The following is a 57,671-nucleotide window of genomic DNA, read 5'->3' on the forward strand; positions in this document are numbered from 1 at the left end:
CTTTGACGTATCCATACCAATTCGGATAATCTGGTCCACGGACGGTCTCCTTCGATTGAGCTTTCAACGAACTCATTCTGGCACATTTGATGCCGTTGGGAGCCGTCCACCCCAACACGGGAAGGACGGGAACAGGATAACCGAGGTTTTGGGGACGTGGATAAGTTTCGGTGAATTTTGATTTGAAGGCGGCGATCTGCACGCCAACAGCCAATGCCGATTATCTCTCCCCTTGCGGGAGAGAAAGGATTTTCTTGGCGTTAGCGCAGCTAACCCTTAGAAAATCCAAGCGAGGGGATTTGTCTGAATGCACGAGTTACCCCTTGTGATTTCTAGCACTTAGCTGTGCTAAGATGCTGAAATCACTTTCTCCCCACAAGGGGCGAGATAAGAGCGCCTAAATATCCAGTTCCTCAACAAACGCTGCACGGTCCTGGATGAAGCGGAAGCGCGCGTCGGGGCGGGTGCCCATCAGATCGTCTACGGCGAGCTTGGTTTCGTTGGCCCATTCCTCATCAATCTGGACACGCAGCAGGGTGCGCTTCTTGCGGTCCATCGTGGTTTCCTTGAGCTGGTCGGCACGCATCTCGCCGAGGCCCTTGAACCGGCCGATTTCGATCTTGCCCTTGCCTGTGAACATCGTCTTGAGAAGTTCATCCTTGTGCGCATCGTTGCGGGCATAGGCAACCTTGCCGCCCTGCGCGAGACGATAGAGTGGCGGCACACCGAGGAACAGGTGACCGTTGCGGATGAGTTCGGGCATCTCCTGATAGAAGAAAGTGATGAGGAGCGAGGCGATGTGCGCACCGTCGACGTCCGCATCGGTCATGATGATGACGCGGTCGTAGCGCAAATCCTCGTCGCGATATTTCGAGCGGGTACCACAGCCGAGCGCCTGGATAAGATCGCTGATCTGCTGGTTCGCCGTCATTTTCTCGCGCCCGGCACTGACGACGTTGAGAATCTTGCCGCGCAACGGCAGAACGGCCTGCGTGGCGCGGTCGCGCGCCTGTTTGGCGGAACCGCCGGCGCTATCACCCTCGACGATGAACAGCTCCGCGCCGAGTGCGCCGGATTGGCTGCAGTCGGCAAGCTTGCCCGGGAGACGCAGCTTCTTCACTGCCGACTTGCGGCTGACTTCTTTTTCCTGACGGCGTTTGACCCGCTCCTCGGCGCGGTCAACCACCCAGTCCAGTAGCTTTGACGCTTCCTGCGGAGATGCGGCCAGCCAATGGTCGAAGGGATCGCGAATGGCGTTCTCGACGATGCGCTGTGCTTCCACGGTGGCGAGTTTGTCTTTCGTCTGGCCGACAAACTCGGGCTCGCGAATGAAGACGGAGAGCATGGCAGCCGATGAGATCATCACGTCATCGGTGGTGATGATCGAGGCACGCTTGTTGCCGGTCAGTTCGGCATAGGCCTTAAGGCCACGGGTGAGGGCTATGCGCAGACCAGCTTCATGGGTGCCGCCTTCGCCGGTCGGTATCGTATTGCAGTAGGAATGGACGAAACCGTCACCGCCATGCCAGGCAACCGCCCATTCCAACGCACCATGGCCTCCGGATTTTTCGGTCTTTCCGGCGAACATTTCGCGAGTGACCTGGAACTCCTTGCCCAATGAGGCGGCAAGATAATCCTTGAGTCCGCCAGGAAAATGGAACACTGCCTTGTCCGGCGTTGGGTCCTTCGGGTCGAGCAATGACGGCGCGCAACTCCAGCGGATTTCGACCCCGCCAAACAGATATGCTTTCGAGCGTGCCATCTTGTAGAGACGGGCCGGGTCGAACTTCGCCGCATGGCCGAAGATCTCGGCGTCGGGATGGAAGGTAACGCGCGTACCGCGCCGGTTCTGCACCTCGCCGACTTCTTCAAGCGGTCCAAGCGCCTTGCCGCGCGAAAAGTGCTGACGATACAGGCGGCGGTTGCGCGCGACCTCGACTTCAACGTGGTCCGAGAGTGCGTTGACGACCGAAACACCGACGCCATGCAGGCCGCCGGACGTTTCATAGACCTTCGAGTCGAACTTGCCGCCGGCGTGAAGCATCGTCATGATGACTTCGAGCGCGGATTTGTCCTTGAATTTCGGATGTGGATCGACGGGCATGCCGCGACCGTTGTCTGTCACGGATAGATAGCCGTTTTCTTCAAGATCAATGTCGATGAAATTGGCATGGCCGGCGACAGCCTCGTCCATCGAGTTGTCAATGACTTCGGCGAACAGATGGTGCAGCGCGCGTTCGTCCGTTCCGCCAATATACATGCCCGGACGCCGGCGGACCGGCTCCAGCCCTTCCAGAACCTCGATGTCGGCTGCGCTATAGCTGCCACTGCTTTCAGGCGCTGAGCGCGGCGCTGCCTTTGCTGCCGGGGACGGAACCGTCCGCACGGTCGCAACAGGCGCGGACTCCGGCCGCGTCTGCGGGGCGGCGGCCTGACGCTCGCGGGCAGTTTTCACTATCCTCGAAAAGAGGTCGTTATTATCATCCATGGTCTTGTTGGGCCAATATTACATCAGATTCGAATCACTGACGATCTTTGCATGGTTCATTGTCAAACGCGATGGGAGTTCGTGATCTGTTCCGGGCCTCATCACAGAACTATGCGATGAATCCCCAGGTTTCAAGCCGCTTCCAGTCTTTCCACGACGCTTTCCAGGTGCTCGATCCGCCGGCCAAGCTGTTGATGCTGCTCCTTGAGCGTCCGGATCTCGGCCGTCAAGCCCAGGGTTTCCTCGTCTGCGCTGATTTCAACGGGTGACTGTCCGACGCCGTGGATCAGCCATGTGGGGGTGACGCCAAGAAACCCGGCCAGCATGACCAGCCGGTTGGCGCGTGGCTCCGATCGATCCGATTCCCAGGCCGCAACGGTTTGCGGCTTGACACCAATCCGTCCTGCCACCTCTCTGACACTCATTGATTTGGCGTCGCGGGCGCGTGACATGCGGCCGCCGAGCGTATCCATGTCAGGGGTCTCGGTCATGATATTGGCGTGAGAAGCCATCGTTTTCTCCAGTTTCTTCCTGTTTTGGGGGATTTTGCGAGGCCCTTTGCACCATCTGCGGACCAAAAAGTCAAATTTCGCCCGCACATCTCGCTATTTTACGTGCAGCGCGAGATTGCATTTTTTGGCAGAGCCGATATGCCAACAGGTCATTGCCAGCCGGTTCATCCAGAAAGGTCATCGCCATGGAAAACACAACCTCACAACAGTTGAGGGGCGTTTCGACAATGGCGGCAGCCATGTTCTTTCTGCCGATGATGGACGCGATCGCCAAATGGCTTTCGACTGTTGATAACCTGCCTCCGGCGACGGTGACCCTTTCACGCTTTGTGGTGCAAACGACTCTGACTCTGCTGATTGTCCTGGCGATCACGGGCACGGGATCGCTGACGCCGGTCAAGCTGTGGGGGAATCTTTTTCGCGGCTTCCTGATGGGGATCGGCAGCCTGTGCTTCTTTGCGGCGATCAAATATATGCCACTTGCAGACGCGATGGCGGTTTTCTTCGTCGAGCCGTTGATGCTGACCCTGTTGTCCGCACTGATCCTCAAGGAACAGGTGGGTTGGCGCCGGTGGGTGGCTGTTGCCATCGGATTCGTCGGCACGCTGATCGTCATTCAGCCCAGCTGGGAACTGTTCGGCTGGGTCTCGCTTTTGCCGCTCGGCACGGCAACGCTGTTCGCCATCTATCTGATCCTGAACCGCCGATACGGCGATGCTGATACGCCGCTCGTCATGCAGCTTTACGCCGGCGTGGGTGGTACAGTAACAGTGGCGGTTGCACTGTTGCTTGGGCAATTATTCGACGTAAGCGACATGACATTTGACGTGCCATTGGGCGGCCTGTCGTGGTTTCTCCTGTTCACTATTGGTGCGATAGCGACGGGTGGGCATCTCCTGGTCGTTCAGGCGTCGCGGCTGGCACCGGCGTCGTTCCTGGCGCCTTTCCAGTATCTCGAGATCGTCATGGCGGTGATCATCGGGCTTGTGGTGTTCAATGAGTTTCCGTCGGCGTCGAAATGGTTCGGCATCGCCATCATCATCAGCTCGGGAGCTTATGTCGTGTGGCGCGAGGGCAAGAATCGTCAGGAGCCGGAGCCTGCTTACAACTGAGAAGAACCTGTTGAGCAAGGCGGCGATTGGCAATAGAAACAAAGGCATGTCTGGGCGGGAGATCATCGAGTGTTCAAGAAAATCCTGATTGCCAATCGTGGCGAAATCGCCTGCCGCGTCATCAAGACTGCGCGCAAGATGGGGATTGCCACAGTTGCGGTCTATTCGGATGCCGACCGCGACGCGGTTCACGTTGAAATGGCTGACGAAGCGATCAACATAGGTCCGGCAGCAGCTTCGGAGAGCTATCTCGTTGCGGACAAGATCATCGCTGCCTGTAAGGAGACCGGCGCAGAGGCGGTCCATCCGGGCTATGGGTTTCTCTCCGAGCGGGCCTCGTTCTGCGAAGCGCTGGAGAAACAGGGTATCATCTTCATTGGTCCGAAGCCCAAGGCGATCATCGCCATGGGCGACAAGATCGAATCGAAGAAGTTTGCCAACGAGGCGAGGGTCAACACGGTCCCGGGCTTCCTCGACATCATCACAGACGGAGCCCACGCCGAGAAGATCGCCGGAGAAATCGGCTATCCGGTGATGATCAAGGCTTCGGCCGGTGGCGGCGGCAAGGGCATGCGGATCGCCTGGAGCAAGTCGGAAGTACGCGACGGCTTCGAGCGCGCCACGTCGGAAGCACGCAATTCATTCGGCGACGAGCGGGTTTTCATCGAAAAGTTCGTGGTCGACCCGCGCCATATTGAGATCCAGGTGCTTGCCGACGCTTTCGGCAATTGCATCTATCTCGGTGAGCGCGAATGTTCGGTGCAGCGCCGCAACCAGAAGGTGGTCGAAGAAGCGCCGTCGCCCTTCCTTGACGAGAAGACGCGCAAGGCGATGGGGGAACAGGCCGTTGCCCTTGCCATGGCCGTCGATTACCAGAGCGCCGGGACGGTCGAGTTCATCGTCGACAAGGACCGCAATTTCTATTTCCTCGAGATGAACACCCGTCTGCAGGTGGAGCATCCGGTGACTGAACTGATTACCGGCATCGATCTGGTCGAACAGATGATCCGCATCGCCGCCGGCGAAAAGCTGGCGATCAGGCAGGCAGATGTGCGCCTCAATGGCTGGGCAGTGGAAAGCCGCCTCTACGCCGAGGATCCGTACCGCAATTTCCTGCCGTCCATCGGGCGCCTGACCCGCTACCGCCCACCGGCCGAGGGACCTGTCGGCAAGGCGATCATCCGCAACGACACCGGCGTGACCGAGGGCTCGGAAATATCGATGTTCTACGATCCGATGGTTGCCAAGCTTTGCACCTGGGCGCCGACGCGGCTCGAGGCCATCGACGCCATGGCCGATGCGCTCGACACGTTCGTCGTCGACGGCATCGAGCACAATATCCCGTTCCTCGCCGCGCTGATGCAGCATCCGCGCTGGCGGGAGGGGCGGCTGTCGACCGGCTTCATCGCCGAGGAATTTCCGGAAGGTTTCAAGCCGATTTCGCCAACGCCGGAGGATCGCGACATTCTTGCCGCGATTGCGCTGAGTGTCGAACTGGTGCGCAAGGAGCGCCTCGATCGCCTGAGCGACCGGTTGCGCCCGCATACGGGCAAGATCAGGGCCGAGTGGGAAGTACGGATTTTAGATGATTACGTCCCGTTCACCATCCGGGCCTGTACCGCAAGACCGCCGGTCAAGATCGAGCTTTCACTGCATGGCGGTGACGTCATCACCATCCGCAGCAATTGGCAGCCGGGCGATGCCGTCTGGGATGGCTACATCGATGAGCGCGCGGTCAAGGCGCAGTTGCGGCCGGTGCTCAACGGCATGCGCGTCGACTGGAAAGGCATGTCGGTCATCGCTCACGCCATGCAGAAGCATGTGGCGGCGCTGGAAAAGCTGATGCCGGTGAAATTGCCGCCGGACAACTCGAAAATGCTGCTTTGCCCGATGCCGGGCCTGATCGTCTCGATCAACGTGACGGAAGGCCAGGAAGTGAAAGCCGGCGAGACGCTGGCGATCGTCGAGGCGATGAAGATGGAGAACGTGCTGCGCGCCGACCGCGATCTGACGGTGTCAGTGATCAACGCCAAGCAGGGCGATAGTCTTGCTGTGGATGCGGTGATTATGGAATTTATGTAAACGTCGATGCCGATTATCTCTCCCCTTGCGGGAGAGAAAGCGATTTCAGCATCTTAGCTTCTTTAGCTAAGTGCTAGAAATCGCCAGAGAGGGATTTGCCTCACTGAACTACCCCTCACTTGGATTTTCTAAGGATTTAGCAAGAAGCTAAATCCGAGAAAATCCTTTCTCTCCCGCAAGGGGAGAGATAATCGACATCTCATGTCCCTACTAACGCTCCACCGCGCCAAAAACGTCTTCAAATGATTCCCGCAAAGCCCGGTCGAGATCGTGCATTTCCACTGGCAGGCCGAGATCGACGAGGCTGGTGACGCCATGGCCGCGCACGCCGCAGGGCACGATGCCGCCGAAATGTGCAAGGTCCGGTTCGACATTGATCGAGATGCCGTGGAAGCTCACCCATTTGCGCAGGCGGATGCCAATGGCGGCGATCTTGTCTTCGGCCGGTGAGCCATCGGCCAGGGCAGGGCGCTCCGGCCGTCTCACCCAGACGCCGACCCTGTCCTCACGCCGCTCACCCTTGACGTTGAATGAAGCAAGCGTCGAAATGATCCACTGCTCCAGCGCGGTGACAAAGGCGCGGATATCTTCGCGCCGCCGCTTCAGATCGAGCATCACATAGGCAACGCGCTGTCCCGGGCCATGATAGGTATATTCGCCGCCGCGGCCCGTTGCATAGATCGGAAAGCGGTCGGTCACGAGAAGATCGTCCGCCTTGGCGCTGGTCCCGGCCGTATAGAGCGGCGGATGTTCGACGAGCCAGACGAGTTCGCGTGCCGTGCCCTCGCGAATTGCGGCGACACGCTGCTCCATGAAGGCAAGTGCCGCGTCATAATCGGTGAGGCCGTCGGCAATCAGCCATTCCACGGGAAGCGATTCGTCGTGAGGCAAGAATGCGGGGACGAGATCGTCGCGGTTGGTTTTCATGATGCAAATTCAGATCCGGTTGTGCTTGCCTGTCTGGGCCCTGACGCAGACGCGATTTGCGGCCGATTCAACGGGTCCCGATGGGTGCGTCGGATATGGACCTTTTCGGGCGAAATTTCCAGCCCGGCGCCGCAAACAGAGGTTTCTGACAGCTTTATGAAAAACAATGACGATATGTGACGATAGGGCTTGTTTAGCGGAAACCTATTTGCTACATGCCGCGAGCCGACACGTTCGGCTTCTACCACAGAGTGCGGTCGTGGCGGAATTGGTAGACGCGCAGCGTTGAGGTCGCTGTGTCGCAAGACGTGGAAGTTCGAGTCTTCTCGACCGCACCATTTCACTTTCGTCAAGTGATTTTGCAAAATATGGCGGCCTTGTGCCGCCATTTTGCGCCTATAGGCCGCTAAGATTTTAGTAGCCAAATAAACCTCGGCTTAGACAGCGTCAGCTATCCTGTGACAATGGAGAACGAGGACTACCAAGCTAATTGGCGAGGCGCTCGTCGATATCAATTCGACGAAGAAACACGCCTGAAGAAACTGGCGATGCAGTCGCGTGACCAGGTTGTTAATTTTAGACACGTGAAATGGGCAGACCCTGAACACAAGCTTAAAGTGTTGGTCGAAGATTTTGACCCATCACCCCCACCGCGGGTTTGGCTCGAACGAATGTCTACAAAGCTGTTCTACGTTCTGCTCTTGGTGGCATGCGTCGTCGTTTTTTCAGGTGTAGCACTATTCGCGCAGTAGATCGCGCCCGCGATATATCAGATGCCGACTCCGTGCCAGAATAGGTCGCGGGGAAGAAACTCAATATGCTACCTTCGGGCTAGGATCACCTGAAACAAAGGGAAACTGGTCCATTGGCTTCACATGACGATCCGCTGCTGCAGCCCTATCAGCTCAAACATTTGCGGCTCAAGAACCGCATCATGTCGACCAGCCACGAGCCGGCCTATTCCGAGGACGGCATGCCGAAGGAGCGCTACCGGCTCTACCATGCCGAAAAGGCCAAGGGCGGCATCGCGCTGACCATGACAGCGGGTTCCGCCGTCGTGTCGCGCGAATCGCCGCCGGCCTTCGGCAACCTCCATGCCTATAAGGACGAGATCGTGCCCTGGCTGCGCGAACTTTCGGATGAGTGCCACGAGCATGGCGCCGCCGTGATGATCCAGCTGACGCATCTTGGCCGCCGCACCGGCCGGTACAAGGCGGACTGGCTGCCGGTGGTTTCGGCTTCTCCAGTGCGCGAACCGGCGCACCGTGCCTTCCCGAAGGAGGCGGAGGACTGGGATATCGAGCGGATCATCGCTGACTACGCCTCGGCCGCGCAACGGATGCAGGCGGCGGGGCTCGATGGCATCGAGTTCGAGGCCTATGGGCACCTGATGGACGGTTTCTGGTCGCCCGCGACCAACCGCCGGGATGATGAATATGGCGGGTCGCTCGACAATCGCCTGCGCTTCACCTGGGCGGTCATCGATGCGGTGCGCGAGGCGGTCGGCCTCGAGTTCATCGTCGGCATCCGCATGGTGGCAGATGAGGATTGGGAGCAGGGGCTCTCAAAGGCAGAGGGCGTCGAGATTGCCTGGCGCATCGCCGCCTCCGGAAAGTTCGATTTCCTCAATATCATTCGCGGCCATATCGATACGGATGCTGCGCTCAATGAGGTCATTCCGATCCAGGGCATGCGATCCGCGCCGCATCTCGATTTCGCAGGCGAGATACGCCAGGAGACAAAGTTCCCGACCTTCCACGCGGCGCGCATCTCGGATGTGGCGACGGCCCGCCATGCGATTGCCGAGGGCAAGCTCGACATGGTCGGCATGACCCGTGCGCATATTGCCGATCCGCATATCGTGCGCAAGATCATGGCAGGCGAGGAACATCGCATCAGGCCATGCGTCGGCGCCACCTATTGCCTCGACCGCATCTATGAGGGCGGCGAAGCGCTGTGCATCCACAATGCGGCGACCGGGCCTGAAGGCGCGATGCCGCATGTGATCGCCAAGGCAGAAGCCAGGCGCAACATTGTCGTGGTCGGCGCAGGCCCGGCTGGACTGGAAACCGCACGGGTGGCCGCAGAGGCTGGGCACAGGGTTTCCGTGCTGGAGGCTGCCGACCAGGCCGGCGGGCAGGTGCGCCTTGCGGCAATGAACCCGCGCCGCAAGGAGATGATCGGCATTGTCGACTGGCGCCTGGACGAGCTCGAAAGGCTCGGGGTCGAATTGCGTTACAACGTCTGGGCCGAAGCGAATGATGTGCTTGGCCTCGAACCCGATGTCGCGGTGATCGCGACGGGCGGCCTGCCGCAGAATCCGCCGCTTTCGGCGGGCGATGATCTCGTGACTTCAACCTGGGATATTCTCGCAGGGGCAATCAAGCCCGGCGAAAACGTCCTGCTCTATGACGACAATGGCGGACACCAGGGCATGAGCGGATCGCGCGAGGCGGTTCCAGGCTGGAGCTGGTCAGTCCGGAACGGTTCTTCGCGCCCGAGATGGGCGGCATGAACCATGTGCCCTACATGCGTGCCTTCCAGCAGCAAGGCGTCCGCGTGACGATCAACACGCGGCTGGTCAGTGTTGCACGCGATGGCAACCAGCTTGTCGCAACGCTCGGATCGGATTTCGCGCCGGAGTTTCGCGAGGAGCGGCTGGTCAACCAGGTGGTGGTCGAGCACGGGACCTTGCCGATCGATGACCTTTATCGTGAACTGAAGCCTTTGTCGCGCAATGGCGGTGCTGTCGATTATGACCACCTGGTCAATGGCGGCTCGATTTTTCCGCTGCGGGGCGAGGGCAAATTCGATCTGTTGCGGATCGGAGATGCAGTTCACGCCCGCAATATCCACGCCGCGATTTATGATGGGCTGAGATACGCCACAAGGTTCTAACGAAAAAGGCAGCGACATGGCCGCTGCCTTTTTCACAATTGGTAAGTCGTATCTTACTTAACGGCAGCCTTGACCTTCTCGGCAACTTCGGCGCTGACCCATTTTGTCCAGATATCTTCGTTGTTCTTGAGGAAGTGCTTCGCGCCGTCTTCACCCGTGGCCTGATTGTCCGTCATCCAGGCAAGCAGTTCGTTGACTGTCTTGTTGCTCCAGGAGCGAGCCTTGAGATAATCCATGATCGGACCGGCTTCGTCATTGAATTTCTTGGTGACGACCGTGTCGACTTCGGCCAGTTCCCAGTCGTTCTTTTTCGGATCGGGGCAATCGGCGACCGTGTTGCAGCGCTTCCATTCTGCCGAGTCGAATTTGGCGCCGTGGTCGAGCCTCACCATCTGATACTTGCCGAGGAGAGCTGTCGGCTCCCAGTAATAACCCACCCAGCCTTCCTTGCGCTCATAGGCTTTGGCGAGCGAGCCATCGAGCCCAGCGGCCGACCCGGTGTCGACGAGGGTGAAACCTTTCTTCTCGGCATCATATGCCTTGAAGAACTGGGCGGTGGCAACAGTGCCGCCCCAGCCGGGAGGTCCGTTGAAGACTGCGCCCTTGGATGGATCTTCCGGGGCGGGGAAGAGTTCCGGGTGTTTCAGCGCATCGTCGATTGTCTTGATGTCCGGATGGGCATCGGCAATGTATTTGGGGATCCACCAGCCTTGGACACCACCATCCGAAAGGGACTTGGATGCATAGATAAGTTTGCCGTCGGCAACGGCCTTGTCCATGATGTCGCGCATGAAATCGACCCAGCCCTCGGGGGCGATATCAGGCTGACCCTTCTCGGTCATCGAGGTGAGTGTGGGGATCGTATCGCCCTGCACGACTTCCGCGTTGCAGCCATATCCTTCGTTGAGAATGATCTTGTCGAGATTGGCGAGAACTTCCGCAGACTGCCAGTTCATGCTGGCAATGGTGACATCGCCGCATTCGGCGGCCGATGCAGCGCCGGCTGCGCCAAGCAGCGCAAATGCCATAACGCCGCTCATCAATAATGCTTTCATCAGAGAACCCCTTTTGTTGATCTTGCGTGGATTGTGGTGCCGATGGTTATGGCCGTGCGATCCCGGATCAGACGTACTCGATGCGCCTGGCTCGCCGGAAACGGACAAGGATAATGTTGGACCATGGGTGCAACGATAGTCCTGCATCCCACGTGCAAGAAGCCCGGATGCGTCAATGGCTTTGCCTTCAACGACATGGTCATCCGATTATCTTGCCCGGATTCATGATGCCCTTGGGATCGATCGTTTTCTTGATCGACTGCATGAGGGCAAGCTTGACCGGATCGATCAGCGTCTTAAGCTCCGGCTTCTTTTCGAGGCCAATGCCGTGCTCGGCGGAGAAGGATCCACCCATCTGCTTCAGGTTGGCGTAGATGATGGCCTTGACCGCGTCCTTGTCGGGATTGACGCTTTCTCCAGCAACGCCGACATGCAGGTTGCCGTCACCGAGATGGCCGAACGCAAAGCCGCTGATGTCAGGTCCCAATGCGGCGATGCCCTGCTCGAATTGCTTGAGCCAGGTTTCCAGTTCTTGCAGGGGAACCGAAATATCGAACCAGTAGCCGTGCGGGTAAGCCCGCGTGACCACGTTGCTGTCCTCGCGGATATTCCAGATTTCGCTTCGCCCTTTCTCGCTCTGGGCGAGGATTGCGTCGGCAACCAGACCTTCTTCGATGCCGTTGGCCAGCGCTTCCTCAAGGGCAGACTGCGCCAAAAGCTGGTCAGTCGCGTCGGTCTCCAGAATGAGATAGGCCGGTGCTTGGGTGAAGGCAGCGAGCGAAGCGGGGCCAAGGTCCCGTGCAGCCAAGGCGAAATAGGTCCGTGCCATGAATTCTGCGCGCAAAAGATTGAGGCCGCGATTGCGCTGGAGTGTTTGAAACAGCGCAACGGCGCTCGTTGCGGACGGGCAAGCAACAAGCGCGGTCGCGGTGAACTCGTCGCTTGGCGCCAGCCTGATGACGGCGCGAGTGACGATGCCGAGCGTACCTTCCGCGCCGATGAACAATTGCTTCAGATCGTAGCCTTCGTTGGACTTGGACACCTGCGCCATCTCGCTCATGATCGAACCATCAGGCAGAACGACTTCCAGACCAAGCACCCGATGGCGCATGACGCCGTGGCGGAATGCTTCCATACCGCCGGCATTGGTCGAGATCATGCCGCCGATCGTGGCGCTGCCACGCGAAGCAATGTCAATGCCGGTGGAGAGATTCACCGCCGCCGCTGCTTCCTGCAGCGCCTGCAGCGTCACGCCGCTCTCAACGATTGCAGTGCCGGCGGTGGCGGAGAGAGATTCAATCCGGGTCATGGCAGCGAGCGACAGGATGATTTCGCCGGGTGTCGAAACGGCGCCACCGGCAAGTCCGGTACGGCCGCCGTGTGGGACGACAGCAATCCCCTGCTCATTGCAAAGGTGGAGAATGGCGGCGACCTGTCCGGTATTTTGGGGGACGACCATCACGCCCGCATCCAGATTGTGCTCATCGGCGCCGGGATTGATGAGACTCAACGCATCGGCGGTCTTGAGGCCGCTCGCGCCGACAATCGATCGAAGCCCGGCGAGGATGTCTTCGGTGATCATTGGGATTTCGCCGCTCCGCGCCTTTCGATGAAGATTCGAATGCCGAGGATAATGGCGGTAACAAGGATCAACAGTACCGAGATTGCGGCGATCGCAGGATCGATATTGTCGCGCAGGCCCATCCACATCAGGCGCGGCAGTGTGATCGCATTGACGCTGGTGATGAAAAGCGTCACGCCGATCTCTTCCCAGGAAAGCACAAAGGAGAGCAGCGCGGCGGTTGCTATGCCGAACTTGATGTTGGGGATGATGACTTTGAAGGCGCGTGTCGCAAGGCTGGCGCCGAGCCCGCGCGCGGCAAGATCGATGCGTCGGTCGACCTGGTAGAGCGCGACGAGAATGAGCACGACAGCAAAGGGCGTGATCATCACGGCATGCGCAAGCCCGACGCCGAGCCAGGTATCGTAGCCGATCCAGTTGTTGAAGGCGGAGAGCGTGGTCATCAGGAAGTACAATGTCATGGCCGAGACGACTGGCGGAACCACAAGCGGCAGGAGTACGAAGCCGATCAGCAATGCCGAAAAGCGCGGCTGGAACATCCAGATACCGAGACCGAACAGCGTGGCAAGCGCCGTTGCGATTGCGCTCGACAGGATCCCGATACGCAGGCTGAGCAGGATGCTCTGACCCCAGGCGGGATTATCGATCAGCGCCTGATAGTGGCGCAGGGACAGGTTACCGGAGGGCATGGAGAGGAAGCGGGCCGGCGTGAAGGACACGGGTACGACTGCTATCAACGGCATCAACAGGAACAATGCCACTGCCGTTGCGACGATCAGGATGACAGGGCCGGGCTTGGATGATTGCATCGCTCAGCCCACCAGATGCGCCGGTTTGATGAAACGCCGCATGAGGGCGAGAAGAATGCCGATGAATACCACCAGAACGACGCTGATCGCTGCGCCAAGGCCCCAATCCGGGCTCTGGAAAATGCGAAGGTAGACGAGCTCTGCCACCATGACGCTGCGGCCGCCGCCAAGAATGGCAGGTGTGACGAAGAAACCAAGCGCGAAGACGAACACGATGAGCGCAGCGCCGATCAGACCACCATAGGTCAGCGGCACGAAAACGGTCCAGAAGATGCGGGTTCGCGATGCGCCCATGCCGCGGGCTGCGAGCAGCACGCGCTCGTCGATGCTGCGCATGGCCGAGGCGATTGGAAAGACGGCGAAGGGGATGAGGAAGTGCGTCATGCCGACGATGACGCCGAATTCGTTACGGGCGAGCGCCAGTGGTTCCGTGATAATGCCTGCCGATTGGAGCCAGGTATTGATCAGTCCGCGGTTTGACAGCATCGCCAGCCAGCCGAAGGCACGTGTCAGGACCGAGATCCAGAAAGGGACCAGGATGCAGAACTCCGCCAGCATGCGCTGAACGGAACTGCCTCGGACCCAGACGTAAGCGATGGCATAGGCCATGGTGAGCGATGCAGCGGTGACAATGAGGCAAATGCGCAGGGTACGGAAAAAGACTGACTGAACGAGGGGATCGGTGAAAAGCGCGTGATATTGGCCAAGTCCGGGCTCGGGCAGGGTGAAGCTCCAGCGCACGACGCCGAGGAAAGGAACAACATAGGCAAGCCCCAGAAACAGCAGCAGCGGCGCGAGTAGCAGTATCTTTCTAGAGGTGGGCCACTTTCCGGTCATTCAGCGTCCCTAAGCTTCTTGAATGGGTTGGCGCGAGGCGTTGATCCCTCGCGCCAAGTCGGCTCAAGCCGAGATGACCTTGGTATATTCGTCGAATGCCTTGCCGTAATTTTCGGCATACCACTCCATGTTGAGCGGGATCTGCTTGGTCATGTTGGCTGGATCTACGCAGTTCACTCGCTTCTTGTCTGCCGGGATGAGTGCATCGGTGGCAGGATTGGCTGGGCCTTGTCCGAGCATGTTGAACATTTCAAGCTGGCGTTCCGGCGCCTGTGCGCTGGCGATGAACTTCATCGCATGTTCCTTGCCGCCGGGATTGCCCTTCATGACGCCGAGGGCTCCGGGAGAAATCAGGCCCTGATCCCAGATAAATTTGATGGTGCCGCCGGAATCCTGCTCGAGCAGTTGAGCGCGGGTGGACCAGATGAGTGCCATCGATGCTTCGCCATCCATCAAGACGGACTGGCTCTCAGCGCCGCCGCCCCAGTAGGCCACGACGTTTTCCTTGAATGCAGCAATCTTGTCGTGCGCGCGCTTGAGGTCGAGCGGATAGAGTTTCTCAGGCGCGACCCCATCGGCGAGAAGCGCAGCTTCCCACATGGCCGAACCCCACTTGTACAGCGATCGTTTGCCGGGAAACTTCTTCACGTCGAAGAAGTCGGCCATGCCGGTCGGTACCTGGTCGCCGAACTTCGAAGAGTCATAGGCAATGATGTACGAGAAGAAATAGGTCGAGGCAGCATGGTCCCAGCCGAAGCCGGGCCGCATCTTGTTCTTGTCGACGATCGTGTAGTCGATCTCTTCGAGCATGCCCTGCTTGCCCAGCGATATTCCGGAGAAGGGGTCGATATCGAGAAGATCCCAGCTCGGCTTGCCGCTCTTGAACTGCGCGGTGATGGCTCCTTCGGTCGGGCCCGAGCCGTCCATCTTGACCGTCACGCCGGTTTCCTTGGTAAAGGGCTGACCGTAAGCCTTGTCATAGGCGGTCATGGCGTCACCACCCCAGTTCACCAGCACGAGCTCCTTTGCCTGCGCGTATGAGCCAGTCGCGCGCAAGAATGCTGGAGTTCCAGCGATCAGCATCGCGGCCATCTGCGTGAAACGACGACGACTGATCTCGCCTTTCTCGACCTTGCTGGCGAGGATTTCGAGGCAGTCCTTTTGAAATGCGTTGTCCATTTTGTTGTTTCCCTCTGGATTGTTATTTCTCACATCCCTGGTGCTGCCGCCTAACTTCCGACAGGCAGCAGAAAGCCCTGATGCACCGGCCAGGACACCCAAACATCCGTTTGGGGCGCGATGAGTAAGGTCGCAGCGGTCGGCATCGACACCGCGAGACTCGTGCCAGTGCGTGTTCTCAAATGATACTTTGTCGAAGCACCGAAATATGTCGCCCCTTCAACCCGGCAGGTGATGGCGTTGCGGTCAGCGCTGTGCTGCCCAGTGCCGATCGTCATATGCTCGGGGCGGATGGCTGCCACGGCATCTGAACCGATCATCGGCATTGTTCGGTTGAGGACAATAGTGCGTTCCTCGAATTGCCCGGCGGCTCGATCACCTTCAAGTCTAAGAGCATCTAGCGGCAAAAGATTGATTTCGCCGAGGAATTCGGCAACGAACCGATTGCCCGGCCGCTCGTAGACGTCCTGGGGCTTGCCGACCTGCAGCAGTTCGCCGTGATTGAAGATCGCGACCCGTGAGGACAGCGCAAGCGCTTCGGACTGGTCGTGGGTGACAAAGACGAAGGTTGTACCGGTTTCCTGATGCAGGCGCTTCACTTCCTGTTGCATCATTTCGCGCAGATTCTTGTCGAGGGCAGAGAACGGTTCGTCGAGCAGGAGCACCGACGGTTCGAATACCAAGGCGCGGGCGAGGGCGACGCGCTGCTGCTGGCCCCCGGAGAGTTTTGCGGGAAGTTTCTTTTCATGGCCGCTGAGGCCGACGCGCGCAACCATCTCGCCGACCTTGCGCTTGATATCAGCCGAAGATCGGCCGCGAACCTTCAGCGGAAAGGCGATGTTCTGTTCCACGGTCAGATGTGGGAAGAGTGCGTAGCCCTGAAACACCATCCCGTAGGAGCGGTCTTCGGCCGGCACGTCGGTGATGTCCTCGCCGTCCATGACCAGGCGCCCGGTCGTCGGGGCGGTGAAGCCCGCAAGAATCATCAGAAAGGTGGTTTTGCCGGACCCGGATGGTCCGAGTAGGGTCAGGAACTCGCCGCGAGCAATGTCGAGCGAAAGATTTCTCAGCGCGTGGAACGCACCGAATGTCTTGCCTATGGAAACAGCCTTGATCTCGGCGGCCTTGCTGTCGCCCAGTTGCGTGCTCTGAGGCATTGATTGACCTCTTTCCCCTTATTTTGTCAGGAAGCCTAGGCACAATCCGCTGCCACGACAATTGAATTATATTGCCGCGATACGTGAATGAATTTCACGCCAGCAATGCGGCGGGCTCATGGCAGGTTTTCAGGCGTTGCGGGTTTGGGAGAGGCGCGATTTCAGCCATTCCGTGAATGCAAGCTGGGGTGGATGCTCCATCCGGGCATAGTCTGTAACGAGAAAATACGATTTGGGGGATTTTATGCTGAGGTCGAAAGGCCTGATGAGTTGACCTGCCCTCATGGCTTTGCGGCAGGTGAGCTCATCGCCCATGGCGATGCCCTGCGCAGTGATGGCCGCCGAATAGACGAGATTCATATCGGAAAAGACGATGCCCCGTTCCGAATCGGGATTGTCGACATTGGCGAGCGCAAGCCAGCGCGTCCAATCCTCGAAGTCGCCAAGATGCAAGAGCGGCGCGCGCAATATATCCTTGGGCTCGGCGATGCCACCCAGATTGTTAAGGAGTACGGGGCTGCAGAGTGGCGTGAACTCCACCTCGCATAGCAGCTCGACTGAGCGGCTCGGCCAATTGCCATCGCCAAATGCGATGAAGAGATCGACGCTCGCGTCCGTCACGTCATCAAGTTTGCGTGGTGTGATGATCCGCAGTGCCACTTCCGGATATTTCTCCTGGAACTCGGCTATATGCGTGCACAACCAGAGGGATGCAAATCCTGCGGTGCAACTCACGCAGAGCGATCCGCCAGTACCTGTAGGGCTCTGCTGCCCGCCCGCATCGTCGATGACAATCAGGGCCTTGCGCACGTCGTTGGCGTATTTGCGCCCGCGCGGTGTCAAAGCGACACCCTTGCCATCCCTCTGCAACAACTCGAAGCCGAGATCGCGTTCCAGTAACCGCAACTGGTGGCTGACGGCGCTGCGGGTCAGATGCAGTTCCTCGGCGGCGCGCCAAACACTGCCATGGCGGGCAAAACTTTCGAGGGAGCGCAGTGCCTGTGTTGATGGGATGCGCATCAATCTGGTCCTTGATGGGTGAAGAGGTGAATGGAATTTGCACGTTTTGAAAAAACATATCACTTTTTGTCCCGCCTTCCAGGTGGTTATCTCCCGGCAGCGGGAGATGGTGATGGTGACGGCGGCAGCAATATCGGCAATGAGCTTTGTTGACGGTCACAGGGATGATCTGTCTTCCTGGACTCGCACGATTTTCGATTTCGGTGAAACCGCCTGGCGCGAATATCAATCGGCCGACTGGTACGTGTCCCGGCTGCGTGCGGAAGGCTTTGACGTCGAGGCCGGCTCCGGCGGCATGCCCACGGCATTTTGTGCGCACTGGACTAACAAGGCTGGCACCAATGGCGAGGCGCCGACGGTGGGCATGTATGCCGAATATGACGCTGTTCCGGGCAACTGTCAGGATGCCTCCACAGTCAAAAGTCCACGAGCCGGGCTCAACGAGCATGCGGGCGGCCATACTGATCCGCATTCCGGTCTTGGCATTTCCAGTCTTGGCGGTTTGCTAGCAACCAAGGCGGCGATGGAAAAACAGGGCATCGCCGGAACCTTGAGGTTTACCGGAGAACCTGCCGAAAAAGTGCGCGGGTCAAAGCCCATTCATGCGGCCAAAGGGTATTATGACGGACTGGATGGCATGATCTCCTTCCACCCATTTTACATGCTGCCGCTGTGCAATACTGTGCGTTGGGATACGCATTGCGGTGCGGCCTATTCGATGATTTACCGCCTTGTCTGCGATCAGCCCGAGCGCTGGGGTCTGAGCGAAGGCGCGCCAATTCCGCAGTCGCATTCCGCGGTTCGGGCGCCGGGCGCCAATGATGCGCTGATGATGATGTATATGGCGTCGAAGGCCTTGCGTGATTCCATGCTGCCGCATCACGGCGGCTGGTCGATCAGCGAAGCCATCCTGACAGCGGGGCAGGCGACAGCCGACAACCTTCCGGCTGCGCTCGCCGAAATCCAGTACATGATGCGCGTACCAACGATTGCCATGGCGGAGCAGGTCACCGCCGACCTTGACCGCAATGCGGAGCACGCCGCGGCGATGACTGGCTGCCGGGTGGAGCGACATTGGGTTTGCAAGTCACGCCCCGGCCTCGCCAATCACGCTATAGCTGAAATCACCTGGGAGGCGCTGAGCACGGTAGGCGCGCCGCGCTGGAGCGAGGCAGCAAAGGCCATCGCCCGCGAGATACAGGCGAATAGTGGCGTCGAAGCGATGGAAGAGCCATTCATCGACGAATGCGAGAGACTGATCGCGCCACAGGAGGCCGAGGCGATCCTCCGCCGTGACCTGCCGCCTTCTCAGATCAACTCGACGTCCGATGACTATACGGACATGACCTGGCACGCTCCCACGGTCCGCTTCTATGTGGCTCGGCCAGCGCTCAAAGCTCCAAAGAACTTCGCTTACCCGGGCTGGGTGATGAATGCGCTTGGCGGAATTCCGGCGACCATCGACCCGATGGTCAATTGCGCCGCGAAAACGGTGGCTCTTACGGCTCTACGTCTCCTTGAGGACGAAGGCGCGCGGCAACGGGCAAAGGATGAATTCATCGAGCGGACGGGCGGCGGCGTTGGCGGCTCGAAGTGGATCGCGCCGCTGTGCGACTACGAATCGCCGATCCATTTCCGCTGGCCGGAATATGTAACAACTGCACGCGGGCGCGAGTGGTGGATACCCACGGGCGCACAATAGGAGATAGTCCAATGACACGACACGAACAGGACTTTGCGGCCGACGCTTTCACGCTGAAGCGGCGCAATGCCAATGGCGGCACCAAGCCACTCAAGGGCTGGGGTTTCCGCAATGAAACGGATCCCCTGACAGATGTCCTGTTGGGTTCACCTGCCTTCTTGCGGCACATGGCGACAAGCTCATTGTCACGCAAACATTTGCGCGAGGCGCCGAGCAACATCCAGGTGGCGCAGGCACAGCACAAGGAGCTCGTCGCAGCCTATGAACACTTTGGCGTCAGGATTCACTGGCACGAGCCGGAACCGGAATTGCCGATGCAGGTCTATTCGCGCGATTCCAGTGTGATGACGCCCTATGGCGCAATCATTACTGCCATGGCCAACTGGTGGCGTCGCGGTGAGAACTATGCCGCGATCCGCACCTATGAGCGGTTAGGCATACCGATCTACGACATGGTCACCGCAGGCACCTTTGAGGGCGGCGATTTCAACGTTATTGAGGAAGGTTGCGTTCTGATAGGTTGCGGCGGCGCCCGCACGCAGGAGGAGGGTGCCCGCCAGGTGGAAGACTGGTTCCGCAAGGAGGGCTGGGAAACGCGCCTCGCCTTCATCGACGAATATTACGTCCATATCGATCTGATGGTCGTGCCAATCGCGCCCAAGCTTACGGCAGTCTGTCTTGCCTGCACCGAGCCCGAAATTGTCGACTGGCTCAAATCAAAAGGCCATGAAATCATTGACGTGCCGTTCCAGCATACGATGAATCTTGGGTGCAACTTCATGTCACTCGGCAAGGACCGCATCATCGCGCCGACATCTAGCAAGACCCTGATCGATAAGCTAAGGGCGACGGGTTTCGAAGTTGCTGCGGTCGATATGAGCGAAATCTCCAAAACCGGCGGCGGCATTCACTGTATGGCGCAGGCGCTCTTGCGTTCACCCGATTGATGGTCAGAATGGCTGGATAATCAGGATTCTGGAGGAACCTTTCATGCTCGACAAACGCAAGTTCTACATCAATGGCGAGTGGGTACCTTCTCTTGAAGCCAATGATCTGGAAGTGATCAATCCGGCGACGGAACAGCCGGTTGCGGTCATTTCAATGGGAACAGCAGCGGATATCGACCGGGCGGTTGCTGCGGCAAAGAAGGCGTACCAGAGCTATAGCCAGACCTCCGTAGAGGAACGGCTGGCGTTGCTGGAAAAGCTGCTGGCAATCTACAAGCGCCGTTACGACGAGGTGGCGCAGACCATTACGCTGGAACTTGGCGCGCCGATCACCATGAGTACGCAGCAACAGGCTGATGTCGGTGTCGGGCACCTGCAGGGATTCATCGATGCGATGAAGAAGCTGCACATGCGCGAAGAACTGCCGAACGGTGACGTTCTTGTCCGCGAGCCGATCGGGGTCTGTGGCCTGATCACGCCATGGAACTGGCCGATCAACCAGATTGCCTTGAAAGTCATTCCGGCGCTGGCAACGGGCAGCACCTGCGTCCTGAAGCCGAGTGAGTTCACGCCGCTCAACGCCATGCTCTATGCCGAGATGATCGATGAGGCCGGTTTCCCGGCTGGTACGTTCAATCTCGTCAATGGGGATGGTGCGACGGTTGGTGCTGCGCTTTCAAAACACAAGGATGTTGACATGATGTCCTTCACTGGTTCGACGCGCGCAGGCATCGCGGTCAGCAAGGACGCTGCCGAAACGGTAAAGCGAGTCACGCTCGAACTTGGCGGCAAGTCCCCCAACATCGTGTTCGAGGATGCTGATCTCGAGGATCGCGTCACTGGCAGTGTGATTGAATGCTTCAACAACAGCGGGCAGTCTTGTGATGCGCCAACACGCATGCTGGTGCAGCGCTCGGTCTATGACAAGGCGGTCAGAATTGCGCAGGCAACTGGACGCGAGGCTCGGGTGGGCAATCCGCAAGAGGAGGGCGATCACATTGGGCCGCTGGTCAGCCATATCCAGTATGGCAGGGTCCAGAACCTGATCGAGGCTGGAATTGCCGAGGGCGCACGCGTTCTTGTTGGCGGCGCCGGCAAGCCAGAGGGTTACGAGACGGGTTACTTTGTGCAGCCGACCATCTTCGCCGATGTGACGAATGACATGCGTATCGCCAAGGAAGAAGTATTCGGCCCGGTGCTGGCGCTCATTCCTTTCGATACCGAGGAGGAAGCCATCGCCATAGCCAACGATACGCCCTACGGGCTTGCCGCCTATGTCCAGACCGCGGACGCCAAACGTGCCGAGCGTGTCGCGTCAAAGCTGAAGGCGGGCATGGTCCATATCAATGGCGGGCCCCATCGCTATGGCAGCCCGTTCGGCGGCTACAAGCAATCCGGCAATGGCCGCGAGGGTGGAAAGTTCGGCCTCGAGGATTTCCTCGAGATCAAGACCATCCACCGGCCTTAGTGCCTAGACCTGGTTGATGGCTCCAAGCCATCAACCTATCAGGTTCTCATCGATTTCAATCAGATAGGGCTGCTTGCTCGCCTTGGCCTTCAACAGCGCGGCCGGAAGGTCATTAATGTTGGCGAGGCGTTCAGCTGGCACGCCATAGGCCTCGGCGATCTTGATATAATCCGGGGCGGACGGGCGCACGCCGACAGGGTTGATATCGACTTCAACCATTGCGCGCTCGATTTCCTGATAGCCCTGGTTGTTCCAGACGATGAATATCATCGTTACGTTTTCATCGACAGCTGCCCCGAGCTCGCCGAGGACGAACTGAAAGCCGCCATCGCCGACGATGCAGATGGTCGTTGCCTCCGGCTGGCCGAGAGCAGCACCAATGGCGGCGGGCGGACCAAAGCCAAGCGCGCCGAAGCCGGTGGCCGCATTGAACCAGCCGCCGGCACGGTCATGATCGAAGTACAAGTTGCCGGCATAAATCGCCTGTGTGGAATCGCCGATGATCAGCGAATTGGGCAATGTGTCACGCAGCGTATTGAGGAAGTGCACCTGACCTTGTGTTCGGCTGCCAACTTCCGCCCAGGCGGCGTCGCGCGTCTGCCTGGCGCGCGCTTCCCCTGAACGGGCGTTGCGGCCTGCGGGCAGTGCGGCAGCAAGGTCTTTGACGGTCTCCCTTGCCGATGCTTCGATCGGCATGAAGGCTGGCCAGCGATCAAGCTGCGCAGCGTCGATATCGATACGCACGAAGCGCTTTAGCTCCGGGAAACCGCCGTCGCCATACATGTCGTAGTCGGTCGGGCCCATTTCTGTACCGATGGCGATGACCAGATCGCTGTCCCCCAACAGTTCCCGCACCGCCTTGAGACTTGGGCTCGCCGGTACGAGCAAAGGATGGCCATGCATGATGCCGCGCGCATTGGTGGTCGAAACGACGGGCGCATCAAGTTTCTCGGCCAGCGTTGCCAAATCGTCCGCTGCTTCCTTGGCGCCGCCGCCGATCAGGATCACCGGGCGTTCGGCGGCAAGGCACTGGCGCGTCAGTTCGGCCATTGCTTCTGGCGATGGATGGGGAATTGGCGCATCTGCCGGCTCGCGCCTGGCGTTCTCGAGCGGTAGCGCCATCACATCCAGCGGGATCTCGATATGCACAGGACCGGGCCGCCTTGAGGCGAAGAGCGCGAATGCCCGTGCCAGAACGATCGGCAGTTCGTCCGGCTTCTCTATCCGGTGCGAGAACATAGCAACCGTCTGCAGCATAGCACGCTGATTGGGCAGTTCATGCAGGAAGCCCATGCCCTTGCCGAGAGACTCGCGCTGGTTCACTCCGGAAATCACCAGCATCGGGATGGAATCGGCGCGCGCCTGGCCCATGGCGGTGATGGTATTGGTGATGCCGGGCCCGGTGATGACGAAAGCAACACCGGGCTTGCCGGTGGCCCGCGCATATCCATCGGCCATGAAGCCCGCACCCTGTTCATGGCGCGGTGTGATGTGCCGGATCTTTGAGCCAGCAAGGCCGCGGTAGAGCTCAATCGTATGAACGCCGGGGATGCCGAAGACAGTGTCGACATCGTAGGATTCAAGCAAATGGACAAGGGCTTCACCAACAGTGGTCATGCGGATTTCCGTTGTTGCAGGCGGGATGCGAGGCGGACGATGCCGGCGCAAGCGGCATCGATCTTGTCATCGGCGACACTGAGGCTCAAGCGAAGGTAGCCTGATAGATTCTCGCCAAAGGATTCGCCCGGCATTACCGCCACGAATTCCTCTTCGAGGAGACGCATGGCAAAGTCATTGCCGGACAGGCCCGTGGCGCGAATATCGGCGAGGATGAACATGCCAGCTTGGGGCACCTTGGAGATAATCCCCGCAACGCCATCGAGGCGCTGGGATATCTTCTGTGCACGTCGCAGGAAGCTCGCGCGCATGGTAGCAGCCGCCTCGGACGGCTGGCCGAGCGCATAGGCCGTCATATCGGCGATGAAGGGCTGGACGCCAAACAGCATGGATTCTGACAGTGGCAGTAATCGCCGTGTGAATTCCTTAGGTGCGACGCACCAGCCGCTGCGGAACCCCGGGGCCGCGTGTGACTTGGAAATGGACGCAACGGCAATGGTGCGCTCTGCGAGTTCTGCGCGATCGAGCGGCGACGTGAACTTGCCGTCGAAAATCAGCAGCTCGTATACCTCGTCGGAGACGATCCAGAGATTGTGTTTGCGGCAAACCTCGCCGATCTCCGCCACTTCCTGTGCGCTGAGGACTGCGCCTGTCGGATTGTGCGGGGTGTTCAGCAGGAGCACCCTGGACTTTGGCGTGATGACCTTTTCAAGATCGACCGCCTGCATGCGGAAACCTTTTTCCGGCCGAAGCGGCACCGAAACCCGGGTAGCGCCGGTTGCGCGCACAACACCGTCATAGGTAGCGTAGAGCGGATCTCCGGTGATGATCTCGTCGCCTTCCTCGGCAAGGCCGAGCATGACGAGGGACAGTGCCGTTTGTGTGCCCGGGAAGCACATGATGTTTTCCGGATCGATCTGACGGCCAGTGCGGGCTGTGTATTTGGCGGACAGCGCCGCTAGAACAGCGGGCTCGCCGCGACCATTCGAGTAGCCGGTGCGGCCCGCGCGCATGGCTTTGTCGGCTACGTCAATCATGTCAACCGGTGTCGGTATGTCTGGTTCGCCGATAGTCAGCTCTATGATGTCGTGGCCAGCACGCTTCATTTCGCGCGCACGAATGTGGACTGCCCATTTATCGGAGCCCAGTCCGGCGAGGCGATCGGTAACAGACGCAAAGCGCATCATGTCGCTCCCCCTTCAGCTTTGAGTGAAATTCCCAGTACGGCTTCGATAGCGGTAATGCCGGTGTCAGCCAACTCCCCGTCCGCGAAAATATCCCCCGCCAGACAGCCCTCCAGCCACAAACCATCGATGATCGCGTTGACGGCAATGGCGTGGCGGCGCGTGTGGTTTGGCAGTGCAGGCTTTTCGGCGGCAAGCAAAGCCTCGCGTATAAGCGCTTCCAGTTCGTCGCGAAACGCAAGATAGCCGTCGCGATGCGCCATCGCCATGGCCGGATCGGCATGAACCAGCGTGATAAATCCGGCCCAGAGGGAGAGATTGTAAGGATCCATGATCGGTTGACCAAGGTTTGCCTTCACGAAGGCAGCAAGTCGGGCGCGCGGGTCGTTCTCTGCATTTTTTAGAGCGTCGCTCGCCTGAACAGTCATGCGGTTCATCACGGCGCGGTACGCGGCGCCGATCAACTCGTCCTTGGTCGGGAAATAATAGCGGATCAGCCCTGCCGTCACGTCGGCGCGCAAGGCTATTTCTCGTACCGTGGCTCCGGCGAGCCCGCGCTCCGCCACGCATTCGAGCGTCGCTGCGATAAGGTCCTCGCGGCGTTTGTCCTCGCCTTCACGGCGAAAACTCTTGCGGGGAGCGGAGTTGAGCTTCATTGGCGCCATACGGGTCTGGTCAGGCAGGTCGGACCGCCTTCGCAAGCAATGCACAATGCGTCCGCCTCAAAGGTCGTTACCGTGCAGCCAGCCGCTTCCATTGCTGCTTTTGTTCCCTTAAATCCAGCTACGGCGATGACCTGATAAGGGGCAGTTGGCAGGACGTTGAGATTGAGCCCGTTGCTGGCAGCAAACTCTTCCTCGGGAGCTACAACAAGCCGGATGCCGCGTTCCTTCAGCAGTTGGTAGAACGCCGCCGGCAGGAGAGGCAGGTGTACCAGCGCCAGATCCTCGGCGAGGGGAGAGATGATCGACATCAGATGCAGACAGGCTTCTTCGCCATGCCAAAGCGGTAGATCGAAACCGAGCACAGTGATGCCGAGGGGCTTCAGGATTGCGGAGAGCTGTTCGATGCCGGACTGGTTGGTACGTACGCCGCGCCCGACAGCCAAGGTTTTGCTGTCTACCCAGACGCAATCGCCGCCTTCGACGGTGCCCGGCGCTTCGATGCGGCCGAGAACAGGGACATCCATCTCGCGGTAGGTTTTGTGATGCAGATCGGGCTCATCGAGGCGCAGGCTCTTGCCCATGCGCAGGAGCACCGCGCCTTTATCGGTGACGAGTGAAGGATCATGGGTAAATATCGAATCCGAGAGGGCATCATTGCCGTCGCGTATCCAGGTAATGTCGGCACCGGACCGGGCGACAAGATCGGCGAAGACCTTGTGCTGCTCGGATGCCCGGCGCGGATCGAACTGCGGCCCATAGTGCCAGACGTCACGCTCGGCGCCGGCCATGACCCTGTCCGGCATGCGCATTATGACGCGTTTCAAGGGAAGGGCCATGGACTGCGAACCGAATGTCATGTTTTGGGGGTGCTCTCGAAAAATTGCTGGTCAGTGTATTTATACGCTTGCATAATTAGATCGCAAGTGGTGTGATGGGCTAAATTCGGGCGATCAAGACCCATGCTGACAAAAGAGGCGGATCGAACAACTGATGATTGAGCATGCACGACAGCTATGCGCGGAAATCCCGGAATGACGGCGAGTGTAGCCGTTGCGGCGGATCCTCTCCAACCGGGCGTGCCTGAACAGGCTGAAGCTATCCACATCGAGAACCTGCACAAGCGGTTTGGCGCCCTTGAAGTGCTCAAGGGCGTTTCCATGTCCGCCAAGGACGGCGATGTCGTAGCCATGATCGGCGGCAGCGGCTCGGGCAAGTCCACATTCTTGCGCTGCATAAATTTCCTTGAAAATCCCACCAGCGGCGTCATTCGCATCAACGGCGAAGACGTGAAGATGGTTAGCGACGGCCACGGCGGTCAGGTACCGGCCAATCGCCGCCAGATCGAGCGCATTCGCAGCCGGCTCGGCATGGTATTCCAGAATTTCAACCTGTGGCAGCACATGACGCTGATCCAGAATGTCATCGAAGTGCCGGTGCATGTGCTCGGCATGAAGCGCGATGAGGCCATGGCCATTGGCGAGCAGCTTCTCGAACGCGTCGGTCTTTCAGCCAAGCGCGACGTCTATCCCGCCTATATGTCAGGCGGGCAGCAGCAGCGGGGTGCAATCGCGCGGGCGCTTGCCATCCAGCCACGCGTCATGCTGTTCGATGAGCCGACTTCGGCGCTCGATCCGGAACTAGTCGGCGAGGTCTTGAAGGTCATAGCCGACCTCGCGAAGGAGGGCCGGACGATGCTGCTGGTCACCCACGAGATGAAGTTCGCCCGCGAAGTGGCGAGCCATGTGATGTACCTGCACAATGGCATCGTCGAGGAGGAAGGACCTCCTGAACAACTCTTCGGATCGCCAAAATCTGAACGTTTGAAGCAGTTTATTCGCACTGTTTCATAAGTGACTAAAAGCAATACAGGGAGCAACCCTGGGGAACAGTTGAACCAATGGAGATGAGAATGAAGTCTTTTCTGAAAACTACGGCAGCAGCCGTTGTGCTTGTGGTTGCCGGCCTTGGCGCAGCCAATGCCGAACAGGTCAAGGTTGGCATTGCCGCCGAACCCTATCCGCCCTTCACGTCGCCGGATGCATCGGGCAAGTGGCAGGGCTGGGAAATCGACATCACGATGGCGATGTGCGCGGCGGCCAAGCTTGATTGCGTCATCACGCCGGTTTCGTGGGACGGTATCATTCCGGCGCTGACGACGAAGAAGATCGACATCATTGCGAGCTCCATGTCGATCACCGCGGAGCGCGAGAAGACGATCGATTTCTCGGACAAGTATTACAATACCCCGACGGTCATTCTCGGCTCCAAGGAAGAGAAGATGGATGCGACGCCCGAGGGCCTGAAGGGCAAGATTTTGGGCGTGCAGGTTTCGACCGTGCATCAGGCCTATGCGAAGAAGCATTTCGCTGACACTGCGGCCGAGATCAAGGAATATCAGACGCAGGACGAAGCCAATCAGGATCTGGCAGCCGGACGTATCGACGCTACCCAGGCGGATGGACTGGCGCTGGAAACCTTTGCTGCGACCCCTGAAGGCAAGGCCTGCTGCGAAATCAAGGGCAAGGTCGCCGATGATCTCGAGATCCTCGGACCCGGCGTTGGCGTTGGCATACGCAAGGGCGATACGGCGATGAAGGAAAAGTTCAACGCGGCAATCAAAGAGATCCGGGCCAACGGGAAGTATGACGAGATCTCGAAGGAGTACTTCACGTTCGACATCTACGGAGGCTGATTGAGTTTGGGCCGGAGCTGGGTTTCCAACTCCGGCCTTTTCATTGTTCGAAACCTGCATTTGACGCTGAATCGAGGACGGCTTGGCCGACGCATCGATTATCCCCGCCGGAATTACCGGCATGTTCGATCTTCTATCTCCTGTTGCGCCAGGATGGGGTGCCAATCTTTTGCGCGGGCTGGTGCGGTCGCTGCAGATTGCCTTCGGCGCGTTCGGCATGGGCCTGATTATCGGAACTTTCGGCGCATACGCGAAACTCTATGGCGGCCCGATCGCACGCGATCTGGCGGCAATCTATACGACGCTGGTACGGGCAATTCCGGAGCTGGTGATGATTATCCTGCTCTATTATGCGGGGACGGACCTGATCAATCGCATCCTTGAGGGGATGGGCTATCAGCGAGTGGATATCAGCGGTCTCGTTGCCGGTATTGTCGTGCTGGGATTTGTCCAGGGCGCCTATGCTACGGAAGTGCTGCGCGGTGCGATCAAAGCCATCCCGCAAGGCGAGATCGAAGCGGCGAGGGCCTACGGCATGCCGCCTACGCTGATGATGCGCCGGATCACGCTGCCGGCCATGCTCCCGCACGCGTTGCCCGGACTTGCCAATCTCTGGCTCATTTCGACGAAGGACACAGCGCTGCTTGCAGTCGTTGGCTTCAGCGAACTGACACTGGAAACGCGCCAGGCTGCCGGAGCGACGAAGGCCTACATGACCTTTTATCTGGCCGCCGGTGCGCTCTATCTGCTTATCACGCTATTTTCCAGCGTCATTCTTGAATGGGTCGAGAGACGGGCGCGGCGCGGCATGCCTTCGGTGAAGGAGGCGCACTGATGTCCAATGCGCTTGGTGAAACCGAAATTGAAGTTCCGATAGAGACATTTCCGATCCACAAGGAGAAGGACCCGAGCCGTCAGGCCAGCAGGCTGCCGCCGCATCGTATCGTCCTTATTCTCATTGGACTGGCGCTTGTGGCTTCGGCGGCGTTGTTCATGCGCTGGGACTGGCTGCCGCAATATGGCGGTCTCATCTTGCAGGGCTTATGGCGGACAATTTGGATACTGGTCGTGACGGTCGTCCTTGGTTTCCTGCTGGCGGTGCCGCTTGGTCTGGCACAAGCTTCCGGACCCGCTATCCTGGCCATTCCGGCGCGTGCGTTCTGTACGGTCATTCGCGGTACGCCGCTGCTCGTTCAGCTTTGGCTGCTCTATTACGGCCTCGGGTCGCTTTTCCCGCAATATCCGTGGATTAGAGGATCCGAGCTCTGGCCGTACCTGCGGCAGGCGTGGCCCTACGCTGTTCTCGCGCTGACCTTGTCTTATGCCGGTTACGAAGGGGAGGTCATGCGCGGCGCTTTTGCGAGCGTCCCCAAGGGGCAGTTGGAAGCGGCGCGGGCATTCGGCATGCGGCGCTTTACAATCTTCCGTCGCATCTGGCTGCCGCAAGCTATCCACCGAGCCCTGCTTACGCTTGCAGGCGAGGCCGTTCTTCAGCTGAAATCCACCCCGCTGGTCGCGACAATCACGGTCGTTGATCTCTATGCGGTGGCCTCGCGCGTGCGTCAGGATACGTTTTTAACCTATGAGCCGCTGTTGCTGCTTGCCGCGGGGTATCTGGCCATAACCGCTATCATCGTTTTTCTGTTCCGGCGCGTCGAAAGGCTGATCCCGTCGAAGTTAGGATAATTGCGGCGTGGCGCAAATTGTTGGACTTATGTCGCAGTGTTTGGTGCGTGCCTTTGGGCAGATGCGCATAGTGTGGGCAAAAGGAACGCCTCGCAAAGACGAGAAAATGGGATTCATGTTGTCGCCGGGCGCTGCGCCGGCGGGCATTATCTATTTTCAACTCCGTCGTGGGGACGAAAGGTGGTAATGCGGACGGTCGAGACTTTTCAGCATAGGATCACTGAGCAGGCCGACATGGGTATTGTCTTGCCCGACGGCTGCCGGCTTTCGGCGAGAGTCTGGATGCCAGACGATGCCGAGCAGACCCCGGTTCCTGCAATTCTCGAGTTTCTCCCTTATCGCAAACGCGACGGCACCACGGCGCGGGACAACCTCACCCACCCCTATTTTGCCGGCCATGGCTATGCCTGTCTGCGCGTCGACATGCGCGGCAATGGCGACTCCGAAGGTCTGACGGAGGATGAGTATTCCGAGCAGGAACTGGCCGATGCCTGTGAGGTAATCAAGTGGATCGCCGCGCAGCCGTGGTCGACCGGCGAGGTTGGCATGATGGGCATTTCGTGGGGCGGCTTCAATTCGCTGCAGGTTGCCGCGCGCCAGCCGGAAGCACTCAAGGCGATCATCACGCTCTGCTCGACCGATGATCGTTATGCCGACGATATTCATTACAAGGGTGGCCTGCTGCTGAACGAAAATCTCGGCTGGGGCGCAACGATGCTCGCCTACTCATCGCGCGCGCCAGACCCGGCACTCGTTGGCGAGAAATGGCGCGATATGTGGCTCGATCGGCTCGACAACGAGCCTTTCCTGCCAGCCGTCTGGCTCAACCATCAGACGCGCGACGCCTATTGGCAGCGCGGTTCGGTCTGCGAGGATTTTTCGGCGATCAAGGCGGCAACTCTCGCCGTGGGTGGCTGGGGCGATGCATACAAGAATGCTGTGCCGCGCCTGATCCAGGGCATCTCCGCGCCCGTCAAGGGCATAACCGGTCCGTGGGTGCACAAATATCCGCATTTTGCAGTGCCGGAACCGCGTATCGGCTTTCTGCAGGAAGCGCTGCGCTGGTGGGATCGCTGGCTTAAGGACATCGACACAGGCGTCGAGCGGGATCCCGCCTATCGCGCCTACCTGATGGACTCTGTCCGACCGAAGAGCTGGTACACGGAACGGCCAGGATACTGGATTGCAGAAGACCAGTGGCCGTCGACGAATATTGCCAACAAAGTGCTGCACCTGCAGGCTACACATTCGCTCGCATCCGAAGCATCGGGCGGGTTTTCCCACCTGATCTTGTCGCCGCAGGATTGCGGCATGATGGGCGGAGAATATTGCGCGATATGGCTCGGACCGGAGATGCCTGGGGACCAGCGCCGCGACGATGCGCTTTCGGTTTGCTACGACACGGTTCTGCACAAGCCGATCGATATCGTCGGTGCACCCGAAATCGCCTTGAAACTATTGAGCGACAAGCCGGTTGCCATGGTCGCGGTGCGGCTTTGCGATGTGCATCCGGATGGCGCATCGACGCGCATCACCTATGGCGTGTTCAATCTTTGCCATCGCAACGGGCACGACAGGCCGGAGCCGCTTGTGCCCGGAGAACCCATCGATATCAGCGTCAAGCTTGACGATATCGCCTATCGCGTACCGGCCGGGCACACATTGCGCGTAGCCGTTTCATCTTCCTATTGGCCCATGGTCTGGCCGTCACCGGAACACGTCAGCCTGACCATCCGGTCAGGCCAAATCAGCGTTCCTGTGCGTGAAACCGCGACTGGCGACGAGTGGACCTTCCCGGAACCGGAAGCAGCATCACCGTGGCAGATTGATACGTTGCGTGCCGGGGGCAACAAACGGTCGGTGGAGCACGATCAGGTCAGCGGCAAGATCGCCTTGCTCATCGAAGACGACTTCGGCGAGGCACGTGACAAGGATCACGGCCTCATCCATGGTGGCATCGCCCGAGAGCGCTGGGAAATCCATCCCGACGATCCTCTTTCCGCCCATGGCGAGACTCATTGGACTGAGGTGTCCGGTCGTGACAGCTGGCGGATCCGGACGGAGACATTCACGACGATGCGGTCTGACAAGGACAATTTCTATCTCACCGGCCGTATCGAGGCCTACGAAAACGATAACTTGGTGTTCGATCGGGATTTTGCCGAAACCATCGCGCGCCAATGCATATGATTCAGCGGCAATGGCCGGAGGAACAATTTACTAAATCAATGGGTTGAAATTCACGGGTATCAAGTCGCATTATCACAAAAACCAGATTTGGACGCGAGGCGTTCCAAGGATCAAAAAGGGGAATGGTATGTCAAACGAACTCGATTATCTTAGCCGCAAGGTTGCTCGCGGACATCTGTCCCGCCGTGACTTCCTTGGCCGCGCCGCTGCTCTAGGCGTCACCACGGTCTTCGCCAATTCCCTGCTGTCGAGCGCGGCGCTCGCGGAAGGTCCGGTCAAGGGCGGCACCCTGAAGGCCGGTATGACAGGTGGCGCTTCCACAGATAGCCTCGATCCGGCCAGCTGGCAAAGTCAGGTCCCTTACAAATTTGGCCGCCAATGGGGTGAACAACTCGTCGAAATTCAGCCGGATGGCAAACTCGAACCGAAACTCGCCGAAGAGTGGGGGTCATCGGACGATGCCAAAGTTTGGACATTCAAGATCCGTAAGGGTGTTCAATTCCATGATGGCAAGGAGATGACCCCGGACGACGTCGTCGCCACGATGGAACGCCATTCCGACGCCAACTCGAAATCCGGTGCGCTCGGCATCATGGGCGGCATCGAAAACGTGAAGAAAGACGGCGATACCGTTGTTTTCACACTGAAAGAAGCCAATGCCGATCTGCCGTTCCTGATGGACGACTACCATCTGATGATTCAGCCGAATGGCGGGAAGGACAAACCGGCGGCCGGCATCGGTACGGGCCCGTACAAGGTTGTGACGGAACAGCCGGGCGTACGCCATATAGGTGAAAAGTTCGCCAATTACTGGAATGGCGACAAGCGCGGCCATGCTGACCAGATCGAAATCATCGTCATCAACGACGCCACCGCCCGTACCGCTGCGCTGCAGTCCGGTCAGGTGCACATGATCAATCGCGTTGAGCCGAAGATCGTCGATCTGGTCAAGCGCGTCCCGGGCGTCACAATCCAGAATGTTGCGGGCAAGGGGCACTACGTTTTCATCGCTCACTGCAACACCGCGCCGTTCGACAACATGGATCTGCGGTTGGCACTGAAATATGCGATGAACCGCGAAGAGATGGTGAAGACCATTCTGCGCGGCTATGGTTCCGTGGGTAACGATACGCCGATCAACAAGGCGTACCCGCTATTCTCGGATGATCTCGAACAGCGCAAATATGATCCCGACAAGGCAGCATTTCACTACAAGAAGTCCGGTCACGATGGTGCGGTGCTTCTTCGTACTTCCGATGTTGCATTTCCCGGCGCAATCGATGCGGCGCAGCTTTATCAGCAGAGCGCTGCCAAGGCTGGCATCACCATCGAAGTCAAGCGCGAGCCGGGCGATGGTTATTTCTCGCAGGTATGGAACAAGCAGCCATTCTCCACATCCTACTGGGGAGGACGACCCACCCAGGACCAGATGTATTCGACGGCCTATTATTCCAAGGCCGACTGGAACGACACACGCTTCTTCAACGACAAATTCGACCAACTGCTGATCACGGCACGTGGCGAACTGGACGAGGGCAAGCGCAAGCAGATGTATCGCGATATGGCCGTTATCGTTCGCGATGAGGGCGGCGTGATCGTACCCATGTTCAACGATTTCATCGACGCAACCAGCGCCAAGGTCGGCGGTTGGGTGCCGGACGGCAATCAGGAGATGAGCGGCGGTTACGCATTGTCGCGCTGCTGGCTGATCGCGTAGAGGTTGGCGGATGAGTACGCCTGTCCTTAAACTGGTCGCCCAGCGCATTGCGATGGGCGTACTCCTTCTCCTTGCCGTCTCCGTGCTGATATTTATCGGCACGCAGATCCTGCCTGGAGACGTGGCGCAGTCCATTCTCGGACAATCCGCCACGCCGCAAGCACTTGAAAACCTGCGGCGTGACATGGGCCTCAATGATCCAGCCTATATCCGCTACTTCCGTTGGCTTGGCGGTGTCCTGACTGGCAATCTCGGCACAGCTCTCTCCAGCGGGCAGGACATCGCCACGTCGCTGAAGGACCGGCTGTGGAACACGCTGTTCCTCGCCTCGGCGGCGGCGGTGGTTTCGGTTCCGCTGGCAATCGGCCTCGGGCTGCTCGCAGTGCGCTACCGAAACGGCCCCGTAGACAAGATCATATCCGGGCTTGGTCTCGCCTCGACATCATTGCCGGAATTCTTCACCGGTTATCTGCTGATCTACTTCGTTGCCGTGCAGTTGCAGTGGTTTCCGAGCGTCTCGACAGTTTACGAGGGGATGCCATTTGGTGAACGCCTGAGCGCCATTGCCCTGCCGGTTACGGTGCTGACGCTTGTTGTTCTCGCACACATGATGCGCATGACCCGAGCGGCAATCCTCAATGTGATGCAATCTGCCTATATCGAGACGGCTGAGCTCAAGGGGCTGACGCCATTCCAGATCATTACCCGTCACGCTTTTCCTAATGCGATCGCGCCGATCGTCAACGTCGTCATGCTCAATCTCGCATTTCTGATTGTCGGCGTGGTCGTCGTCGAGGTTATTTTTGTCTATCCCGGCATGGGACAATATCTGGTCGATCACGTTGCCAAACGCGACGTTCCGGTCGTTCAGGCATGCGGGCTGGTTTTCGCGGCTGTCTATATCAGCCTCAATATTGTTGCTGATATCGTGGCGATTGTTTCCAATCCCCGCCTCAGACATCCCAAGTGAGGCCGTGCAGATGCTGAATATAAAGACCATACCGATCAGCGCATGGATCGGCCTCATCATCACAGCGCTGTTTCTCTTTGCGGCGATCTTCGCCCCCTGGGTTGCGCCATATTCAGTTGGCGAAACAGTGGGTGACGTGTGGGAGCCCAGTTCAGCAAAGTACTGGCTCGGCACCGATAATCTAGGGCGTGATCTGCTGTCGCGCATGATCTATGGCGCGCGTATCACCATTTTCATCGCCGCTATGGCGACGGCATTGTCGTTTATCCTGGGTTCTGTGCTCGGTTTTGCGGCAGCGGTGATAGGCGGCTGGTTCGACCAGCTCATGTCGCGCTTCGTCGATCTGATCATGGCAATTCCGACGTTGATCTTCGCACTGGTGGTGCTTTCGGTGCTGCCTGCCAACGTCGTAACGCTTATCCTGGTGATGGGCCTGCTCGATGCCACGCGGGTGTACCGGCTGGCGCGCGCCGTCGCGGTCGATATCAATGTGATGGATTTCGTCGAGGCGGCAAAATTGCGCGGCGAGGGACGCATGTGGGTCATCTTCCGGGAAATCCTGCCGAATGCACTGACGCCGCTGATCGCCGAGCTCGGGTTGCGGTTTATCTTCGCGGTGCTGTTTCTTTCAGCGCTGTCCTTCCTTGGGCTAGGCGTGCAACCGCCGGACGCGGATTGGGGCGGCATGGTCAAGGAAAACAAGGAAGGCATCGTCTTTGGCATTCCGGCGGCGCTCATCCCGGCTGCGGCAATTGCCGTCCTTGCCATTTCAGTTAATCTGGTTGCTGACTGGATACTCAATCGTACCACCAGCTTGAAGGGAGGGCGCGGCTAATGGCCAAACGTCCCGTAGACAGAAGTGGAACCCTGCTCGATATCCGCAATCTGCGTATCGAGGCGACGAGCTACCCTCCCGGAGAACCGCCGCGCAATGTCGTCATTGTCGACGGTGTTTCCGTAAAGGTCGAGCGCGGCAAGGTGCTGGGGCTCATTGGCGAGTCCGGTGCAGGCAAGTCGACTATCGGCCTTTCCAGCATGTGCTATGGGCGCGGCGGCGTGCGGATTACCGGCGGCGAAGTCCTGCTCAATGGCCGCGACATATTGAAAGGCGGGCCAAGACTGTTGCGGCAGGTGCGCGGCCGTGAAGTCTGCTACGTTGCGCAATCTGCTGCCGCAGCCTTCAATCCCGCGCGCAAGCTGATGGATCAGGTGGTCGAGGCGGCGCTCTTGCACGGCATATGCTCGAAGGCCGTAGCCGAGAAACGTGCGATTGGGCTGTTCAAGAAGCTTGGCCTGCCCAATCCGGAAACCTTTGGTCAGCGCTTTCCGCATCAGGTGTCAGGCGGACAATTACAGCGGGCCATGACCGCGATGGCGCTGTGCTCGGAGCCGGATCTGATCGTGTTTGACGAGCCGACGACGGCGCTCGACGTGACCACGCAGATCGATGTGCTGGCTTCGATCAAGGATGCGATCCGCGACACGAATGTTGCGGCCCTTTACATCACCCATGATCTCGCCGTCGTGGCGCAGGTGGCGGATGACATCATCGTCTTGCGGCACGGCAAGAAAGTCGAATACGGCGATACGCATCAGATCATCAAGGAACCGCGCCAGCAATACACCAACCAGCTGGTCTCGGTGCACCATATCCCGCACGAGCAAAACAACCCGACCGACGCGCCGATCCTGGTCGTCAACAATGTCACGGCGGCCTATGGCGGCGGACTGGTGAAGGTCCTGAAGAACGTCTCGGTGGACATCCATCTTGGCCAGACACTGGCCGTCGTTGGCGAATCCGGTTCGGGTAAATCCACGCTGGCCCGCGCGATCACCGGGCTGTTGCCGCCGATGGAGGGCAGTATCACCTTCAGTGGACGGACCCTGTCACCGCGCCTTGCCAACCGTACCCGCAATGATCTGCGCGAGTTGCAGATGATCTACCAGATGGCGGACACGGCGATGAATCCGCGCCAGACCATCGGTACGATCATCGGCCGGCCGCTCGAGTTCTATTTCAAGATGAGGGGAAAGGAGCGCGACAGGCATGTCACCGAACTCCTCGAAAAGATCGAAATGGGTAAGGGCTTTGCAGACCGGTATCCGGCCGAGCTCTCCGGCGGTCAGAAGCAGCGTGTCTGTATTGCGCGCGCTCTCGCCGCAAAACCGAAGCTCATCATCTGCGACGAGGTCACGAGCGCTCTCGACCCGCTGGTTGCGGATGGAATATTGAAGCTTTTGCTCGATTTGCAGAAGGATGAGAATGTTGCGTATCTCTTCATCACGCACGATCTCGCAACGGTGAAATCGATCGCCGATTCCATCGCCGTGATGTATCGGGGCGAGGTGGTTCGCTACGGGCCGAAGTCGGAAGTCCTGGCACCTCCATTCGACGATTATACCGATCTGTTGTTGTCGTCAGTTCCAGAGATGGAGCTTGGCTGGCTTGAGCACGCGATGAAGCACCGCCGTATGGCGAGCGCCGGGAACTAGAGCTGGCCGGGCCAGCGGCCCTGGCCAAGCAGATGTACCACCGTCACAATGCGCCGGAAACTGGAGCGGGCCCGCTCGACGCTGTGGCGCGCACGCAGATAGGCGTGCACCAGACCGGGCTCGTTGTTCCAGATTGCCTTGCCGCCAGCCGCCAGGATCTTGTCGCGGTAGTGGCGGCCATCGTCCGACAGCGGATCGCATTCGGCTGAAACGACGACAGTGGCCGGCAGATCGGCGAAATCCGTGTCGTTCAATGGTGCAAAACGCGGGTCGGTCGACCAGTTGAAGCCGCCGCCGCGGACTTTGAAATAGTAAAGCGTGTCCCGCGTTGTCAGCATGGGCGCTTCGGCGTGGGTCAGGTAAGAGCCTTGATCGGTCGCCCCGCCGAGCCCGGGATAGATGAGAACCTGGCCAATCGGCGCGCGTTCATGGCGGCGCACATGATGCGAAACCGCTGCCGCCAGATTGCCGCCGGCACTGTCGCCGCACAGGACTATCGGCAAATCTGAAGTAGAAGCGACGTGCTCGAAGGCGGCAAGGCAATCCCTGAACGCGGATGGATGCAGGTGTTCGGGTGCAAGCCGGTAGTCGACCGAGATCACGCGGAAGCCTGTGCCATCGCACAATTCGGCGCAGACATCGTCGTGACTCTCAAGTCCGCCAACGACGAAGCCGCCGCCATGAAAATAGAGGCAGATGGCTTCCGGTTCGACATCACGTTTGTTGTAGATGCGGATGGGGATTTTGCGATCGCGAGCATCGATGAAGTGATCAGTCGACGATACCACCTCAGGATAGCCGGCAAAGAACCCGCGGCACATGGTGTCGTAAACCTCCCGCTGCTGGGCAATCGAAAGGTCGATGGCATCGGGTGGGTAGAACCTGTCGGTGCGTTCTATGAACGCCCAGGTTTCCTCGTCGATCAATATGGAATAGTCGGTGGTCATTTCCCCTTCCAGACGGGCTCGCGCTTTTCGGCGAAGGCCTTGAAGCCTTCCTGGCCATCTTCGGATGCGTAGAGCGTGTCGACTGTACGGAATTTGCGCTTGGTAATCCAGTTCATGGCTTCCTGGAAACCCATGCTCTCGGCTTCGCGCGCCACTTCCTTAATGGCGGCGAATACCAGCGGTGGCCCGCTTTCGAGCATACGCGCAATCTCCCAGACGCGCTCCATTAGTTTGTCTTTCGGCAGAACTTCATTGACCAGCCCCCAGCGGTGCGCCTCGGTAACGTCCATCCAGCGACCTGTTAGCAGCAGATCCATGGCGACATGATAGGGGATGCGCTTCGGCAGCTTGACCGTTGCGGCATCGGCGAGGGTGCCTGCGCGGATTTCCGGCAAGGCAAAGCTGGAATGGTCGGAGGCATAAATCAGATCGCAGGAGAGGGCGAGTTCAAAACCGCCACCCACCGCCATGCCATTGACAGCCGCGATGACAGGCTTGTTGAGGTCGATCAGTTCTTGCAGACCGCCGAAGCCGCCGACGCCATAATCACCATCGACCGCATCGCCGCCGGCTGCGGCCTTCAAGTCCCAACCGGCGCAGAAAAACTTGTCGCCTTCGGTTTGCACGATGGCGACACGCAGTTCGGTATCGTCACGGAACTTCTTGAATGTTTCGCCCATCAGGCGGCTCGTCGTCAGGTCGATGGCATTGGCTTTTGGCCGGTCCAACGTGACTTCGAGAATGCCACCTTCGCGGCGCGTCCTGATTACATCGCTCATTTCAGCTCTCCCTTTGTCACCAGCAGCGCATCGGCGATCCACGCGCCTTGTCCCTTGCCGCAGACCAGCAGCGGATTGATATCAAGTTCGACAATTCGGCCAGAATTGTTCACGGCGAATGCCGCAATGCCCATGATTGCTTCAACAGCAGCGTCAAGATCAGCCTTGGGCTTGCCGCGGTAACCATCGAGCAACGGGAACATGCGCAGCGAGCGCAGTGCCGTGTCGATATCCTCGCGGCTGGAAGGTAGCAGCAGAGTTGCCGTATCCTGCAGCAATTCCACCAAAACCCCACCCGTACCGAGGGTCATGACCGGACCGAATTGCGGGTCGTCGATGATACCGACGATAAGCTCGGCAACCGCCCCGGTCACCATCCCCTCGACATACAAGCCGGAGCCAAGACCAGCGAGATCATCGGAGGCGGATCTGACCGCATCGGCATCCTTCAGATTGAGCCGAACGGCGTTCTGTTCGGATTTGTGGGCGATGCCAAGCGCCTTGAGCGCGACCGGATAGCCGAGTACGTCGGCAATGGCGACGGCCTCCATAGTCGTGGTGCAGCGCTGTCCGTCCGGCACGGGAAGCCCGGCACTCTTGAGAACGGCCTTGGCTTCGGCTTCGTCCGGGGTGCGTGTGCGGCCTTCAGCTTGGTCCTCGGGAACCGCCACGGGAGCGGCAAGTGGCATCTTCCACGCCTTGCCTATGAAGGCTGCGGCTTCGGCGGCATCGAAGGCTTCGGTGATACCGCAGAGCGGTGCGATGCCTGTCGCCATCAGGCCGGACATGTATTCCTCCGGAATGTTCTCTGACAGCGAAGCGACGATGGCGCCCTTGGCCGTGTTGGTTCGCAGCGCGTTTTCAAAGCCTCGAACGGTCGACCACCAATCCACGTCCGAACAGCGATCCTTGCGCGGAAAATCGAGAACGAGGCAGCTCAGAGAAAAACCGCCGGATACCATGGCGGTGAAGGTCTCCGTAAGCGCCGGCTCATTGTTCCAGATGAAGGTGTGATAATCGAGCGGGTTGGCGACGGCGACGAATGCTCCGAGAGTGGATTTGACCCGCGCGCGATGCTCGGACGTCAGTTCCGGAAATTTGACCGCTCGCCCTTCGGCGCTATCGGCCATGACCGAAGCCTCACCGCCGGAACAGCTCATGGAGCAGAGCGTGTTACCGTCGAGCGGGCCGTGCACATGCAGAAGCTTCAATGTTTCAAGGAAGGACGCGATCGAGTTGACGCGCGCGATGCCTAGCCGCTTGAGGAAGGCATCGGAGGCCGCATCGGATCCCGCCAGTGAGGCCGTGTGCGAGACCGTCGCCGCCCGTGCCTGCGCCGAACGCCCAACCTTCATGGCGACGATCGGCTTGCCGAGTTCCCGGGCACGTTTGGCCAGAAGCTCGAATTTTGGTGCCGATTGGAACGCCTCGATATGGAGGCCAAGCGCTGTAACGCGTTCATCTTCGAGAAGTGCAATCGCCATGTCCGGAAGACCGGTCTGCGCCTGGTTGCCCGCCGTCATGACGTGGGCGATGGGCAGCCCGCGCGTCTGCATCGTCATGTTGATGGCGATGTTGGACGATTGGGTGATGATGGCGACGCCGCGTTCGTCAGCGCCAAGCCGCCGCCCGCCATGCTGGTCGGGCCAGAGCAGCGCGCCATCGCAGTAGTTGATCAGCCCGTAGCAGTTGGGCCCGATGATCGGCATATCGCCAGCCGCTTCGACAAGCTCTTCCTGCAACCTTGCGCCATCCGCATCGTCGGCGCCGGCTTCGAGAAAGCCCGAGGCATAGCAAACGGCAACGCCCGCGCCGGCTTCACGCAGGTCGCGCACGATATCGAGGGTGAGAAAGCGATTCACGCCGACAAAGGCAGCGTCGGGGCTTCCGGGCAGATCGGCGACGGACCGGTAGACCTTGAGACCGCATATTTCATCATGTTTGGGATGGACCGGCCAGATCTCGCCGGAAAAGCCCATTTTCTGTGATTGTTTGATGACTTCGGCGGCTTGCAGACCGCCGAAGACAGCAATGGTTTTCGGCCTGAGCAGACGATCGAGCTTATGCGATGCCATCGAATGCTCCGTTACGCGCCATGCGGGCGGAGCAGGGCACGCGAAATGATGTGCCGTTGGATTTCAGATGTGCCTTCCCAGATGCGCTCGACACGTGCGTCGCGCCAGATGCGCTCGAGCGGCAGGTCGTCCATCAGACCCATGCCGCCATGAATCTGGATTGCCTCGTCGGCGACAAAGGCCAGCATTTCGGTTGCCTTGAGCTTGGCCATCGCCATGTCCTGATCCGTGACTGTGCCCTGATCGAACTTCCAGCCAGCTTCGAAGGTGAGCAGGTCAGCGGCTTTCAGCTCCGTCGCCATATCGGCGAGTTTGAAGGAAACGCCCTGGAACTTGCCGATCTGCTGGCCGAATTGCTGGCGCTGTGCTGCGTATTCAATGGCGTGGCCAAGGGCCCGTTCGGCGCGGCCGAGACACGTCGCTGCGACCTGAAGGCGGGTCGCGCCGAGCCAGGTATTGGCGACCTCGAAGCCCTTGTGAACGTCGCCGAGGATCTGTTCCTGCGGTAGGCGGCAATCGTCGAATTCGATGATTGCATTGGTGTAGCCGCGATGCGAAACGTTGCGATAACCTTCACGGATGGTCATGCCGGGATGACCCTTGTCGACGAAAAACGCTGTGATTTTCTTTTTGTTGCCGCGTGGCGTTTCTTCTTCACCAGAGGCAACGAACAGAATGACGAAATCCGCTTCGACGGCGTGGCTGATGAAGTGCTTGGTGCCGTTGACGACCCAGTCGCCGCCTTTCTCGACGGCGGTCGCCTTCATGCCGCGCAGGTCGGAACCGGCTCCCGGCTCTGTCATGGCGAGGCAATCCGACTTTTCGCCGCGAATACAGGGGAACAGGTACTTTTCCTTCTGCGCGTCGGTGCCGGCGAGCAGAATGTTGGAAGGACGTCCGACGCAGGTCCAGTGCAGCGCATAATTGGCGCGGCCGAGTTCCTTTTCGTAGAGCAGCCACGTCACGGTATCGAGACCGGCACCACCGACCTCCTCCGGCATGTTGGCGGCATAGAGCCCGGCCTCGATCGCCTTTTGCTTCAGCTCGTCAGCAAGCTCCTTGCGCAGGACGCCGGTGCGCTCGACCTCCGCCTCGTGTGGATAGAGTTCGTTTTCGACAAAGGCGCGCGTCGTATCGACGATCAGCCTTTGCTCCTCCGAAAGACCGAAATCCATGGTTAGAGCCTTTCCCGGCCATATTGGCCGTATTCTATTTCTCGGCTGACGAGACAATCCACGCGGAAGGTGGCGAGGTCGATGTGGTTCATCGGCCGAAGCCGCCTGACAAAGTGGTTGGCCGACAGCCGGAAACCCGAAGGGACGGGGCCTGTTGCGCCAATATCGGCGCCAAGCCTCTCGCCCGCACGCAGAGTGCGGGTCTTCGTGTCTTTGCTTGATCTTGTCACAACATGCCTCCGTCAGAATAGGTCAATATGGCCGGTAAAGGCTCTTTAGCCCTTCTTTTTCTTGGGCTTGCCGGCTTTTGCCTTTTCAGCCGCTTTGGAGGTGGCGGGCTTATGCGCCAACTTTGACAGCCGCTTGGTGTAGTCGTTGTGAAGTGCGCCTGCACCCCAGCCCTTGCCCTTGTTCTGCTTGGAGAGGGCTTCCATGATTGCGACGAGATTATCGTCGCGGATGCGCTCAAGCTCGCGGATCGACAGGCCATGCGCCTGTTCGTCGGACTGGTTGGCAATCTTGTCGACCAGCTCCTCATCAAGTTCCGGCACGTCCATCAGTTTGGTCCACGGCCATGACAGGCAGGGACCGAACTGCGCGATGAAGTGGCGCATTCCGGCTTCACCACCAGCAACGCGGTAGACCTGGAACATCCCCATCTGCGCCCAGCGAATGCCGAACGAATAGCGGATGATGTCGTCGAGCTCTTCGACCGTCGTGATGTCGTCCTTGATCAGCCACAGGGATTCGCGCCAGACGGCTTCAAGCAGGCGGTCGCCGACGAATGCTTCGATTTCCTTGCGGATGACCACCGGCTTCATGCCGATCGAGGTATAGAGTTCTCGGGCTTTCTCGACGGCTTCAGGCGAAGTCTGCTTGCCGCCGACGATCTCAACCAGCGGGAGCAGATAGACAGGATTATAAGGATGGCCGACCACCAGCCTTTCCGGATGCTTCATCGCAGTCTGCATTTCCGAGGGAAGAATGCCCGAAGTCGAAGAACCGACGATCGCATCGACCGCCGCATGTTTGTCGATTTCAGCCAGCACCTTGTGCTTCAGGTCGATCCGTTCCGGCACGCTTTCCTGAATGAGGTCGGCACCGGCAACGGCGGCTTCAATGGTCTTGGCGAATGTCAGCTTGCCTTCCTTCGGCAAGCCACCCGGCACCATGGTCTTATAGGCGCGGCGTGAATTCTTCATCACCTCGCTGACCTTGCGCTCGGCCTCCGGATCCGGATCGAAGATCGACACGTCAATGCCATTGAGAAGGAGGCGGGCTACCCAGCCCGCACCGATAACACCGCCGCCGATTGCCGCGGCCTTGCGAATACCTGCCATAATTCTTACCAGCCCTTTGTCAACTTCATGCGCTCGCGGACTTCGTTCGGTCCGAGAATGCGAGCGCCCATGCCTTCCGCAACCTTTACGGCGCGTTCGACCAAGGGGCCATTGGTGGCAAGAACGCCCTTGTCGAGCCAGATAGTGTCTTCAAGGCCAACGCGGATATTGCCGCCAGCCAGCATCGCCATCGCCGCATAGGGCATCTGGTTGCGGCCGATGGAGAAGGCCGAGAAGGTCCAGTTCGACGGGAGATTATTCGTCAACGCCAGCAGCGTGTTGATGTCATCCGGTGCACCCCACGGAATACCCATGCAAAGCTGCACCATTACCGGATCTTCGAGCAATTTCTGGTCGTAGAGCCACTTGGCCAGAAGCAGGTGACCCGTGTCGAAGATTTCAACTTCCGGCCGAACGCCAAGCGCCTTGATTTGCGCCGCCATGGCTTTGAGCATGGCCGGCGTATTGGTCATGACGTAGTCGCCTTCGCCGAAATTCATCGTGCCGCAATCGAGCGTGCAGATTTCCGGGCGCAGCTTTGCCACATGTTCAAGGCGTTCCGTGGCGCCGGCCATATCGGTGCCATTTGGCGAGGGTGGCATTGGCTGCTCGACGCTGCCGAGCGTAAGGTCGCCGCCCATGCCTGCAGTGAGGTTCAGGACCATGTCGACGCCTGACGCCTTGATGTGCTCGACGACCTCCGCATAGAGCGCGACATCGCGCGAACCCTTGCCGGTCTTGGGGTCACGCACGTGAATATGCGCGATCGCTGCGCCAGCATTGGCCGCAGCAATGCATTCATCGGCGATCTGGCGCGGGGTGACCGGAACTTTGTCGGAACGACCTGTGGTATCGCCGGCACCGGTTACGGCGCAGGTGATGAATACTTCGCGATTGGGGGTGAGTCCCATAGCTGTGCTCCCATATTTTTGTTGCGATGATCATGCCCCGATTGCCAAGCGATGCTTTGCAATATACGAATAGGAATTGATGAATAGCGAAACATCGCCACTCTTTTTGCCAAGTTCCAAACCGCTGCATGTGACCGTTCTGGTTTTCAGCGGCGCCTCGCTCATGTGCGTGGCTTCAACAATCGACCCGATGCGTGCTGCGAATCGGGTGTCAGGTGCAAATCTGTTCAACTGGCGCATCGTATCACTGGATGGCGAACCGACAATGACTACGTGTGGTCTGCCGATTGCTGTATCCGGTTCATTTGATACGTTAGAAAAAGGCGATATTTTATTGGTTGTTGGTGGTTTTGGTACATCCGACATTGCGCGCACCACCTTCACGGCCAATCTGCGACGCGCTGTGCACAACTACCAGATGATTGGCGGCATCGAGGCCGGTTCCTGGCTGCTCGGTCGGGCAGGCTTGCTTTCAGGACGCAAGGCGACAACACATTGGGAGGATATGGAGGAGTTTACAGCCGAGTTTCCCGATGCGGATATTCAGCCAGACCGCTACGTCATCGATGGGCCGGTTTTCACGAGCGGTGGCGCCTCGCCAACCTTCGATCTCATGCTGCATCTGATCCGCTCGCGCTACGGCATGTCTGTCGCACTCGATGTCGCGAGCGTGTTCATCTATGATGGGGCACATGCCTCGAACGACGCGCAGCCGCTGGTTTCGTTGGGACGGCTCGACGATGTGCATCCGAAGCTTGCGGGCGCCATTCGCCTGATGGAACGCCATATCGAACAGCCGTTGACCATCGGCGCCATTGCCAAGCGCACTGGCCTGAGCGCCCGAAGTCTTGAGAAGATCTTTGCCAAAGCTGTCGGCGAGGGGCCGGGCCGGTACTACCTTCGGCTACGGCTGAAAGTTGCGCGGCGGTTGATTACCGATACGAAATCGCCGCTGGCGGATATCGCCGCGCGCACGGGTTTTTCATCGGCATCGGCATTCACCAGAACCTTCCGTAATTTCGAAGGCAAGCCGCCAAGTGCTTTCCGGTCTGTTCATTGAGCGTCGCTTTTGACAAAGCAGCCGTATGGACTTCATGTTTCAACCCACGATCGAATAGTTGCGCCATCCAGTCAGGAGCCCAGAATGTCAACCGAAAATTTGCAAGGTCAACTGTACCGGTCCGCGCCGATTGCCATGGAGAAGGAGTGGATTGACTATAACGGCCACCTGAACATGGCGTATTACAACGTGGTTTTCGACCGGGGCGGCGATGAGTTCCTTGCCGAATTGGGCTTCGGACCAAAATATGCCGCCGAACGCAAGCTGACGATTTACACCGCCGAAGTGCATATCTGCTACGTGCAGGAAATTCATCTCGACCATATCGTGACGGTTACCAGCCAGTTGATCGATTTCGATGCAAAACGTCTGCACACTTATAATGAGATCGTGCACCAGGATGGCTGGGTGGCGGCGACCGCAGAGGTAATGTCGCTGCATGTGGATATGAACGGCCCAAAGGTCGTGCCGTTTCCCGATGATATCTTGCCGACGCTCGAATTCTACAAGAACGCCCATTCCAAGCTGCCACTGCCTGCACGTGTTGGCCGCTCGATCGGGATCAAGCGGAAGTAGTTCCGCCAAACTGTTCGACCAGCCAGCGCTCGAATTGGCGGATGCGGGTTTCGCCGACGCGCTCCTTGCGGCAAATCATATACCAGGCGCCGGGCTGCGGTACTTTCAGCGGGAACGGGGCGACAAGCCGCCCAGCCTTGATGTCGTCAGCCACCAGAAAGTCCGGTGCGACGGCGAGGCCCTGACCATCCAGAGCTGATTGAAGGGCGGCGAGATAAGTGTCGAACTTCAGTGTCACGGCCTGCGCGGTATCGGCGATGCCTGCCGCCTCCAGCCACGTGCCCCAATCCTCGGGGGAAGTATAAAGCGCGAGGCGCGGCACCTTGCCCAGAGCTTGGGCGCCCGCGTCGCCTTCGATCCGCGCAGCCACTTCCGGACTGCAGACCGGGCGCATTTCCGCCTTGACCAGGAGACGATAGTGCAGGTTCATCCGCTCCGGCCGCGTGGTATGGATGATGCCGATATCCGAACTATCAATGTTGAGCTCCCAATCGAGCTGGCTGGTGCCGATGCGGATGGCAAGGTTGGGATTGACCTTGCGAAAATCCGTCAGGCGCGGGATCAGCCAGCGGATGGCGAAGGTGGCATAGGTTTCGAGTGCAAGGTCGTCGGTCGTGCCGATCCGATTGATCAGTGCGGTGCCACGAGCGATCTTTTCAAAGGCGTCGCGCATATAGGGATAGTAAAGCGTTCCTGCATCAGTCAGCGACACGCCGCGCGGCAGGCGTTCGAACAGCTTGACGCCGAGGATGGCTTCAAGCTCGGCAATGCGGTGGCTGATGGCGGATTGCGTAACGCCAAGTTCCTCTCCAGCAAGCCGGAAACTCAACAATCGGGCGGATGCTTCGAAGGCCCGCAGCGAACCGAGCGGCGGAATGCGAGGCTTCGACATCATGGCCTGGAAACCCTGCAATTGGATGCTTGAGAATAATTCATGTCTTTATGAGTAACGGTCGCTTGAATGCTGCGCAATGCGGAATCATTCTAATCTGCGACGCGGTCAAAAATAACAAGCGTCCGGGAACCACGGTTTTTTTGGAGAATGACATGGGTGCAGAGCAGGCATTGGCGGAAATTGCACCGTCCCTGGACAAGATCGATCGCATGATTGCCGAGCATCGCCCCGGCCACGGCCTTGTTCGAGCGTTCTACATGGATCCAGACGTCTATGCGCGTGACATGGAGCGAGTGTTCCGGCGCCATTGGCACTGCATTGGTCACGCCAGCATCATCCCCAATGCCGGAGATTTCGAGCTTTTCAAGATCGACACAGAAACAGTGATCGTTTCACGCACCGAAGACGGGTCGATCCATGCCTTTTTGAATGTCTGCCGCCATCGCGGTGCCGAGGTCTGCACCAAGCAGAAGGGAAATGCGCGTTTCTTCGTCTGTCCCTATCATGCCTGGACATACAGCAATGATGGTAGTTTGCGTGCGGCGCGGCTGATGCCGAAGGACTTCGACCGCAGCGCCCATGGCTTGAAGAAGCTGCATGTAAGGGTGGCCGAGCGCCTTATCTTCATCTGCTTTGCCGACGAACCATTGGATTTTTCCATTATCGAGCAGTCACTGCGTACAACTTGCGGTCAGTATGGCTGGGCGGACGCCAAGGTCGCGCACCGCGAAACCTATCCTGTCGAAGCCAACTGGAAGCTGGCAGTCGAAAACTACGTGGAATGCTACCATTGCGGCCCGGCCCACCCTGAGTACTCGCAGACGCATGCACTGGAGCAGCCTGCCGAGAAGATCGTTGAGCTGAACGCCCGCATGGAACAGCGCACCTGTGCGCTCGGCATCGACATCGCCACCGGCGATCACTGGCAGAGCTCGGCGCACGGCCAGGAAACAATTCATACGTTCCGCTATGCGCTCTATGACGGCGTTTCCAGTGGCAGCGAAGATGGTTCGCCGGTCGGGCCGCTGATGGGGCGCTTCTCGGAGTTCGATGGCGGTGTTACTTCCATCCATCTTGGCGGCACAAGCTTCCTCGTGTGCTATCCAGACCATGGCATGATCTATCGGTTCATTCCGAAGAGCGTCGATACATGCGAGATGGAACTGATCTGGCTGGTGCGCGGCGATGCCGAACAGGGCAAGGTTTACGACCTCGAAAAGCTCACCTGGCTATGGAAGGTCACAACCGCCGAAGACAAGACGATTATCGAGCATACGGCGCGCGGCGTTCGTTCGCACTATTTCGTGCCGGGACCGATTGCGCCGATGGAATACAATGAACTGCGGTACATCCAGTGGTACCTTGATGAAATCGCACGGCCGTAATTCGAATAGCATGAGACCACAGGGGAGTTTGTATGTCTGATTTTCCAACGTCGGCGCGCGTCGTCATCATCGGTGGCGGGGCGGTCGGCGTTTCGTCGCTTTATCATCTCGCCAAAGCGGGGTGGACCGATTGCGTGCTGCTTGAAAAAAACGAGCTGACATCGGGATCCACATGGCATGCAGCGGGCAATGTGCCGACGTTTTCCGCGTCTTGGTCAGTGATGAACATGCAGCGCTATTCGGCAGAGCTCTATCGCGGGCTGGCCGCCGAAGTCGATTATCCCATGAACTACCATGTCACCGGATCGCTGCGGCTGGCGCATACCAAGGAGCGGATGCGCGAATTCCAGCGGGTGAAGAGCATGGGCCGCTATCAGGGCATGGATATCGACGTGCTGGGGGTCGATGAAATCAACGGGCGCTATCCGTTTATTGCGACGCATGAGCTGGAAGGCGCGCTCTACGATCCCAACGATGGCGATATCGATCCGGCACAGTTGACGCAGGCGCTGGCCAAGGGCGCACGTGATCTGGGCGCCAGGATCATGCGCTTTTGCCCTGTTACGGGTGCGAGGCGTGAAAATGACGAGTGGGTCATCTCGACGCCTCAAGGCGAGATTCGCTGCGAATACGTGGTCAACGCTGCAGGTTATCGCGCGCAGGAAATCGGCAGGATGTTCGGCCGGGACGTGCCGATGATGGTGATGAGCCATCAATATCTGCTGTTCGACGAAATTCCCGAGATCGCTGCCTGGTCGCGCGAGCATGGCCAGAAGCTGCCGCTGCTGCGCGACGTGGACTCCTCCTATTATCTGCGGCAGGAAAAGAACGGCATGAATCTCGGCCCCTATGAGCGCAATTGCCGGGCGCATTGGGCGACTTCCGACGATCCGATGCCTGAGGATTTCTCGTTCCAGCTTTTCCCCGACGATCTGGAGCGGCTCGAATGGTATCTGAACGATGCCATCGCACGGGTTCCGATCCTTGGCACGGCGGGCCTGTCGAAGATCATCAACGGTCCGATCCCTTACGCACCGGATGGTAATCCGCTGATTGGCCCGATGCCGGGCGTTCCAAACGCGTTCGAAGCCTGTGTCTTTACCTTCGGTATTGCGCAGGCCGGCGGGGCGGGCAAGGTCCTCGCCGAATGGGTGACGGAGGGCGCGACGGAGTGGGATATGTGGTCGTGCGATCCGCGCCGGTTTACCGCTTTCACCGATCCTGACTATTGCGTCGCCAAGGGCGTTGAAGTCTACGGACACGAATATGCCATCCATTTCCCGCGCCACACATGGCCGGCGGGACGCAACAAGAAGCTGTCGCCTATTCATGACCGCATCGCCAAGCTCGGTGCGCAATTTGGCGCCTATAATGGCTGGGAGCGGGCCAACTGGTACGCGCAACCGGGCGATGACACGTCCGAGGAATCCACACAGACATTCCTGCGCGACGGACCCTGGCAGCAGCGTATTCGCGAGGAATGCCATGCGGTTCGCGATGCGGTCGGCATTCTCGACTTGCCCGGGTTCTCACGCTTCAAGGTAAGCGGCGAGGGCGCGCGCGAATGGCTGTCGACGTTGATTACGGGCATCGTGCCGAAGCCCGGACGTATCGGCCTTGGCTACTTCTCCGATGACAAGGGCCGCGTCGTCACAGAAATGTCCATTATGGCAATCGACGAGGACGTGTTCTTTCTGATCACCGCCGGTGTTGCCGAATGGCATGATCGCTACTGGCTGCTGAACCATTTGCCGAACGGCAGTGCTATCGCGATCAGCAATGTGACGGAGGACTTCTCCTGCCAGATCGTGACCGGGCCGAAGGCGCGCGATCTGTTCCGCGATATCTGCGATGCCGATCTGGAAAAATCCTGGCTGTCGCATCAGACGACGCAGATTGCTGGGCGTTATTGCCAATTGGTACGGGTATCGTTTGCCGGCGAACTCGGCTGGGAAGTCCACACCAAGGTGGCCGATACGGCGGCGATTTTCGAAGCGGTATGGGAGGCGGGGCAGAAATACGGGATCAAGCCCTTCGGCATGTTCGCTCTCGATTCGCTGCGCCTGGAAAAGGGTTACCGCGCGTGGAAGGGAGACCTATCAACCGATTACACGCCGCTGCAAAGCGGGCTCGAACGCTTCATCAAGTGGGAAAAGCCGGAATTCCTTGGCAAGGCGGCGCTCGAAAGCGAAAAGCAGCAGGGCGTGAAGAAACGCTTCGTGACGCTGACTGTCGATGCGGGCGATTGCGACGCGCCCTACATGTCGACGCTCTGGCACGACGGCAATATCGTCGGTGAGACGACGTCGGGCGGTTGGGGCCACCGCATCGACAAATCCATCGCGCTCGGCATGCTGAAGACAGAACTCACTGAACCCGGCACCGAAGTCGAGGTGGAAATCTTCGGCCAGCGCTTCAAGGCAACGGTTCATCCCGACCAACCGCTGTGGGACCCCAAGAACGAAAGAATTCGCGCATGAGCTCCCTACCGGCAAAGGCCCGGGCCGTCATCATTGGTGGCGGCATCTCCGGCTGTTCCGTCGCCTATCATCTTGCCAAGCTCGGCTGGACCGACATCGTTTTGCTTGAGCGCAAACAGCTGACATCTGGCACGACATGGCATGCGGCGGGACTGATCGGCCAGTTGCGCGCCTCGCAGAACATGACGCGGCTCGCCAAATATTCAGCGGACCTCTACGTCAAGCTCGAGGCCGAGACCGAAGTCGCTACAGGCATGCGTCAGGTGGGCTCGATCACCGTCGCACTGACCGAGGAACGCAAGCACGAGATCTACCGTCAGGCGTCGTTAGCGCGAGCATTCGATGTCGATGTGCGCGAGATTTCTCCGCGCGAAGTCAAGGAGATGTATCCGCATCTTAATATCGAGGATGTGGCTGGTGCGGTGCATCTGCCCCTAGACGGGCAGTGCGATCCGGCCAATATCGCCATGGCTCTTGCCAAGGGTGCGCGCCAGCGCGGCGCGAAGATCATCGAGAACGTCAAGGTCACCGAGGTTCTCAAGAAGATTGGCCATGTGACTGGAGTCACCTGGGCGCAAGGTGAAGAACGAGGCACGATCGAGACCGATGTCGTGATCAACTGCGCCGGGATGTGGGCGCGCGATCTGGCGGGAACGTCGGGTGTGACCGTGCCACTGCATGCTTGTGAGCACTTCTATCTCATCACCGAGGCTATCGAGGGGCTCGGGCGTCTGCCGGTGCTGCGCGTTCCCGATGAATGCGCCTACTACAAGGAAGATGCCGGCAAGATGATGCTCGGCGCTTTCGAACCGGTGGCGAAGCCATGGGGAATGAATGGCATTTCCGAGGATTTCTGTTTCGACCAGTTGCAGGAAGACTTCGAGCATTTCGAGCCGATCCTTGAAATGGGCGTCAACCGCATGCCGATGCTCGGCACGGCCGGTATCCATACATTCTTCAATGGTCCCGAAAGCTTCACCCCCGACGACCGCTACTACCTCGGCGAAGCGCCGGAACTTGGCGGCTACTGGGTTGCGGCGGGGTATAATTCAATCGGCATTGTTTCCTCCGGCGGCGCCGGGATGGCCCTTGCGCAATGGATAAACGATGGCGAAGCGCCTTTCGACCTGTGGGAGGTGGATATTCGCCGGGCGCAACCGTTCCAGAAGAACCGGCGCTACCTGAAGGAGCGGGTCTCGGAGACGCTCGGGCTGCTCTACGCCGATCATTTCCCGTACCGGCAAATGGCGACGTCGCGCAATGTCCGGCGCTCGCCCATCCACGAGCACCTGAAGGCGCGGGGCGCTGTCTTCGGTGAGGTCGCGGGATGGGAGCGCGCCAACTGGTTTGCCAAAGAGGGTCAGGAGCGCGAATACCGTTATTCGTGGAAGCGGCAGAACTGGTTCGAAAACCAGCGCGACGAACACCTTGCCGTGCGCAACAATGTCGGCCTGTTCGATATGACCTCATTCGGCAAAATCCGCATTGAGGGTCGTGACGCGCTGGCTTTCCTGCAGCGGCTTTGTGCCAATCAACTCGATGTCGAGCCGGGCCGTATTGTCTACACGCAGATGCTCAACAATCGGGGCGGGATCGAGAGCGACCTGACGATCACGCAGCTGTCGGACACAGTGTTTTTCGCTGTGGTGCCCGGCGCGACGCTGCAGCGCGACCTTGCCTGGATGCGCAAGCACCTCAAGGACGAGTTCGTGGTCATTACGGATGTAACTGCTGCGGAGTCCGTGCTTTGCCTGATGGGGCCGAAATCACGCGAACTGATCCAGAAGATCAGCCCGAATGACTTCTCGAACGAGGCAAATCCGTTTGGCACGGCACGCGAGATCGAAATCGGCATGGGATTAGCGCGAGCGCACCGCGTGACCTATGTCGGCGAACTCGGCTGGGAGCTTTATGTCTCGACGGATCAGACGGCACATGTGTTTGAGGCAATTGAAGACGCCGGCAGGGACCTTGGCTTGAAACTGTGCGGCCTGCACACGCTGGACTCCTGCCGTATCGAGAAAGCGTTCAGGCATTTCGGCCATGACATCACCGATGAAGATCACGTGCTGGAGGCAGGGCTTGGTTTTGCCGTGAAGGCAGACAAGGGTGATTTCATCGGCCGCGATGCTGTACTGAGGAAGAAGGACACCGGGCTCGATCGCCGTCTCGTGCAATTCCGCCTGACTGATCCCGAGCCGCTGCTGTTTCACAATGAGGCGATTGTCCGCGACGGCAAGATCGTCGGGACGATCACATCCGGCAATTACGGGCATCATCTCGGCGGCGCGATCGGGCTGGGCTATGTGCCAAGCAAGGGTGAAAGTGCCGAACAGGTGTTGGCTTCCGATTATGAGATCGAGATAGCCGGCGTGCGCGTGAAAGCCGAGGCCTCACTGCGGCCGATGTACGATCCAAGGGCCGAGCGGGTGAGGATGTAGAACTGGCCGGGTTACCGGCCAGCTTTCCAACTCAATTCATGCTGGTGAGCACCGTATTGAACTGCTCCAGCGCCCAATCGACCTGATCGCGCTTGATGACGAGTGGCGGGGCGATGCGGATCGTATCGCCATGGGTGTCCTTGGCGAGAATGCCGCGCGCCTTGAGTTCATAGCAGAAACGGTTGGCGCCGCCGGCTTCCGGGTGGAGCTCGACCGCGATCATCAAGCCGCGGCCGCGTACCTCGCGCACAATATTGCTGCGAATACCCTTCAGCTGCTGCAAGAAGTACTCGCCTTCGATACGGGAATTCTCGATCATGTTTTCTTCGGTGAGCACACGAAGTGCGGCCCGGGCAATGGCGCAGGCGAGCGGATTTCCACCAAAGGTGCTGCCGTGCTGTCCGGGCTTGAGCACGCCGAGAACATCGCTGTTGGAAAGCACCGCCGATACTGGATAGAAGCCGCCAGAAAGCGCTTTGCCGATCAGCGTCACGTCGGCCTCAATGCCCTCGTGTTCTTCGGCCAGGAGAGCACCGGTGCGGCCAAGTCCGGTCTGAATCTCATCGAGGATGAGGGTCACGTTGTTCTGCGTGCAAAGTTCGCGCACCTTCGAGAAATATCCGTTGGGTGGGATAATCACACCCGCTTCGCCCTGGATCGGTTCAACCAGGAAGCCGACCGTGTTGGGCGTGAGGGCCGCCGCAAATGCATCAATGTCGCCGAAGGGGACAATCCTGAAGCCGGGTGCAAATGGCCCGAAGTTTTCGCGAGCGGTAGGGTCAGTGCTGAAGCCGACGATCCCCATCGTGCGACCATGGAAGTTATTCGAGCAAACGATGATTTCGGCGGCATTTGCGGGTACGCCTTTGACCTCGTAGCCCCACTTGCGGACGGCCTTGATAGCGGTTTCGACGGCTTCGGCACCACTGTTCATCGGCAGGATTTTGTGCGAACCGGTGAGAGCGGCTAGCTCTTCATAGAACAGGGCCAGCTGGTCATTGCGGAAGGCGCGGGAGGTCAGGGTCAGCTTACTGGCCTGTTCGGTCATCGCCTTCAGGATTTTCGGGTGGCAATGGCCCTGGTTGACGGCTGAATAGGCGGACAGGCAATCGAGATAGCGATTGCCGTCGATGTCCCAGACGTGCACGCCTTCACCTCGCTCCAGCACCACATCCAGAGGCTTGTAGTTGTGCGCCCCGAGGCGGGATTCTGTTGAGATCAGGTCAGCGGCAGTGTGCAGCAAAGTATCCTCCTACGAATTTCATACATTCAGAGCGGCTGCGCTCTGGTCTGCTTGGGTCGGCTTGTCGAAAATCTGCCGGCCAAAAATGCTTGCGACAAGATCAACGAGTATAAGCGCGCTCTTGCCGCGCTCGTCGAGAAATGGGTTGAGTTCGACCACATCAAGCGAACCAACCACGCCGGAATCATGCAGCATCTCCATGACGAGATGCGCTTCGCGATAGGTCGCGCCGCCCGGAACAGTGGTGCCAACGCCCGGCGCGAGCGAGGGGTCGATGAAATCAACATCGAAGCTGACGTGGAGGACACCGTTGGCCTTCTGCACCTGGTCTATGATGCCACGCATGAGCCTGGAGATTCCGAACTCGTCGATCTTGCGCATATCGATCACGTCGATGCCGCGTTCGCGCAAAAGCACACGCTCGGTCGAGTCGATCGAACGGATGCCGAAGAGGTGCAGATTTTCGGGCTTTACGAACCCCCTTGGCTCGTCGCCAAACACGCCCTCAAGTCCGGGTTCGCCGCACAGCAGCGCCGCCGACATGCCATGCATGTTGCCGGATGGCGAAGTAGCGGGAGTGTTGAAATCGGAGTGAGCGTCCAGCCATAGGACGAACAATTCGCGATTATGCTCTTTGCAATAGCGCGCAACGCCGCTGACCGATCCCATGGACAGGCTGTGGTCGCCACCGAGGATGACAGGAAAGCTGCCGTTCTTCATCGCGTCATAGGTCTCGTTGCTCAACATGCGCGACCAGGCCGCTATTTTTTCAATGTGATGTGCAAGACCGGCGACCGGAGGGACGACAGGCAAATCCTTTGGCAGGCACAGATCACCACGATCTTCGATCGGGTGGCCGAGTTCTTCTAGAGTCCGGATGAGGCCAGCAGTACGCAGCGCTGCGGGACCCATCAGTGCGCCGAGCCGTCCGGCGCCTTCCTCGATCGGGGCACCAATAATTGTCAGCTTTTGCTTGGGTAGATCTTCGAAATTGCCTTGCATGTTCATCAACAACCGCCATTTTCCGCGTTTGAATGGTCCAGGATATGAAAACAGAATATCACGTTTCGACCGCAATATTGGCACTTCGGCGCGGTGACAAAAAGACAGCATCCTGATAGAAATGCGCATATTAATGCGCATTTTGCTCAATCAATTTGGCCAGATTGGAAGAAGATGGATGATGTAGACCGCAAATTGCTGTCTTTGCTGCGGGATGATTGCCGCATGCCGGTTTCTTCCATGGCAACGATTCTGGGTATTTCGCGCGCAACGGTGCGCACGCGTATCGACAAGCTGACCACAAACGGCACGATCCAGAGTTTCACTGTCAACTTGAAGGCGGGTGCGGGTATTTATGGTGTCCGGGCCGTTGCCATGATCGAGGTGGCGGGGCAGGCAGCAGAAAAGGTCGTTCGCCGATTGCAAGGGTTTCCGGAAGTCCGGGCTCTGCACACGACGAACGGGCGCTGGGATATCGTCGCCGAAATCGAAGTCGAGACCCTGGAGGCTTTCGACCGGACGTTGCGCGACATTCGCCATATTGACGGAATCACCTCGACGGAGACAAGTATTCTCCTATCGACGCGCAAAAGCTAGGGTATCCTGATATTCACGCCAAGACGGCCTGCAAATGGCACTTTTCTGCGATCCGGTGCTCATGAACCGAAATGTTCACTGCGCTCCGGTTCTCGAAAATCACCATTTTCGGCTCGCCCTGACGCGAATCTCAATATACCCGACCCCAGTAACGGCGGGTGGTTGAAGGAGGAGTGGTTTGCACATTCGTGAGATTCCATGGCTGGAGCCTGTCGAAGCCGCCGAGCGATTGCGGGCTCTCGGGGGACTGAGCTTTCTCGACAGTGCCATGCGTCACGACACCCTTGGACGCTACTCCTATGTGGCGGGCGATCCGTTCGGTAAACTCGTCGTGGAAAAGGGCGCGGCGCATTGGAATGGTGCTGCCCTTGACCGGCATCCGCTCGAGGCAATCTCGCACTATCTCGATCTATACCGGCTCGATGATCAGCCCGGTCTTCCGCCGTTTCAAGGCGGCGCAATCGGCTATTTTTCCTATGAATTCGGGCGATTGCTGGAGCGGTTGCCGCAGCCGGAAGCGCCGGCGCAAGGGGCGATGCCGGATGCCGCCTGGTATTTCTACGATGTGGTGCTGGCGTTCGATCATCAGGCCGAAAAAGTCTGGCTTTTGTCATCTGGATTACCGGAAGCGGACGAGGCTGCCCGGGGAAGGAAATGTCTCGAGCGTTCCGAATTGTTTCTGCGGCTTCTACGAGAGGAACCAAAACAGGAAACTTCGAAAGTCGAGCAGCAGAGGATTGCGCGTGCGTCCTGGCAATCGAATTTCGAGCGTGACGCGTATATGCAGTCCGTTGCCAGAGTGGTGGAATATATCCTCGATGGCGATATCTTCCAGGCCAACATCGCGCAGCGCTTTATCGCCGATCTGCCGGACGGCTTTGCACAATGGCAGTTCTACAAAGCACTGCGCCGGCGTAATGCCGCGACTTTTGCCGCCTACCTGGATCACGACGATATCGTAATTGCGTCGAGCTCGCCGGAGCGATTTGTTGCAGTAAATGGCGATCAGGTCGAGACGCGACCGATCAAGGGTACGATGCCGCGGTCGTCAGATCCCAACAGAGACAAAGAGTTGGCAGAAATACTTCTCAAATCGGAAAAGGATCGGGCCGAAAACCTGATGATCGTCGACCTGATGCGAAACGACCTCTCCAGAGTGTGCCGGCCGCATTCCGTGCTGACACCTGTGCTGTGCGGGCTCGAATCTTATGCGAGCGTCCATCATCTGGTCTCGGTTGTCACCGGGCGGCTTGCGACAAGCAAATCCCTGATGGATTTGATCGGGGCAGCTTTTCCCGGTGGTTCGATCACCGGCGCACCCAAGCTCCGGGCCATGGAAATCATCACGGAAATAGAACGCGAAGCACGCGGAGTCTATTGCGGGTCCATCGGCTTCATCGGCTTCAACGGCAATTTCGACAGCAATATCGGCATTCGCACGGTATTGTTTCAGGGGGGTAAGGCCGTGTTCCAGGCAGGCGGTGGCATCACCGCCCTGTCGGACCCTGCAGCCGAGTATCAGGAAACACTCGACAAGGCAGCACGGATCTTCACCGTCTTTGATCAGGGCGACGCGCCATGATCGTGATCATCGACAACTACGATTCATTTGTCTTCACGGTTGCTCGCTATTTTGTGGAGCTCGGCGTTGAAACGCGAGTGGTACGCAACGATGCGATTTCAGCACTGGAGGTCGAGCGGCTGGGGGCCGAAGCAATCGTGCTGTCGCCCGGCCCCTGCGGACCACGCGAAGCGGGGCAATCCATGAACATCATC

Annotated in this window: 47 protein-coding genes, 1 tRNA gene and 1 pseudogene (1 of these 49 running past the window's edge); 24 read left to right on the forward strand and 25 right to left on the reverse strand. The window is 58.9% G+C overall.

Features of this window, described 5'->3' with window-relative positions; all coding sequences use genetic code 11:
• The 3 genes from CU102_RS30100 to CU102_RS07630 form a co-directional block, all read right to left on the reverse strand.
• A partial coding sequence (locus tag CU102_RS30100) for a hypothetical protein (RefSeq protein WP_210204789.1) occupies positions 1-214 on the reverse strand: 214 nt, incomplete at its 3' end.
• A 183-nt stretch (positions 215-397) separates the two neighbouring features.
• Entirely contained in the window at positions 398-2,488 is a 2,091-nt protein-coding gene (gene parE / locus CU102_RS07625; protein WP_106710526.1) for a DNA topoisomerase IV subunit B, read from the reverse strand.
• Positions 2,489-2,619: 131 nt separating this feature from the next.
• Positions 2,620-3,000 carry a helix-turn-helix domain-containing protein gene (locus CU102_RS07630; RefSeq protein WP_106710527.1) on the reverse strand — a complete coding sequence of 127 codons (381 nt, stop codon included), beginning with the start codon at positions 2,998-3,000 and terminating at the stop codon, positions 2,620-2,622.
• Positions 3,001-3,185: 185 nt separating this feature from the next.
• Between CU102_RS07630 and CU102_RS07635 the strand changes: the two genes are divergently transcribed.
• Together CU102_RS07635 and CU102_RS07640 are read left to right on the forward strand one after the other, a co-directional pair.
• Positions 3,186-4,112: a DMT family transporter gene (locus CU102_RS07635; RefSeq protein WP_106710528.1), complete on the forward strand. Its 927-nt coding sequence runs from the start codon at positions 3,186-3,188 to the stop codon at positions 4,110-4,112.
• 69 nt (positions 4,113-4,181) lie between these two features.
• Entirely contained in the window at positions 4,182-6,194 is a 2,013-nt protein-coding gene (locus CU102_RS07640; RefSeq protein WP_106710529.1) for an acetyl-CoA carboxylase biotin carboxylase subunit, read from the forward strand.
• Between the two features lie 210 nt (positions 6,195-6,404).
• Here CU102_RS07640 and lipB read toward each other — a convergent pair whose 3' ends face one another.
• Positions 6,405-7,121, reverse strand: coding sequence for a lipoyl(octanoyl) transferase LipB (gene lipB, locus CU102_RS07645; protein ID WP_106710530.1), 717 nt, complete (start codon positions 7,119-7,121; stop codon positions 6,405-6,407).
• A 253-nt stretch (positions 7,122-7,374) separates the two neighbouring features.
• Between lipB and CU102_RS07650 the strand changes: the two genes are divergently transcribed.
• Positions 7,375-7,459, forward strand: a tRNA-Leu gene (locus CU102_RS07650).
• Between the two features lie 527 nt (positions 7,460-7,986).
• Positions 7,987-10,019 (forward strand): annotated as a pseudogene (locus CU102_RS07660) (oxidoreductase).
• Positions 10,020-10,072: 53 nt separating this feature from the next.
• Here the strand turns inward: CU102_RS07660 and CU102_RS07665 are convergent.
• From CU102_RS07665 to CU102_RS07695, 7 genes are all read right to left on the reverse strand, one after another.
• On the reverse strand, positions 10,073-11,074 hold the full coding sequence (locus CU102_RS07665; protein WP_106710532.1) for an ABC transporter substrate-binding protein: 1,002 nt from the start codon (positions 11,072-11,074) through the stop codon (positions 10,073-10,075).
• A 199-nt stretch (positions 11,075-11,273) separates the two neighbouring features.
• Positions 11,274-12,656: an FAD-binding oxidoreductase gene (locus tag CU102_RS07670; protein ID WP_106710533.1), complete on the reverse strand. Its 1,383-nt coding sequence runs from the start codon at positions 12,654-12,656 to the stop codon at positions 11,274-11,276.
• On the reverse strand, positions 12,653-13,465 hold the full coding sequence (locus CU102_RS07675) for an ABC transporter permease (RefSeq protein WP_106710534.1): 813 nt from the start codon (positions 13,463-13,465) through the stop codon (positions 12,653-12,655). Before CU102_RS07675 ends, CU102_RS07670 begins: the two co-directional genes overlap by 4 nt.
• Before the next feature lie 3 nt (positions 13,466-13,468).
• Positions 13,469-14,302: an ABC transporter permease gene (locus tag CU102_RS07680; protein ID WP_106710535.1), complete on the reverse strand. Its 834-nt coding sequence runs from the start codon at positions 14,300-14,302 to the stop codon at positions 13,469-13,471.
• Between the two features lie 63 nt (positions 14,303-14,365).
• Positions 14,366-15,481: an ABC transporter substrate-binding protein gene (locus CU102_RS07685; protein WP_106710536.1), complete on the reverse strand. Its 1,116-nt coding sequence runs from the start codon at positions 15,479-15,481 to the stop codon at positions 14,366-14,368.
• Between the two features lie 50 nt (positions 15,482-15,531).
• Complete coding sequence (locus CU102_RS07690; RefSeq protein ID WP_106710537.1) at positions 15,532-16,638, reverse strand: ABC transporter ATP-binding protein; 1,107 nt, start codon at positions 16,636-16,638, stop codon at positions 15,532-15,534.
• Positions 16,639-16,767: 129 nt separating this feature from the next.
• On the reverse strand, positions 16,768-17,658 hold the full coding sequence (locus tag CU102_RS07695) for a LysR substrate-binding domain-containing protein (RefSeq protein WP_106710538.1): 891 nt from the start codon (positions 17,656-17,658) through the stop codon (positions 16,768-16,770).
• Between the two features lie 112 nt (positions 17,659-17,770).
• On the opposite strand from CU102_RS07695, the gene CU102_RS07700 reads away from it, so the two are divergent.
• From CU102_RS07700 to CU102_RS07710, 3 genes are read left to right on the forward strand one after another with little or no spacing between them, the layout of a single operon-like run.
• The gene (locus CU102_RS07700) at positions 17,771-19,360 is read left to right on the forward strand and encodes a zinc-binding metallopeptidase family protein (protein ID WP_106710771.1); all 1,590 of its coding nucleotides are present in this window, start codon (positions 17,771-17,773) and stop codon (positions 19,358-19,360) included.
• Between the two features lie 11 nt (positions 19,361-19,371).
• Positions 19,372-20,307, forward strand: coding sequence for a dimethylarginine dimethylaminohydrolase family protein (locus CU102_RS07705; protein WP_106710539.1), 936 nt, complete (start codon positions 19,372-19,374; stop codon positions 20,305-20,307).
• A gap of 43 nt (positions 20,308-20,350) precedes the next feature.
• Positions 20,351-21,775 carry an aldehyde dehydrogenase family protein gene (locus CU102_RS07710; protein WP_106710540.1) on the forward strand — a complete coding sequence of 475 codons (1,425 nt, stop codon included), beginning with the start codon at positions 20,351-20,353 and terminating at the stop codon, positions 21,773-21,775.
• Between the two features lie 30 nt (positions 21,776-21,805).
• On the opposite strand, the gene CU102_RS07715 is transcribed toward CU102_RS07710, so the two are convergent.
• The 4 genes from CU102_RS07715 to CU102_RS07730 are packed head-to-tail and all read right to left on the reverse strand — an operon-like array spanning position 21,806 to position 26,098.
• Positions 21,806-23,392 carry a 5-guanidino-2-oxopentanoate decarboxylase gene (locus CU102_RS07715; protein WP_106710541.1) on the reverse strand — a complete coding sequence of 529 codons (1,587 nt, stop codon included), beginning with the start codon at positions 23,390-23,392 and terminating at the stop codon, positions 21,806-21,808.
• A complete protein-coding gene (locus CU102_RS07720; RefSeq protein ID WP_166648355.1) occupies positions 23,389-24,576 on the reverse strand; it encodes a pyridoxal phosphate-dependent aminotransferase in 1,188 nt (395 codons plus the stop codon). Before CU102_RS07720 ends, CU102_RS07715 begins: the two co-directional genes overlap by 4 nt.
• Complete coding sequence (locus tag CU102_RS07725; protein WP_106710772.1) at positions 24,576-25,232, reverse strand: TetR/AcrR family transcriptional regulator; 657 nt, start codon at positions 25,230-25,232, stop codon at positions 24,576-24,578. Before CU102_RS07725 ends, CU102_RS07720 begins: the two co-directional genes overlap by 1 nt.
• Complete coding sequence (locus CU102_RS07730) at positions 25,229-26,098, reverse strand: dimethylarginine dimethylaminohydrolase family protein (protein ID WP_106710543.1); 870 nt, start codon at positions 26,096-26,098, stop codon at positions 25,229-25,231. Before CU102_RS07730 ends, CU102_RS07725 begins: the two co-directional genes overlap by 4 nt.
• A gap of 174 nt (positions 26,099-26,272) precedes the next feature.
• Between CU102_RS07730 and CU102_RS07735 the strand changes: the two genes are divergently transcribed.
• The 9 genes from CU102_RS07735 to CU102_RS07775 all read left to right on the forward strand — a co-directional run bounded on the left by CU102_RS07735 (position 26,273) and on the right by CU102_RS07775 (position 36,989).
• Entirely contained in the window at positions 26,273-27,091 is an 819-nt protein-coding gene (locus tag CU102_RS07735) for an ABC transporter ATP-binding protein (protein WP_106710773.1), read from the forward strand.
• A gap of 59 nt (positions 27,092-27,150) precedes the next feature.
• Positions 27,151-27,933 (forward strand): transporter substrate-binding domain-containing protein, encoded by a 783-nt coding sequence (locus tag CU102_RS07740; protein WP_106710544.1) that lies wholly within the window; start codon positions 27,151-27,153, stop codon positions 27,931-27,933.
• A 121-nt stretch (positions 27,934-28,054) separates the two neighbouring features.
• Positions 28,055-28,768: an ABC transporter permease gene (locus tag CU102_RS07745; protein ID WP_106710774.1), complete on the forward strand. Its 714-nt coding sequence runs from the start codon at positions 28,055-28,057 to the stop codon at positions 28,766-28,768.
• Entirely contained in the window at positions 28,768-29,619 is an 852-nt protein-coding gene (locus tag CU102_RS07750) for an ABC transporter permease (protein WP_106710545.1), read from the forward strand. The genes CU102_RS07745 and CU102_RS07750 overlap by 1 nt, the downstream gene beginning before the upstream one ends.
• 186 nt (positions 29,620-29,805) lie before the next feature.
• A complete protein-coding gene (locus CU102_RS07755) occupies positions 29,806-31,809 on the forward strand; it encodes a CocE/NonD family hydrolase (protein ID WP_106710546.1) in 2,004 nt (667 codons plus the stop codon).
• A gap of 127 nt (positions 31,810-31,936) precedes the next feature.
• Positions 31,937-33,526, forward strand: a complete 1,590-nt coding sequence (locus CU102_RS07760) for an ABC transporter substrate-binding protein (protein WP_106710775.1) — start codon at positions 31,937-31,939, stop codon at positions 33,524-33,526.
• Positions 33,527-33,536: 10 nt separating this feature from the next.
• Entirely contained in the window at positions 33,537-34,496 is a 960-nt protein-coding gene (locus CU102_RS07765) for an ABC transporter permease (protein WP_106710547.1), read from the forward strand.
• Positions 34,497-34,506: 10 nt separating this feature from the next.
• The gene (locus tag CU102_RS07770) at positions 34,507-35,331 is read left to right on the forward strand and encodes an ABC transporter permease (protein ID WP_106710776.1); all 825 of its coding nucleotides are present in this window, start codon (positions 34,507-34,509) and stop codon (positions 35,329-35,331) included.
• Positions 35,331-36,989, forward strand: a complete 1,659-nt coding sequence (locus CU102_RS07775; protein WP_106710548.1) for an ABC transporter ATP-binding protein — start codon at positions 35,331-35,333, stop codon at positions 36,987-36,989. The genes CU102_RS07770 and CU102_RS07775 overlap by 1 nt, the downstream gene beginning before the upstream one ends.
• Here CU102_RS07775 and CU102_RS07780 read toward each other — a convergent pair.
• Genes CU102_RS07780 through CU102_RS07810 form a run of 7 tightly spaced genes read right to left on the reverse strand, consistent with a single transcriptional unit; the run spans position 36,986 to position 44,216 of the window.
• Entirely contained in the window at positions 36,986-37,936 is a 951-nt protein-coding gene (locus CU102_RS07780; RefSeq protein ID WP_106710549.1) for an alpha/beta hydrolase, read from the reverse strand. The genes CU102_RS07775 and CU102_RS07780 overlap by 4 nt on opposite strands.
• Complete coding sequence (locus CU102_RS07785; protein WP_106710550.1) at positions 37,933-38,715, reverse strand: carnitinyl-CoA dehydratase; 783 nt, start codon at positions 38,713-38,715, stop codon at positions 37,933-37,935. The genes CU102_RS07780 and CU102_RS07785 overlap by 4 nt, the downstream gene beginning before the upstream one ends.
• Complete coding sequence (locus tag CU102_RS07790; protein ID WP_106710551.1) at positions 38,712-40,790, reverse strand: acetate--CoA ligase family protein; 2,079 nt, start codon at positions 40,788-40,790, stop codon at positions 38,712-38,714. Before CU102_RS07790 ends, CU102_RS07785 begins: the two co-directional genes overlap by 4 nt.
• 11 nt (positions 40,791-40,801) lie before the next feature.
• Complete coding sequence (locus tag CU102_RS07795) at positions 40,802-41,965, reverse strand: acyl-CoA dehydrogenase family protein (RefSeq protein WP_106710552.1); 1,164 nt, start codon at positions 41,963-41,965, stop codon at positions 40,802-40,804.
• A gap of 2 nt (positions 41,966-41,967) precedes the next feature.
• Complete coding sequence (locus CU102_RS07800; RefSeq protein ID WP_106710553.1) at positions 41,968-42,195, reverse strand: hypothetical protein; 228 nt, start codon at positions 42,193-42,195, stop codon at positions 41,968-41,970.
• 45 nt (positions 42,196-42,240) lie between these two features.
• On the reverse strand, positions 42,241-43,305 hold the full coding sequence (locus CU102_RS07805) for a carnitine 3-dehydrogenase (RefSeq protein WP_106710554.1): 1,065 nt from the start codon (positions 43,303-43,305) through the stop codon (positions 42,241-42,243).
• 5 nt (positions 43,306-43,310) lie between these two features.
• Positions 43,311-44,216 (reverse strand): beta-keto acid cleavage family enzyme, encoded by a 906-nt coding sequence (locus CU102_RS07810; RefSeq protein WP_106710555.1) that lies wholly within the window; start codon positions 44,214-44,216, stop codon positions 43,311-43,313.
• A 76-nt stretch (positions 44,217-44,292) separates the two neighbouring features.
• Here CU102_RS07810 and CU102_RS07815 point away from each other — a divergent pair, with 76 nt between their 5' ends.
• Entirely contained in the window at positions 44,293-45,276 is a 984-nt protein-coding gene (locus CU102_RS07815) for a GlxA family transcriptional regulator (protein ID WP_425351531.1), read from the forward strand.
• Between the two features lie 84 nt (positions 45,277-45,360).
• Positions 45,361-45,852 (forward strand): thioesterase family protein, encoded by a 492-nt coding sequence (locus CU102_RS07820; RefSeq protein ID WP_106710557.1) that lies wholly within the window; start codon positions 45,361-45,363, stop codon positions 45,850-45,852.
• Here CU102_RS07820 and CU102_RS07825 read toward each other — a convergent pair.
• Positions 45,839-46,747: a LysR substrate-binding domain-containing protein gene (locus CU102_RS07825; protein ID WP_106710558.1), complete on the reverse strand. Its 909-nt coding sequence runs from the start codon at positions 46,745-46,747 to the stop codon at positions 45,839-45,841. The two genes, CU102_RS07820 and CU102_RS07825, sit on opposite strands and share 14 nt — an antisense overlap.
• A 152-nt stretch (positions 46,748-46,899) precedes the next feature.
• Here CU102_RS07825 and CU102_RS07830 point away from each other — a divergent pair, with 152 nt between their 5' ends.
• Genes CU102_RS07830 through CU102_RS07840 form a run of 3 tightly spaced genes read left to right on the forward strand, consistent with a single transcriptional unit; the run spans position 46,900 to position 53,053 of the window.
• Positions 46,900-48,132 (forward strand): aromatic ring-hydroxylating oxygenase subunit alpha, encoded by a 1,233-nt coding sequence (locus CU102_RS07830; RefSeq protein ID WP_106710777.1) that lies wholly within the window; start codon positions 46,900-46,902, stop codon positions 48,130-48,132.
• Positions 48,133-48,164: 32 nt separating this feature from the next.
• Positions 48,165-50,612, forward strand: a complete 2,448-nt coding sequence (locus tag CU102_RS07835) for a GcvT family protein (RefSeq protein WP_106710559.1) — start codon at positions 48,165-48,167, stop codon at positions 50,610-50,612.
• Positions 50,609-53,053, forward strand: a complete 2,445-nt coding sequence (locus CU102_RS07840; protein ID WP_106710560.1) for a GcvT family protein — start codon at positions 50,609-50,611, stop codon at positions 53,051-53,053. The genes CU102_RS07835 and CU102_RS07840 overlap by 4 nt, the downstream gene beginning before the upstream one ends.
• Positions 53,054-53,084: 31 nt before the next feature.
• Here the strand turns inward: CU102_RS07840 and rocD are convergent, their stop codons facing one another.
• Complete coding sequence (gene rocD, locus CU102_RS07845; RefSeq protein WP_106710778.1) at positions 53,085-54,293, reverse strand: ornithine--oxo-acid transaminase; 1,209 nt, start codon at positions 54,291-54,293, stop codon at positions 53,085-53,087.
• A gap of 21 nt (positions 54,294-54,314) precedes the next feature.
• Complete coding sequence (gene rocF / locus CU102_RS07850) at positions 54,315-55,304, reverse strand: arginase (protein WP_106710779.1); 990 nt, start codon at positions 55,302-55,304, stop codon at positions 54,315-54,317.
• 168 nt (positions 55,305-55,472) lie between these two features.
• Between rocF and CU102_RS07855 the strand changes: the two genes are divergently transcribed.
• The 3 genes from CU102_RS07855 to CU102_RS07865 all read left to right on the forward strand — a co-directional run.
• The gene (locus CU102_RS07855) at positions 55,473-55,895 is read left to right on the forward strand and encodes an Lrp/AsnC family transcriptional regulator (protein ID WP_106710561.1); all 423 of its coding nucleotides are present in this window, start codon (positions 55,473-55,475) and stop codon (positions 55,893-55,895) included.
• 178 nt (positions 55,896-56,073) lie between these two features.
• A complete protein-coding gene (gene pabB / locus CU102_RS07860; protein WP_106710562.1) occupies positions 56,074-57,477 on the forward strand; it encodes an aminodeoxychorismate synthase component I in 1,404 nt (467 codons plus the stop codon).
• Positions 57,474-57,671 carry the 5' portion of an anthranilate synthase component II gene (locus tag CU102_RS07865; RefSeq protein WP_106710563.1) on the forward strand. The gene runs 387 nt beyond the window's last position, so only the first 198 of its 585 coding nucleotides appear in the window; it begins with the start codon at positions 57,474-57,476; its stop codon lies off the right edge, out of view. The genes pabB and CU102_RS07865 overlap by 4 nt, the downstream gene beginning before the upstream one ends.

The sequence above is a fragment of the Phyllobacterium brassicacearum genome (assembly GCF_003010955.1).
GTDB lineage: Bacteria > Pseudomonadota > Alphaproteobacteria > Rhizobiales > Rhizobiaceae > Phyllobacterium > Phyllobacterium brassicacearum.

Coding starts and splice junctions, on each gene's coding strand:
- CU102_RS07635 (WP_106710528.1), top strand. CDS start 3,186: ATGGAAAACACAACCTCACAACAGTTGAGGGGCGTTTCGACAATGGCG.
- CU102_RS07855 (WP_106710561.1), top strand. CDS start 55,473: ATGGATGATGTAGACCGCAAATTGCTGTCTTTGCTGCGGGATGATTGC.
- CU102_RS07810 (WP_106710555.1), bottom strand. CDS start 44,216: ATGGGACTCACCCCCAATCGCGAAGTATTCATCACCTGCGCCGTAACC.
- CU102_RS07790 (WP_106710551.1), bottom strand. CDS start 40,790: ATGGCATCGCATAAGCTCGATCGTCTGCTCAGGCCGAAAACCATTGCT.
- CU102_RS07740 (WP_106710544.1), top strand. CDS start 27,151: ATGAAGTCTTTTCTGAAAACTACGGCAGCAGCCGTTGTGCTTGTGGTT.
- CU102_RS07795 (WP_106710552.1), bottom strand. CDS start 41,965: ATGGATTTCGGTCTTTCGGAGGAGCAAAGGCTGATCGTCGATACGACG.
- CU102_RS07680 (WP_106710535.1), bottom strand. CDS start 14,302: ATGACCGGAAAGTGGCCCACCTCTAGAAAGATACTGCTACTCGCGCCG.
- CU102_RS07745 (WP_106710774.1), top strand. CDS start 28,055: ATGTTCGATCTTCTATCTCCTGTTGCGCCAGGATGGGGTGCCAATCTT.
- CU102_RS07715 (WP_106710541.1), bottom strand. CDS start 23,392: ATGACCACTGTTGGTGAAGCCCTTGTCCATTTGCTTGAATCCTACGAT.
- CU102_RS07700 (WP_106710771.1), top strand. CDS start 17,771: ATGGTGACGGCGGCAGCAATATCGGCAATGAGCTTTGTTGACGGTCAC.
- CU102_RS07750 (WP_106710545.1), top strand. CDS start 28,768: ATGTCCAATGCGCTTGGTGAAACCGAAATTGAAGTTCCGATAGAGACA.
- CU102_RS07705 (WP_106710539.1), top strand. CDS start 19,372: ATGACACGACACGAACAGGACTTTGCGGCCGACGCTTTCACGCTGAAG.
- CU102_RS07630 (WP_106710527.1), bottom strand. CDS start 3,000: ATGGCTTCTCACGCCAATATCATGACCGAGACCCCTGACATGGATACG.
- CU102_RS07765 (WP_106710547.1), top strand. CDS start 33,537: ATGAGTACGCCTGTCCTTAAACTGGTCGCCCAGCGCATTGCGATGGGC.
- CU102_RS07830 (WP_106710777.1), top strand. CDS start 46,900: ATGGGTGCAGAGCAGGCATTGGCGGAAATTGCACCGTCCCTGGACAAG.
- CU102_RS07775 (WP_106710548.1), top strand. CDS start 35,331: ATGGCCAAACGTCCCGTAGACAGAAGTGGAACCCTGCTCGATATCCGC.
- CU102_RS07835 (WP_106710559.1), top strand. CDS start 48,165: ATGTCTGATTTTCCAACGTCGGCGCGCGTCGTCATCATCGGTGGCGGG.
- CU102_RS07840 (WP_106710560.1), top strand. CDS start 50,609: ATGAGCTCCCTACCGGCAAAGGCCCGGGCCGTCATCATTGGTGGCGGC.
- CU102_RS07805 (WP_106710554.1), bottom strand. CDS start 43,305: ATGGCAGGTATTCGCAAGGCCGCGGCAATCGGCGGCGGTGTTATCGGT.
- CU102_RS07665 (WP_106710532.1), bottom strand. CDS start 11,074: ATGAAAGCATTATTGATGAGCGGCGTTATGGCATTTGCGCTGCTTGGC.
- CU102_RS07670 (WP_106710533.1), bottom strand. CDS start 12,656: ATGATCACCGAAGACATCCTCGCCGGGCTTCGATCGATTGTCGGCGCG.
- CU102_RS07685 (WP_106710536.1), bottom strand. CDS start 15,481: ATGGACAACGCATTTCAAAAGGACTGCCTCGAAATCCTCGCCAGCAAG.
- lipB (WP_106710530.1), bottom strand. CDS start 7,121: ATGAAAACCAACCGCGACGATCTCGTCCCCGCATTCTTGCCTCACGAC.
- CU102_RS07730 (WP_106710543.1), bottom strand. CDS start 26,098: ATGACATTCGGTTCGCAGTCCATGGCCCTTCCCTTGAAACGCGTCATA.
- CU102_RS07675 (WP_106710534.1), bottom strand. CDS start 13,465: ATGCAATCATCCAAGCCCGGCCCTGTCATCCTGATCGTCGCAACGGCA.
- CU102_RS07825 (WP_106710558.1), bottom strand. CDS start 46,747: ATGATGTCGAAGCCTCGCATTCCGCCGCTCGGTTCGCTGCGGGCCTTC.
- CU102_RS07735 (WP_106710773.1), top strand. CDS start 26,273: ATGACGGCGAGTGTAGCCGTTGCGGCGGATCCTCTCCAACCGGGCGTG.
- CU102_RS07770 (WP_106710776.1), top strand. CDS start 34,507: ATGCTGAATATAAAGACCATACCGATCAGCGCATGGATCGGCCTCATC.
- CU102_RS07690 (WP_106710537.1), bottom strand. CDS start 16,638: ATGCCTCAGAGCACGCAACTGGGCGACAGCAAGGCCGCCGAGATCAAG.
- CU102_RS07720 (WP_166648355.1), bottom strand. CDS start 24,576: ATGCGCTTTGCGTCTGTTACCGATCGCCTCGCCGGACTGGGCTCCGAT.
- rocF (WP_106710779.1), bottom strand. CDS start 55,304: ATGAACATGCAAGGCAATTTCGAAGATCTACCCAAGCAAAAGCTGACA.
- CU102_RS07695 (WP_106710538.1), bottom strand. CDS start 17,658: ATGCGCATCCCATCAACACAGGCACTGCGCTCCCTCGAAAGTTTTGCC.
- CU102_RS07725 (WP_106710772.1), bottom strand. CDS start 25,232: ATGAAGCTCAACTCCGCTCCCCGCAAGAGTTTTCGCCGTGAAGGCGAG.
- parE (WP_106710526.1), bottom strand. CDS start 2,488: ATGGATGATAATAACGACCTCTTTTCGAGGATAGTGAAAACTGCCCGC.
- CU102_RS07755 (WP_106710546.1), top strand. CDS start 29,806: ATGCGGACGGTCGAGACTTTTCAGCATAGGATCACTGAGCAGGCCGAC.
- CU102_RS07785 (WP_106710550.1), bottom strand. CDS start 38,715: ATGAGCGATGTAATCAGGACGCGCCGCGAAGGTGGCATTCTCGAAGTC.
- CU102_RS07820 (WP_106710557.1), top strand. CDS start 45,361: ATGTCAACCGAAAATTTGCAAGGTCAACTGTACCGGTCCGCGCCGATT.
- CU102_RS07780 (WP_106710549.1), bottom strand. CDS start 37,936: ATGACCACCGACTATTCCATATTGATCGACGAGGAAACCTGGGCGTTC.
- CU102_RS07760 (WP_106710775.1), top strand. CDS start 31,937: ATGTCAAACGAACTCGATTATCTTAGCCGCAAGGTTGCTCGCGGACAT.
- CU102_RS07710 (WP_106710540.1), top strand. CDS start 20,351: ATGCTCGACAAACGCAAGTTCTACATCAATGGCGAGTGGGTACCTTCT.